The 57,671-nt window shown below is 68.2% G+C and carries 46 protein-coding genes, 2 pseudogenes and 1 riboswitch (1 of these 49 cut by a window edge); of the genes and pseudogenes, 39 read left to right on the forward strand and 9 right to left on the reverse strand.

Annotation, left to right across the window (positions count from 1 at the left end; all coding sequences use genetic code 11):
• The 3 genes from ACSAMQ_RS01440 to clpB all read left to right on the forward strand — a co-directional run.
• On the forward strand, positions 1 to 1,001 hold the 3' portion of the coding sequence (locus tag ACSAMQ_RS01440) for a hypothetical protein (RefSeq protein ID WP_435393935.1). It extends 607 nt beyond the left edge of the window; the window shows 1,001 of its 1,608 coding nt (coding positions 608-1,608); its start codon lies beyond the left edge, outside the window; it ends in the stop codon at positions 999 to 1,001.
• A 54-nt stretch (positions 1,002 to 1,055) separates the two neighbouring features.
• The gene (gene gloA / locus ACSAMQ_RS01445) at positions 1,056 to 1,586 is read left to right on the forward strand and encodes a lactoylglutathione lyase (protein ID WP_435393936.1); all 531 of its coding nucleotides are present in this window, start codon (positions 1,056 to 1,058) and stop codon (positions 1,584 to 1,586) included.
• A gap of 447 nt (positions 1,587 to 2,033) precedes the next feature.
• Positions 2,034 to 4,619: an ATP-dependent chaperone ClpB gene (gene clpB / locus ACSAMQ_RS01450; protein WP_435393937.1), complete on the forward strand. Its 2,586-nt coding sequence runs from the start codon at positions 2,034 to 2,036 to the stop codon at positions 4,617 to 4,619.
• Positions 4,620 to 5,321: 702 nt separating this feature from the next.
• On the opposite strand, the gene ACSAMQ_RS01455 is transcribed toward clpB, so the two are convergent.
• Positions 5,322 to 7,349, reverse strand: a complete 2,028-nt coding sequence (locus ACSAMQ_RS01455; RefSeq protein WP_435393938.1) for an amidohydrolase family protein — start codon at positions 7,347 to 7,349, stop codon at positions 5,322 to 5,324.
• 617 nt (positions 7,350 to 7,966) lie between these two features.
• Positions 7,967 to 10,342 (reverse strand): TonB-dependent receptor plug domain-containing protein, encoded by a 2,376-nt coding sequence (locus ACSAMQ_RS01460; protein WP_435393939.1) that lies wholly within the window; start codon positions 10,340 to 10,342, stop codon positions 7,967 to 7,969.
• Between the two features lie 365 nt (positions 10,343 to 10,707).
• A riboswitch (cobalamin riboswitch) is annotated at positions 10,708 to 10,948 on the forward strand.
• A gap of 112 nt (positions 10,949 to 11,060) precedes the next feature.
• Between ACSAMQ_RS01460 and btuB the strand changes: the two genes are divergently transcribed.
• The 14 genes and pseudogenes from btuB (at position 11,061) to ACSAMQ_RS01530 (ending at position 24,008) form a co-directional block, all read left to right on the forward strand.
• Positions 11,061 to 12,953, forward strand: a complete 1,893-nt coding sequence (btuB, locus tag ACSAMQ_RS01465; RefSeq protein WP_435393940.1) for a TonB-dependent vitamin B12 receptor — start codon at positions 11,061 to 11,063, stop codon at positions 12,951 to 12,953.
• Between the two features lie 75 nt (positions 12,954 to 13,028).
• Positions 13,029 to 13,619, forward strand: a complete 591-nt coding sequence (locus ACSAMQ_RS01470; protein ID WP_435393941.1) for a hypothetical protein — start codon at positions 13,029 to 13,031, stop codon at positions 13,617 to 13,619.
• A gap of 42 nt (positions 13,620 to 13,661) precedes the next feature.
• Positions 13,662 to 14,273, forward strand: coding sequence for a hypothetical protein (locus ACSAMQ_RS01475; RefSeq protein ID WP_435393942.1), 612 nt, complete (start codon positions 13,662 to 13,664; stop codon positions 14,271 to 14,273).
• The gene (gene cobO, locus ACSAMQ_RS01480; protein ID WP_435393943.1) at positions 14,270 to 14,914 is read left to right on the forward strand and encodes a cob(I)yrinic acid a,c-diamide adenosyltransferase; all 645 of its coding nucleotides are present in this window, start codon (positions 14,270 to 14,272) and stop codon (positions 14,912 to 14,914) included. Before ACSAMQ_RS01475 ends, cobO begins: the two co-directional genes overlap by 4 nt.
• A gap of 102 nt (positions 14,915 to 15,016) precedes the next feature.
• Positions 15,017 to 15,547, forward strand: a pseudogene (locus ACSAMQ_RS01485) (hypothetical protein); the annotation flags it as partial.
• A gap of 194 nt (positions 15,548 to 15,741) precedes the next feature.
• On the forward strand, positions 15,742 to 16,260 hold the full coding sequence (locus ACSAMQ_RS01490; protein ID WP_435394015.1) for a hypothetical protein: 519 nt from the start codon (positions 15,742 to 15,744) through the stop codon (positions 16,258 to 16,260).
• A pseudogene (cbiB, locus tag ACSAMQ_RS01495) lies at positions 16,257 to 17,171 on the forward strand (adenosylcobinamide-phosphate synthase CbiB); the annotation flags it as partial. The gene ACSAMQ_RS01490 and the pseudogene cbiB, both read left to right, overlap by 4 nt.
• A gap of 229 nt (positions 17,172 to 17,400) precedes the next feature.
• Complete coding sequence (cobD, locus tag ACSAMQ_RS01500; RefSeq protein WP_435393944.1) at positions 17,401 to 18,399, forward strand: threonine-phosphate decarboxylase CobD; 999 nt, start codon at positions 17,401 to 17,403, stop codon at positions 18,397 to 18,399.
• Positions 18,396 to 19,886: a cobyric acid synthase gene (locus ACSAMQ_RS01505; protein ID WP_435393945.1), complete on the forward strand. Its 1,491-nt coding sequence runs from the start codon at positions 18,396 to 18,398 to the stop codon at positions 19,884 to 19,886. The genes cobD and ACSAMQ_RS01505 overlap by 4 nt, the downstream gene beginning before the upstream one ends.
• The gene (cobU, locus tag ACSAMQ_RS01510) at positions 19,874 to 20,425 is read left to right on the forward strand and encodes a bifunctional adenosylcobinamide kinase/adenosylcobinamide-phosphate guanylyltransferase (protein WP_435393946.1); all 552 of its coding nucleotides are present in this window, start codon (positions 19,874 to 19,876) and stop codon (positions 20,423 to 20,425) included. Before ACSAMQ_RS01505 ends, cobU begins: the two co-directional genes overlap by 13 nt.
• Entirely contained in the window at positions 20,422 to 21,489 is a 1,068-nt protein-coding gene (gene cobT / locus ACSAMQ_RS01515) for a nicotinate-nucleotide--dimethylbenzimidazole phosphoribosyltransferase (RefSeq protein ID WP_435393947.1), read from the forward strand. The genes cobU and cobT overlap by 4 nt, the downstream gene beginning before the upstream one ends.
• Before the next feature lie 49 nt (positions 21,490 to 21,538).
• Positions 21,539 to 22,168: a histidine phosphatase family protein gene (locus ACSAMQ_RS01520; protein WP_435393948.1), complete on the forward strand. Its 630-nt coding sequence runs from the start codon at positions 21,539 to 21,541 to the stop codon at positions 22,166 to 22,168.
• A complete protein-coding gene (locus ACSAMQ_RS01525; RefSeq protein ID WP_435393949.1) occupies positions 22,165 to 22,908 on the forward strand; it encodes an adenosylcobinamide-GDP ribazoletransferase in 744 nt (247 codons plus the stop codon). The genes ACSAMQ_RS01520 and ACSAMQ_RS01525 overlap by 4 nt, the downstream gene beginning before the upstream one ends.
• A gap of 128 nt (positions 22,909 to 23,036) precedes the next feature.
• Positions 23,037 to 24,008, forward strand: a complete 972-nt coding sequence (locus tag ACSAMQ_RS01530; protein ID WP_435393950.1) for an AraC family transcriptional regulator — start codon at positions 23,037 to 23,039, stop codon at positions 24,006 to 24,008.
• Positions 24,009 to 24,289: 281 nt separating this feature from the next.
• Here ACSAMQ_RS01530 and ACSAMQ_RS01535 read toward each other — a convergent pair whose 3' ends face one another.
• From ACSAMQ_RS01535 to ACSAMQ_RS01545, 3 genes are all read right to left on the reverse strand, one after another.
• Positions 24,290 to 24,964 carry a YceH family protein gene (locus tag ACSAMQ_RS01535; protein WP_435393951.1) on the reverse strand — a complete coding sequence of 225 codons (675 nt, stop codon included), beginning with the start codon at positions 24,962 to 24,964 and terminating at the stop codon, positions 24,290 to 24,292.
• A 43-nt stretch (positions 24,965 to 25,007) separates the two neighbouring features.
• Positions 25,008 to 26,699 carry a YbaL family putative K(+) efflux transporter gene (ybaL, locus tag ACSAMQ_RS01540; RefSeq protein WP_435393952.1) on the reverse strand — a complete coding sequence of 564 codons (1,692 nt, stop codon included), beginning with the start codon at positions 26,697 to 26,699 and terminating at the stop codon, positions 25,008 to 25,010.
• Positions 26,700 to 27,691: 992 nt separating this feature from the next.
• Positions 27,692 to 30,124 (reverse strand): TonB-dependent receptor plug domain-containing protein, encoded by a 2,433-nt coding sequence (locus ACSAMQ_RS01545; protein WP_435393953.1) that lies wholly within the window; start codon positions 30,122 to 30,124, stop codon positions 27,692 to 27,694.
• Between the two features lie 205 nt (positions 30,125 to 30,329).
• Between ACSAMQ_RS01545 and ACSAMQ_RS01550 the strand changes: the two genes are divergently transcribed.
• Both ACSAMQ_RS01550 and ACSAMQ_RS01555 read left to right on the forward strand, forming a co-directional pair.
• A complete protein-coding gene (locus ACSAMQ_RS01550; protein WP_435393954.1) occupies positions 30,330 to 32,210 on the forward strand; it encodes an ABC-F family ATP-binding cassette domain-containing protein in 1,881 nt (626 codons plus the stop codon).
• Positions 32,211 to 33,494: 1,284 nt separating this feature from the next.
• A complete protein-coding gene (locus ACSAMQ_RS01555; RefSeq protein ID WP_435393955.1) occupies positions 33,495 to 33,851 on the forward strand; it encodes an FmdB family zinc ribbon protein in 357 nt (118 codons plus the stop codon).
• 319 nt (positions 33,852 to 34,170) lie between these two features.
• On the opposite strand, the gene ACSAMQ_RS01560 is transcribed toward ACSAMQ_RS01555, so the two are convergent.
• Positions 34,171 to 35,199: an SDR family oxidoreductase gene (locus tag ACSAMQ_RS01560; protein ID WP_435393956.1), complete on the reverse strand. Its 1,029-nt coding sequence runs from the start codon at positions 35,197 to 35,199 to the stop codon at positions 34,171 to 34,173.
• Between the two features lie 108 nt (positions 35,200 to 35,307).
• Between ACSAMQ_RS01560 and ACSAMQ_RS01565 the strand changes: the two genes are divergently transcribed.
• From ACSAMQ_RS01565 to ACSAMQ_RS01575, 3 genes are all read left to right on the forward strand, one after another.
• Positions 35,308 to 35,949: a TetR/AcrR family transcriptional regulator gene (locus ACSAMQ_RS01565; RefSeq protein WP_435393957.1), complete on the forward strand. Its 642-nt coding sequence runs from the start codon at positions 35,308 to 35,310 to the stop codon at positions 35,947 to 35,949.
• Positions 35,950 to 36,226: 277 nt separating this feature from the next.
• Positions 36,227 to 37,996 (forward strand): aspartate--tRNA ligase, encoded by a 1,770-nt coding sequence (gene aspS / locus ACSAMQ_RS01570; protein WP_435393958.1) that lies wholly within the window; start codon positions 36,227 to 36,229, stop codon positions 37,994 to 37,996.
• Positions 37,997 to 38,212: 216 nt separating this feature from the next.
• A complete protein-coding gene (locus ACSAMQ_RS01575) occupies positions 38,213 to 38,740 on the forward strand; it encodes an N-acetyltransferase family protein (RefSeq protein WP_435394016.1) in 528 nt (175 codons plus the stop codon).
• Between the two features lie 849 nt (positions 38,741 to 39,589).
• Here the strand turns inward: ACSAMQ_RS01575 and ACSAMQ_RS01580 are convergent.
• From ACSAMQ_RS01580 to ACSAMQ_RS01590, 3 genes are all read right to left on the reverse strand, one after another.
• On the reverse strand, positions 39,590 to 40,069 hold the full coding sequence (locus tag ACSAMQ_RS01580) for a hypothetical protein (RefSeq protein ID WP_435393959.1): 480 nt from the start codon (positions 40,067 to 40,069) through the stop codon (positions 39,590 to 39,592).
• A 25-nt stretch (positions 40,070 to 40,094) separates the two neighbouring features.
• Complete coding sequence (locus tag ACSAMQ_RS01585) at positions 40,095 to 41,285, reverse strand: LamG domain-containing protein (RefSeq protein WP_435393960.1); 1,191 nt, start codon at positions 41,283 to 41,285, stop codon at positions 40,095 to 40,097.
• Between the two features lie 232 nt (positions 41,286 to 41,517).
• Positions 41,518 to 43,032 carry a DUF4832 domain-containing protein gene (locus ACSAMQ_RS01590; protein WP_435393961.1) on the reverse strand — a complete coding sequence of 505 codons (1,515 nt, stop codon included), beginning with the start codon at positions 43,030 to 43,032 and terminating at the stop codon, positions 41,518 to 41,520.
• A 339-nt stretch (positions 43,033 to 43,371) separates the two neighbouring features.
• Here ACSAMQ_RS01590 and ACSAMQ_RS01595 point away from each other — a divergent pair, with 339 nt between their 5' ends.
• From ACSAMQ_RS01595 to queE, 17 genes are all read left to right on the forward strand, one after another.
• Positions 43,372 to 43,602 carry a hypothetical protein gene (locus ACSAMQ_RS01595; RefSeq protein ID WP_435393962.1) on the forward strand — a complete coding sequence of 77 codons (231 nt, stop codon included), beginning with the start codon at positions 43,372 to 43,374 and terminating at the stop codon, positions 43,600 to 43,602.
• Between the two features lie 126 nt (positions 43,603 to 43,728).
• A complete protein-coding gene (locus tag ACSAMQ_RS01600; RefSeq protein WP_435393963.1) occupies positions 43,729 to 44,409 on the forward strand; it encodes an esterase/lipase family protein in 681 nt (226 codons plus the stop codon).
• A gap of 150 nt (positions 44,410 to 44,559) precedes the next feature.
• The gene (locus ACSAMQ_RS01605) at positions 44,560 to 45,291 is read left to right on the forward strand and encodes a YebC/PmpR family DNA-binding transcriptional regulator (protein ID WP_435393964.1); all 732 of its coding nucleotides are present in this window, start codon (positions 44,560 to 44,562) and stop codon (positions 45,289 to 45,291) included.
• Between the two features lie 16 nt (positions 45,292 to 45,307).
• On the forward strand, positions 45,308 to 45,835 hold the full coding sequence (gene ruvC, locus ACSAMQ_RS01610) for a crossover junction endodeoxyribonuclease RuvC (RefSeq protein WP_435393965.1): 528 nt from the start codon (positions 45,308 to 45,310) through the stop codon (positions 45,833 to 45,835).
• 154 nt (positions 45,836 to 45,989) lie between these two features.
• Entirely contained in the window at positions 45,990 to 46,583 is a 594-nt protein-coding gene (ruvA, locus tag ACSAMQ_RS01615) for a Holliday junction branch migration protein RuvA (protein ID WP_435393966.1), read from the forward strand.
• Between the two features lie 34 nt (positions 46,584 to 46,617).
• Entirely contained in the window at positions 46,618 to 48,567 is a 1,950-nt protein-coding gene (locus tag ACSAMQ_RS01620) for a potassium transporter Kup (protein WP_435393967.1), read from the forward strand.
• A 172-nt stretch (positions 48,568 to 48,739) separates the two neighbouring features.
• Positions 48,740 to 49,189 (forward strand): cupin domain-containing protein, encoded by a 450-nt coding sequence (locus ACSAMQ_RS01625; protein WP_435393968.1) that lies wholly within the window; start codon positions 48,740 to 48,742, stop codon positions 49,187 to 49,189.
• A gap of 302 nt (positions 49,190 to 49,491) precedes the next feature.
• Positions 49,492 to 50,529 (forward strand): Holliday junction branch migration DNA helicase RuvB, encoded by a 1,038-nt coding sequence (gene ruvB / locus ACSAMQ_RS01630; protein ID WP_435393969.1) that lies wholly within the window; start codon positions 49,492 to 49,494, stop codon positions 50,527 to 50,529.
• Positions 50,526 to 50,963 (forward strand): tol-pal system-associated acyl-CoA thioesterase, encoded by a 438-nt coding sequence (gene ybgC, locus ACSAMQ_RS01635; RefSeq protein ID WP_435393970.1) that lies wholly within the window; start codon positions 50,526 to 50,528, stop codon positions 50,961 to 50,963. Before ruvB ends, ybgC begins: the two co-directional genes overlap by 4 nt.
• A gap of 117 nt (positions 50,964 to 51,080) precedes the next feature.
• A complete protein-coding gene (gene tolQ / locus ACSAMQ_RS01640) occupies positions 51,081 to 51,860 on the forward strand; it encodes a protein TolQ (protein ID WP_435393971.1) in 780 nt (259 codons plus the stop codon).
• A gap of 112 nt (positions 51,861 to 51,972) precedes the next feature.
• The gene (gene tolR, locus ACSAMQ_RS01645) at positions 51,973 to 52,422 is read left to right on the forward strand and encodes a protein TolR (RefSeq protein WP_031373500.1); all 450 of its coding nucleotides are present in this window, start codon (positions 51,973 to 51,975) and stop codon (positions 52,420 to 52,422) included.
• Positions 52,419 to 53,369: a TonB C-terminal domain-containing protein gene (locus ACSAMQ_RS01650; protein WP_435393972.1), complete on the forward strand. Its 951-nt coding sequence runs from the start codon at positions 52,419 to 52,421 to the stop codon at positions 53,367 to 53,369. Before tolR ends, ACSAMQ_RS01650 begins: the two co-directional genes overlap by 4 nt.
• Entirely contained in the window at positions 53,370 to 53,804 is a 435-nt protein-coding gene (locus ACSAMQ_RS01655; protein WP_435393973.1) for a hypothetical protein, read from the forward strand.
• Between the two features lie 227 nt (positions 53,805 to 54,031).
• On the forward strand, positions 54,032 to 55,351 hold the full coding sequence (gene tolB / locus ACSAMQ_RS01660) for a Tol-Pal system beta propeller repeat protein TolB (protein WP_435393974.1): 1,320 nt from the start codon (positions 54,032 to 54,034) through the stop codon (positions 55,349 to 55,351).
• A gap of 83 nt (positions 55,352 to 55,434) precedes the next feature.
• Positions 55,435 to 55,956 carry a peptidoglycan-associated lipoprotein Pal gene (gene pal / locus ACSAMQ_RS01665; RefSeq protein ID WP_435393975.1) on the forward strand — a complete coding sequence of 174 codons (522 nt, stop codon included), beginning with the start codon at positions 55,435 to 55,437 and terminating at the stop codon, positions 55,954 to 55,956.
• A 78-nt stretch (positions 55,957 to 56,034) separates the two neighbouring features.
• Positions 56,035 to 56,832, forward strand: coding sequence for a tol-pal system protein YbgF (gene ybgF / locus ACSAMQ_RS01670; RefSeq protein ID WP_435393976.1), 798 nt, complete (start codon positions 56,035 to 56,037; stop codon positions 56,830 to 56,832).
• 10 nt (positions 56,833 to 56,842) lie between these two features.
• Positions 56,843 to 57,520: a 7-carboxy-7-deazaguanine synthase QueE gene (queE, locus tag ACSAMQ_RS01675; RefSeq protein ID WP_435393977.1), complete on the forward strand. Its 678-nt coding sequence runs from the start codon at positions 56,843 to 56,845 to the stop codon at positions 57,518 to 57,520.
• Positions 57,521 to 57,671: the final 151 nt, after the last annotated feature.

Raw genomic sequence — 57,671 nt, forward strand, 5'->3', positions numbered from 1 at the left:
GGCTGCCGGTGAAGTTGCCGGGGGTGTTCCTGGCGTTCGTGTTCGGCACTTTGTTGTATTACGGCTTCGGGGCGATCGGGCTGGGAGCGCCCGGCTTCGCGTGGCCCGAGCCGTCGCCGCTGCGTTTCGTGCTGCCGTGGCCGAGCCTGGGCTTCATCGACGGCCTGGCTTATACGAAACCTTATTTGCCGCTGTTGTTGCCGTTCGGCTTGCTGATGGTGGTCGGCGGCATCAACGTCAGCGAAAGCGCGCGCGCCGCGGGCGACGATTACCGCACCCGCGACATCTTGCTGGCCGAGGCCTTCTCGACCCTGGTCGCCGGTTTCTGCGGCGGCGTCGCCCAGACCACGCCCTACATCGGCCAGCCCGCCTACAAGCACATGGGCGCGCGCAGCGGCTACACCTTGTTGACCGGCTTGTTCATCGGTCTCGGCGGCATCCTCGGCATCGTCTCCGGGCTGGTGCAGTGGCTGCCGCTCGCAGTGCTCGCGCCGATCATCGTCTACGTCGCCCTCGACATCACCACCCAGGCCTTCCAGGCCACCCCGAGCAAGCATGCGACCGCGATGGTGTTCGGCTTCCTGCCGTCGGTGGCCTACATGCTGGCGATCAAGACCGGCAACCCGGGCTGGATCGCCCCGGATCACCACGCCCAGCTGATGAACGCGCTCGACGGCCATGGGCTGCCGGAACTGGCGGTGATCGTGACTCTCGGTAACGGCTTCATCATGACGTCGATGATCTGGACCTCTGCGGTCGCGGCGATGGTCGACGGCCGCCTGCGCCGCGCCGCCGTATTCCTGCTGGTCGGCGCGGCCTTGAGCCTGTTCGGCATCATCCATTCGGTCGACCCGCGCGGCGGCATCTACCTGCCGTGGGCCCTGGAAGGGCTGCAGCGCACGATCGCCCTGCAATTCATCGGCGCCTATGTCGGCCTGGCGGTTTTGCTGGGCCTGCTGTCTTTGCAGCGCAATGCCGTGCCGGCCGAGCCGCAGGCTTGAGAGCGGACGGAGCTGCCCGCAAATCGTCCATTCCCCTCTGAACCGGCCCACGCCATGTCCCTGCAGAACGAACTCGACGCCGTCCCCGGCGTGACCGCACACCCGGAAGCCGCCACCCGCGACTTCGTCTTCAACCACACCATGCTGCGGGTGAAAGACCCGCGCCGCTCGCTGGACTTCTACACCCGCGTGCTCGGCTTCACCCTGGTGCGCAAGCGCGACTTCGCCGACGCCAAGTTCAGCCTGTACTTCCTGGTGCTCGTGGCCGACCCGGCGCAGATCCCGGCCGAAGAACCCGCGCGCGGCGAATGGCTGCTGAGCCAGCGCGGCGTGCTCGAACTGACCCACAACCACGGCACCGAGGACGACGCGGATTTCGCCTACCACGACGGCAACAGCGACCCGCGCGGCTTCGGCCACATCTGCGTGTCGGTGCCCGACATCGAAGCCGCCTGCGCGCGCTTCGAGCAACTCGGCGTCGCTTTCCAGAAACGCCTCAGCGACGGTCGCATGAAGAACATCGCCTTCATCAAGGACCCGGACGGGTATTGGGTCGAGATCCTGCAGCCGAACAGCCTGGTCTGATCCTCTCTGGTTTGATCCTCGGTTCCATACCGATTTCTGTCGCCCCCGGAACACCGGGCAAGCAGATCCCCCCTTTGAAAAAGGGGGGCAGGGGGATTTGCTTTTGCTTTGCTGAGTCGCCATAGCGCGACCCAAAGCAAATCCCCCGCGCTATGGCGTCGATCAGGCTCCGGACCAACACCGGGCGCTCGCCCCCTTTGCAAAGGGGGCGTCGGGCAGCGCCACGCTGCCGGACGAGATTCCCCTGTGCGTTCCGCAGTACCCCCCTTTGGAAAAGGGGCGGCAAGGGGGATTTGCTTTTGCAGTCAGTTGCCGGACCGGCCAACTGGCGGCCCCCGGAAACCCCGTCCCGCCTTGAATCGGCCCCTCCAGCCCGCATTAACAGGTCATTCGCGGCCGCGGCGCGACACTCGCGCCCGGGCCGCCACACCTTCGGAGGGACCACCCATGCGGATGGACAAGCTTACTTCGCGCTTCCAGCAGGCCTTGTCGGACGCGCAATCGCTCGCGGTCGGGCGCGACCACAGCGTCATCGAACCGGCGCATCTGCTGACCGCGCTGCTCGAACAAAGCGGCGGCAGCACCCGGCCGCTGCTGGCCCAGGCCGGGGTCAACGTGCCGCTGTTGCGCGAGCGCCTCGGCGAGGCGCTGGAAAAGCTGCCCAAGGTGTCGGGCCAGGCCGGCAACGTCTCGGTCGGCAACGACCTCGCGCGCTTGCTCAACGTCACCGACAAACTGGCGCAGCAACGCAACGACGCCTTCATCGCCAGCGAGTTGTTCCTGCTCGCTGCGCTCGACGACGGCGGCGAAGTCGGCCGTGCGCTCAAGGCGGCCGGCGCCACCAAGGCCAAGCTCGAACCGGCCATCGACAAACTGCGCGGGGGCGAAAGCGTGCAATCGGAAAACGCGGAAGAACAACGCCAGGCGCTGGAAAAATACTGCATCGACCTGACCGCGCGCGCCGAGTCGGGCAAGCTCGACCCGGTGGTCGGTCGCGACGAAGAGATCCGCCGCACCATCCAGGTGCTGCAGCGCCGGACCAAGAACAACCCGGTGCTGATCGGCGAACCCGGCGTCGGCAAGACCGCCATCGTCGAAGGCCTGGCCCAGCGCATCATCAACAACGAAGTGCCCGAAGGCCTGCGCGGCAAGCGCGTGCTGTCGCTCGACATGGGCGCGCTGATCGCCGGCGCCAAGTTCCGCGGCGAATTCGAAGAGCGCCTGAAGGCGGTGCTCAACGATCTGGCCAAGAACGAAGGCCAGGTGATTCTCTTCATCGACGAACTGCACACCATGGTCGGCGCCGGCAAGGCCGAGGGCGCGATGGACGCCGGCAACATGCTCAAGCCCGCGCTCGCACGCGGCGAGCTGCACTGCATCGGCGCGACCACGCTCGACGAGTACCGCAAGTACGTCGAGAAGGACGCCGCGCTCGAACGCCGCTTCCAGAAGGTGTTTGTGGGCGAGCCGACGGTCGAGGACACCATCGCGATCCTGCGCGGTCTCAAGGAGCGCTATGCCGTGCACCACGGCGTGGAGATCACCGATCCGGCGATCGTCGCCGCGGCGACCCTGTCGCATCGCTACATCGCCGACCGCCAACTGCCCGACAAGGCCATCGACCTGATGGACGAGGCCGCTTCGCGCATCCGCATGGAAATCGACTCCAAGCCCGAGGAGCTCGACCGCAAGGAACGCCGGCTGATCCAGCTCAAGATCCAGCGCGAGGCGCTGAAGAAGGAGAAGGACGCAGAGTCCAAGCAGCGTCTGGCCGATCTGGAAGCCGAGATCGCCACGCTCGAGCGCGAGTTCAACGACCTCGAGGAAATCTGGAAGGCCGAGAAGGCGACTCTGCAGGGCGCGACCAAGATCAAGGAGCAGATCGAGCAGGCCAAGCTCGATCTCGAGGCCGCCCAGCGCACCCAGGACTATGCGCGCATGAGCGAGATCCAGTACGGCAAGCTGCCGGAACTGGAGAAGCAGCTCAAGGCCGCGCAGGAAGCCGAGACCCAGGGCTTCAAGCTGCTGCAGGACAAGGTCACCGCGGAGGAGATCGCCGAAGTCGTGGCGCGCTGGACCGGCATTCCGGTGTCGAAGATGCTCGAAGGCGAGCGCGACAAGCTGTTGAAGATGGAACAGGCGCTGCACGCGCGCGTGGTCGGCCAGGACGAAGCGGTGCGGGTGGTGTCCGACGCGGTGCGGCGTTCGCGCGCCGGTCTGTCCGACCCGAATCGCCCGAGCGGCTCGTTCCTGTTCCTCGGCCCGACCGGCGTGGGCAAGACCGAGCTGTGCAAGGCGCTGGCCGAATTCCTGTTCGACTCGGCCGACGCGATGATCCGCATCGACATGAGCGAGTTCATGGAGAAGCACGCGGTCAGCCGCCTGGTCGGCGCGCCTCCGGGCTATGTCGGCTATGAAGAGGGCGGTTACCTGACCGAGGCCGTGCGCCGCCGTCCGTACAGCGTGATCCTGCTCGACGAAGTCGAGAAGGCGCATCCGGACGTGTTCAACATCCTGTTGCAGGTGCTCGACGACGGCCGCCTGACCGACGGCCAGGGCCGCACCGTCGATTTCCGCAACACGGTGATCGTGATGACCTCGAACCTGGGCTCGCAGATGATCCAGGAGCTCAATGCCGACGACACGCCGGAGAGCTACACCCAGATGAAGGCGGCGGTGATGGGCGTAGTGCAGGCGCACTTCCGTCCCGAGTTCATCAACCGCCTCGACGACATCGTGGTGTTCCACCCGCTCGACAAGAGCCAGATTCGCGAGATCGCCAAGATCCAGCTGCACGGCCTGGAAAAGCGCCTCGCCGAACGCGGCCTCAGGCTGGCGCTGTCGGATGCCGGCCTGGCCCTGATCGGCAACGTCGGTTTCGACCCGGTTTACGGCGCGCGTCCGCTCAAGCGCGCGGTGCAGCAGCAATTGGAGAACCCGCTCGCGCAGAAGATCCTCAGCGGCGAGTTCGTCAGCGGCGACACGATTCGTGTCGATGCCGAGGGTGGGCGGTTGGTGTTCGGCAAGGGGTGACCGGCGCAGTCGGCGCCGCTGGCGCTAGACGACAAAGGCCCGCGATTCGCGGGCCTTTGTTTTTGGGCCTGGCCTGCCGCTCTTGCCCTGGCGGCCTGACTCCGGCATCGGCGCAAGTGAGGCGTCGTGGTCGCGGCTTGCGCCGCTCCTACCCTGGACCCGCCGCATCGGTCCGGTGCGCGAATCTATCTTCTGTAGGAGCGACGTGAGTCGCGACCAAGGAACGCGCAAAGGCGCCAAGGCCGATATTGCCACCGAAGCGATGTGCTTTCGCCAGGGGAGGAGCGGCGCAAGCCGCGACATCGCTGCAGCGGTCTTGCGGCGCAGTGTTCAAGAAAGATCAATATCTGGATCAAGATCAAACCCAAAGCTTCCGCCACTAAAGCGGCGGGTAACTTTCTTTTGTCTAAAGCAACAAAAAAAAGTAACCAAAGAAGTTGCTTTCGTTTTGAATCACAGGCCCGCACGATCGGTGCATACGCGGGGATTTTTCATACGGGACATCCTTGTCCCGATGAAAAACGGCCCGCATCCATGCGGGCCGCCCTCCGGGTCTTCGACTGCCTTCGCTAGTGCGTCGCGACGCACGGCAACAGCAAAATCTTCACGGCAACGGCAACGGCAACGGCAACGGCAACGGCAACGGCAACGGGGGCATGCTGGACGGGTTTCTCAGCAGCCTGCTGTGACCCTAAACGCCACTCAATTCGCCGCCGCCGGCGCCGCCTTGCGTGGCACGATCCCTAGCGCCTTCTCGATCTGCGCCGGGTCGTAGCGCTTGCCGCCCTTGAATACGGCGTCGACCTTGCGGATGTCGTTCATGTCCCGGATCGGGTCGCCGTCGATCAGCACCAGGTCGGCGAGCTTGCCGGGTGCGATCACGCCGCGGTCCTTGTCGACGCCCAGCACTTGCGCCGGGGTCAACGTCGCCAGGCGCAGGACTTCGGCGTTGGCGATGCCGGCGCGGGCGTACAGGATCAACTCGGCGTGCAGCATGTAGCCGGCCAGGGCGTCGGTGCCGGGCAGGATCGTCACGCCGGCGTCGTGCAGGGCCTTGAGCACGCGCAGCATGGTCGGGAAGGACTGCGCGTAGGCATGTTCCTCGCCCTTCGGCACCTTCAGCGAACCCCAGCTCAGGTTGCGCCGGGCCTGGGGCGGCAATCGCGGCGCGACGGTCTTGAGCCCGGGTGGGATCTTGCTTTGCGGATCGCCGGCGAACAGGTCTTCGGCGATGCCCATGGTCGGGTCGAGCACGGTATGGGTGCGCTTGAGGAAGGCGATGAAATCGCGCACCTCGGCGCGCTCCGGCGGAAACTCGGCGGCATGCGCGGCCGGTTCGGTCAGCCGCGCCATAGTGCGGGTCTCCTGCACGCGCGGGTAGAGGAAGTTGAGTTCGACGAACAGGATGTGCTGCAACTCGTCGGCGCCGGCCTCGATGAACTGGCGCGCCGACATGAAGGCCGGCACGTGGCCGCTGTAGCGCAGGCCGCGGGCATGGGCGCGGTCGGCGATCACCGGCACCAGCTCGGGCTTGAGCGAAGAGTAGCTCTTGATCTGCATGTAGCCGTGGTCGGCGTACCAGTCGACCGCCTTGATCGCTTCCTCTGGCGTGTCGACGAGCATCCTGGTCGGACCGGCGTAGGGGCCTGGCCCGTCGATGAAACCGGCGGCGAGCACGCGCGGACCGATCTCGGTGCCGGCCTCGAAGCGCTTGACCTTGTCGAGGAAGGCGTCGGTGTTGTTGGCGACGTCGCGGCTGCTGGTGACGCCGTTGGCGATATCCATCGCGCCGTCGGCGTCGCCGTAGTGCTTGTGCACGTCCCACAGGCCGGGCATCAGGAAGCGGCCGCCGGCATCGAGGATCTCCGCGTTGGCCGGCGGCTTGAGCGCCGCGTCGGCGCCAACGCGAACGATGCGCTCGCCTTCGACCAGGACGCTGGTGTTCGGCGTCACCGACAGGTCGCGCGGGTCGTACAGCCGCGCGTTGCGGATCAGCAGGGGCCCTTTCGGGGTGTGAGTCAGTTCGCGCGCGAGCTTCAGCGACCAGTCGGCGCCAGCGCGTTCCTGAAATTCGATCAGCTTGGCCAGCGAATCCTTGTACTCGGGCGAGAGAATCGAGACCCAGCCCGAGGCCATGATCAGCGCCGCGGTATGGCCCTCGGCGTCCAGCCAGACCGAACCCGGCGTGTAGTCCAGCCCGGACACGCGATACAGCGACAAGGTCGCCGGCCCCTTGGCCGTGGATACGTCGAGCGTACCGGCGGCGTCGAGTCGCGCTTCGCCGGCCGGCAGCAGGGCGAGCTTGCGTTCGGGCGCTTTCAGCAAGGCGCGTACCAGCACGCCCTGGATTTCCGGAGTGGCGTTGAGCGGCAGGAAGAACGCCGGCGCGGTCAGGGTTTTCTCGCCTTGCTCGCTGTCGTTCTTCCAGCGCGCTTTACCGTCGCGCAGGCTGAAGGTCTCATCGACCGGCACCTTCAGGTAGTTGTGGCCGCTGCCCTTGTACTCGATCGGAATGCCGGAGGCGTCGAGGGTCCATTCGGTCTTGAGATGATCCCCGCGGCCGCGGTCGCTGTATTGATACTCGACGCGGGTGCCGCCGTCGCGAGTGGTTTCGACGATCTGCTGGCCGGCGGGTTTGCCTTGCAGCAGCATGATCTGTTCGCGCTTGGGGGGCGCGGCGACGGCATTCGAAATCGCCAGGGACAGCAACAGCGCAACGGTCGAGCGCATGGCGGGCACCTCGGGCATTCGCGGCGGGGCCGCTGGGCCGGACCGATCGCTGGCGCCCGCAGCGGCGAGGCCCTCTTTATAGCCGATCGGCCGATGTCGGGAATGTACTGGGGTCGACGAAAACGACGGGCCGGACGATCCGGGCCGTCGTCGTGTGTGCCGCTTTTAAGATGAGCGCTCTACCCTGTAGGAGCGACGTAAGTCGCGACCGCGGGACGCGCAGAAGCGCCAAGGCCGACGTCATTCATCGAAGCGGCGCGCTTTCGCCAGGGCAGGAGCGACGCGAGTCGCGACCGCGCCGCCTCTCGCGCCGTCACCGACTATAAGACGGAGAAGCCAGAGAGCAACAGCAAAGCTTCCGGCCCCTAAAGGGTGCGGGTAACTTCCCCGTCCAAAGCAACAAAAGAAAGTCGCCAAAGAAAATGCTTCTCCCTGCAAGGGCACCAGCCCGCGCGATCGAAGCCGGCGCAGGGATGCTCCAGACAGGCCATCCATGGCCTGCTTGCACGCGGCCCGCATCCCTGCGGGCCGCCCTACGGGTCTTCACTTGACCGGCAAAGCCGCGAAGCTGGAGCAAATCGAATCAAAGCAGCACTGCAATTGCACGCCGCTACGCCTTACCACTTATAGCCGACCTTGACATAGCCGAAGGCGCCGTTGAAGCCGAACGGGGAAGCGGTGTTATAGGGCAGGTAGTTGCGGGTGCCGCGCACCAGCTTGGACTCGTCGGGGTAGGCGTCGAGCACGTTGTCGCCGCCGATGGTGAAGTCCCAGTTGTTGAGGCGATAGGTCGCGGCCAGGTCCAGGGTCCATTCGTCGCCGAAGGTCTGGTCCTGGCGCGGATCGGTCGCGTGCAGCTCGGTGAACTCGCCGTAGCGGGTGGCGGTGGCGGTGAAGTTCCAGTTGCCGGTCTTCCAGTCGCCGGCGAGGAAGAACTTGTCGCGCGGCGCGCCCTTGGTGATGCGGCCGATCTCGGTGCGGCCGATGCGCACCGCGGCCGGGTCGATCGCCGCCAGGCGCGGCGGGTTCGGCGCGATCGTGTCGATCTCGGTCTTGGAATAGTTGTAGCCGGCGGTGAGGTTGAACTTGCCCGAGCCGAGGTCCCAGCCGTAGGTGGCGATGATGTCGATGCCCTTGGTGTCGGTGTCGACGGCGTTGGTGAAATAGCGGCCGCCGCCGATGCCGGGATAGCCGTTGGCGTTGAGGTAGTTGCGCACCGCGGTGCTGGTCAGGTTTTCCGACAGCAGGATGCGGTCCTTCACCTGGATGTTGTAGGCATCGATGGTGATGTAGAGCTGGTCGGCCGGCTGCAGCACCAGGCCCAGGCTGTAGTTGGTCGATTCCTCGGCCTTCAGCGCTTCCGAGCCCAGGGCGACGGCGGCCGGGTTGTCGACGCGGAAGGTGCCGATTTCGTACGGAATGCCGCTGATGAAGTTGGTGGCGATCGACTGGAAGAACTGCTGCTGCAGCGACGGCGCGCGGAAGCCGGTCGAGGCGGTGGCGCGCAGCGCGACCTGGTCGGTGAAGGCGTAGCGGCCGGACAGCTTGCCCGAGGTGGTTTCGCCGAAATCGCTGTAGGTCTCGTAACGCGCGGCGGCGCCCAGGGAGAACTTGTCGGTCAGGTCGGCTTCGGCGTCGATGTAGACCGAATAGCTGTGGCGGTCGAAGTCGCCGGCGTCGCTGGCGCGGAAACCGGAGAACACCTGCGCGCCCGGGATGATCTGGCCGTTCGGCGCGGCGATGCCGCCGTTGGCGTAGGACAGCGGCTCGCCGGCGCGTTCGGAGAACTCTTCGCCGCGCCATTCCGCGCCCCAGGCGAAGGTCACCGGGTACTGCCAGCCGAAGTCGACCGACTTGGTGAAGTCCAGGTTGAGCACGTGCTGGGTGACTTCCAGCGCGCCGGCGTAGAACTGCGTCGGCGAGGTCGGGCCGAGGCTGCGGTTGAGCGTGTTCTCGATGTCGAAGGTCAGGCCGTTGTGGCCGTAGTTGTAGCTCAGGTCGATCTGGGTGCCGCCGGCGGTTTCGCTGCGCAGGCCGAACACCGCGGCGCGGTCCTTGCTGACGTTGTGGATCTGCGGCAGGAAGCCGTTCGGATAGATCGACGGGATGTTGCGCGGGTCGCCGGCGAAACGGAAGTAGCCGTTCGACAGCACGTCGCGTTCGCTGTAGCTGCCGAACGAATAGAAGCTCAGGTATTCGGTCGGGCTGTACTCGCCGTTGTAGGAGAACGCGCCCTGGTCGATTTCGGGATCGCCGTAGCGCTGTTCGACGCGGCCCTGGAACGGGCGTGCGCGATTGGTCTGATCCTGATGCCCGGCCTGCGCGGCCAGGTGCAGCCAGCCGTTTTCGCCGAGCTTGATGCCGGTGTCGCCGGACAACTGGTACTGCTTGCCGTCGCCGGCGCTGTACTGGCCGTAGCGCGCGGCGATGCTGCCGCCGGTGCCGCTGCCCTTGAGCACGACGTTGATGACGCCGGCGATCGCGTCGGAACCGTACTGGGCCGAGGCGCCGTCGCGCAGCACTTCGACCCGTTCGATCGCGGCGATCGGAATCGCGTTTAAATCGACCGGCGAGGAGCCGCGTCCCTGGCTGCCGTTGAGGTTGATCAGTGCGGTGGTGTGGCGGCGCTTGCCGTTGACCAGCACCAGCACCTGGTCGGGGGCGAGGCCGCGCAACTGCGCCGGACGCACCGCGTCGGTGCCGTCGGTGATGGCCGGGCGCGGGAAGTTCAGCGAGGGCAGGGCGCGCGAGAGCGCGGTGGCCAGCTCGACGGTGCCGGTGGCTTCCAGGGTTTCCGGGGTGATGATGTCGATCGGCGCGGTGGACTCGGCGACGGTGCGGTCGGAGACGCGGGTGCCGGTGACGATGACCTGGTCCAGGGTCTTGGGGTCGCTTTGCGGCGCGTCCTGCGCGTGGACCGGCGCGGCGAGCGCTACCAGGAGGCCGAGGGCCAGAGGGTGACGTAAACCGGCGAAGGTGCGGCGGACGGGCATGACGACTCCTTGGTGGGGATGACAGCGATGTCATCCGGATTTAACACGAACCTAACAACCGGTCAATAAAGCGGCCAAATCTTGCCTAACGCAAGTAGTAGAAAGGTGGTAAGGCACACTATTTGAAGGGGCCGGGAGGCCGGCGGCGGCTGCGCTGGGCGCGGAACGGGTTTGCTGGCCTCGCCTGCGTCATTCCGCGAAGGCGGCTATCGCAGACTCCGGATTGACGCCGCGGTGGAGCTGTGGATCCCTGCCTTCGCGGGGATGACGCTGCGGGGCCGGGCGCCACGCGGAGCGTTGGCCGCGACACCGCGACTCCCCGCGCCCGCACCCAACCCGGTGGCGTCCCCGCCGTGCATCACTGCTAAGATGCGCGCGCTCAAGGTGATCGCCGACACGGTCGGCGATTGAAACGGGAATCCGGTCCCCGCTTCTGGCGTTCGCCAGGACGGTCAATCCGGAGCTGCCCCCGCAACGGTAAGCGAGTACACGTACCGCACGACGCCACTGTGTTCCGACACGGGAAGGCGCGGTACGGGAGACCGGTCCGATCTCGGGCCGACTCCGCTCGCAAGCCCGGAGACCGGCCCGGAGCGCGAACCGACAGGCGGAGGGCCGCGTCCGGGGCATCGGCGCGCGCGCCGTCTCCGTTCTGCCGTCTGCCTGTCACGACCTGATCTAGACCGCGCGGGTGAGGCGCGGCCATGGAGAGCCGACCGTGACGTTCCGTTTTTCCGTATCCCCGCGCCCTGCGCGCTTTCCTGCGCGCAGCGCTTTCGTGCTCGCCGGTTGCGCATTCGCCGCTTCGGCGCCGGCCGCGCCCGCGATCGATCTCGACCAGGTCGTGGTCACCGCGACCCGCACCGCCCAGACCCAGGACGCCACGCTCGCCGCGGTGACCGTGATCGACCGCGCCCAGATCGAACGCCTGCAGCCGGGGTCGTTGCCGGAGCTGTTGCGCGGCACGCCGGGCGCATCCTTCGCGAACAACGGCGGCCCCGGCAAGGCGACATCGTTGTTCCTGCGCGGCAGCGAATCCGACCACGTGCTGGTGCTGATCGACGGCGTCAAGACCGGTTCGGCGACCAGCGGCGGCGCCTCGCTGCAGGACATTCCGGTCGAGCAGATCGAGCGGGTCGAGATCGTGCGCGGCCCGTTCTCCAGCCTGTACGGTTCCGAGGCCATCGGCGGCGTCATCCAGATCTTCACCCGGCGCCCGCAGGGCGCGTTCGTGCCGAGCTTCAGCGCCTCGATCGGCAGTTACGCCACCCACCGCGGCAGCGCAGGCGTCGCCGGCAAGGGCGAGCGCGGCTGGTACTCGATCCATGCCGCCCATGAAGATACCGACGGCATCAACGCCTGCCGCGGCAAACCCTCACCGGGCGGCGCCGGATGTTTCACGAACTCGCCGGACCGCGACGGCTATCGCAGCGATTCGCTGACCTTGCAGGGCGGCTATCGCTTCAACGAGCAGTGGGACGCCGAAGCGCGGCTGCTGCGCGCCGAAAACCATAACCAGTACGACGGCAGCCAGAACAACGAGGCCGACGGCGTGCAGCAGGTCGCCGGCGCCAGGTTGCGCTACCGGCCCAGCGACCGCTTCAACCTCAGCGCCAGCGCCGGACGCAGCGAAGACCTCAGCGACACCTACAAGAACGGCAAGTACTCCAGCACTTTCGAGACCCGCCGCCAGCTCGGCTCGGTGCAGGGCGATATCGGCATCGGCAGCGGCCTGCTCACGCTCGGCTTCGACTGGCAGCGCGACCGCATCGACAGCAACACCCGATATGCCCGCGGCGCCCGCATCCTGCGCGGCGCCTTCGGCCAGTGGCAGCAGAGTTTCGGTGCGCATGCGCTGCAGGCCAGCCTGCGCCGCGACGACGACAGCCAGTTCGGCGGCGAGTCCACCGGCAGCCTGTTGTGGGGCTGGAATCTCAGCGAGGCGCTGCGTTTGACCGCGAGCTACGGCACCGCGTTCAAGGCGCCGACCTTCAACGAGTTGTACTACCCCGGCTACGGCAATGCCGGCCTGGCGCCGGAGACTTCGCGCAGCGTCGAGATCGGCCTGCGCGGCACCCACGGCGCGCGCCGCCAGCACGTGTGGTCGCTCAACGCCTACGAGAGCGACATCGACGAGCTGATCGCGTACGACGCTTCGACTGGCTTGCCCGGCAACGTCGACCGTGCACGCATCCGCGGCCTGGAAGCGGCATTCGACACCCGCTTGGCCGACTGGGATCTGCGCGCCAGCGCGACCTGGCTGGACCCGCGCAACGACAGCCGCGGCGCCAGCCGCGACAAGCTGCTGCCGCGTCGCGCGCGGCAGAGCGCTCGCATCGATGCCGACCGCCGCTTCGCGGTCGGCGACGGCGCCTGGTCGTTCGGCGCCAGCATCTACGCCGCGGGCGATCGCTACGATGACCTGGCCAATACCCGCCGCCTCGCCGGCTACGCGCTCGCCGATCTGCGCCTGGGCTACGCCTTCAACCCGGCCTGGAACCTGCAACTGGCCGCGAACAACGTGTTCGACCGGCGGTACGAAACCGCCGCGTTCTACAACCAGCCCGGGCGCAATTATCTGTTGACCCTGCGTTACCGGCCTTCCCGCTGACGGATCAGCAGCCTCGGCCCGCGTCGCGGGCTTTGCCGGCGGCCCCCGGGTTGCCGGCGCCTATCGAGAGTCGCGATGAAAAACTTGCCCGGCCCTATCCAATTGAGCGTGTCCTGCGTGCTGCTGATGGCGATGATCGCCACGCGCTTCCATCACTTCGGCGACCTGCTGCATCTGCCCGACGCCTCGATGGCGGTGTTCTTTCTCGGCGGCCTGTATTTGCGCCGCCACCTGGGCTTTGCGGCGTTCCTGCTCGCCGCGGTCGCCATCGACTATTTCGCGATCACCGGGCGCGGCCTGAATTTCTTCGACCACTACTGCGTGACGCCCTCGTATGCCTTCCTGCTGCTGGCCTACGCGGTGTTGTGGTACGCCGCGCGCTGGTATGCGCCGCGGATGCCGGCCGGCTGGCGCGGATTCGCCCGGGCCTTCGGCGCGGCCTTCGTCGCCGGCAGTGTCTCGTTCCTGATTTCCAACGGCGCCTTCTACTGGTTCGGCGGCCGCTACGCCGAGCCGAACCTCGCCGAGTATCTGAGCCGGGTCTGGCGCTGGGGTCCGCTGTTCGTACGCACCACCATGAGTTACATCGCGGTGGCGCTCGTCGCGCACGCCGCGGTCGCGCGCATCGCCCGGCCGCCGGTCTCGCAGCCGAGCGCTCACCGTTGATCGTCGTCGCAGTCGCCGTCCCTACGCCGTCCGGAGCTTGAAATGTCCCACTCTCTTCCCGTCGCCTCGTCCGCGGCGCTGCCGCTGGAATCGCGGTCGGCGCTGATCGCGACCGGCGCGCCGCTGGCGCTGCTGATGATCTGCACCCGCGGCCAGCACTTCGCCAGCGTCGACGCCTTGCCCAGCGCGTCATGGGCGGTGTTCTTCCTGGTCGGCGCCTTGCTGCGCCCGGTCTGGGCGTTCCCGGCGTTCTTCGTGCTTTCCTCGTCGCTCGACCTGGGCAGCCTGGCGCTCGGCCGCATCACCGACTGGTGCCTGTCGCCGGCGTATTGGGCGCTGGCTTTGGCCTATGGCGCGCTATGGCTGGGCGGGCGCGTGTATGCGCATCTGCATCGCGACCATTGGGGCACGGCGCCGCGGCTGGTGTTGGTGGTGCTGGCGACTTCGGTGGCGGCTTACCTGATTTCCAAGGGCGGGTTCTATTTCCTGTCCGGCCGCTATCCGGACGCGACCCTGGCCGGTTTCATCGACCGCATCCCGCAGTACTACCCGCGCGCGCTCGGCACCCTGGCCGGTTATGTCGGCCTGGCCTTCGTGGTCTATGCCCTCGTGCGCAGCCTGGCGGCGCGCCAACGCAGCGGAGCGGCCGCATGAGCGCGCACGACACCAACGGCCCGGGCGATCGCGCCGGTTACGCTGCGAGCAGCGAGGAGCGCCACCGCGAACGCATGCAGCGCAAGAAGGAACTGATCGACCGCAAGATCGCCCAGGCGACGATCGAGCGCGGCGTGCTGGTGGTCAACACCGGCAACGGCAAGGGCAAGAGCTCCTCGGGCTTCGGCATGCTCGCGCGTTCGCTCGGGCATGGGTTCAAGTGCGGGGTGGTGCAGTTCATCAAGGGCAGCTTCTCGACCGGCGAAGAGGCCTTCTTCCGGCGCTTCGAGGAGCTGGACTACCACGTCATGGGCGAGGGTTTCACCTGGGAGACCCAGGACAAGGAGCGCGACATCCGCGCTGCGCAGTCGGCCTGGGCGATCGCGGCGAAGATGATGGCCGACCCCGGCTACGACTTCGTTCTGCTCGACGAGTTGAACATCGCCCTGGCGCATCGCTATGTCGCACTCGACGACGTCCTCGCCGCAGTCGCGGCGCGCTCGGAGCGGCAGCATGTGGTCATCACCGGCCGCGGCGCCCCCGATGCCCTGATCGAAGCGGCCGACACCGTCACCGAGATGCGCGTGGTCAAGCACGCGTTCAAGGCGGGGATCAAGGCGCAGAAGGGGATAGAGCTTTGAAGCCGGTGAAGCCGGGGCTTGGGGCTGGGGACTCGGGACTCGTAAGCGGGACTACGACTCGGGACTCGCAAGCGGGATTCGTAGGCACTGACAGGACGAGCGATGGCTATTGGCAACGAAAAATCAGACGCGTCCCTGGGCACGCCGGCGACTGCGGCCGCCGCTGCGGCTTCGGCCGAGTCCCGAGTCCCCAGTCCCGAGTCCCGAGCTTGTCCCGCCTTGCTCGTCTCCGCCCCCGCCTCCGGCCAGGGCAAGACCAGCGTCACCGCGGCGATCGCGCGCTGGCACGCGCGGCAGGGGCGGCGGGTGCGGGTGTTCAAGACCGGGCCGGACTTCCTCGACCCGATGGTGCTCGAACGCGCCAGCGGGCAACCTGTTTACCAACTCGACCTGTGGATGTGCGGCGAGCAGGACGTGCGCGCGCGGCTGCATGCGGCCGCTGTCGAGGCCGACCTGATCCTGATCGAGGGCGTGATGGGGCTGTTCGACGGTTCGGCGATGGCGCAGACCTTCGGCGCGCTGGCGACCGGGCTGGCGCGTTATCGCGACGGCCTGCAGGTGTACGGCGTCGCCGCCAACCGCATCGGCAGCGCCTATCACGCGCAGTTGTTGCGCGACAGCCTGCCGGCCGACCTGCGCTGGCACGGCGCCTTGCCGCGCGACCCCGGCCTGGCCCTGCCCGAGCGTCACCTCGGCCTGGTCGCGGCGGGCGAACTCGGCGACCTGGACGCGCGGCTCGACCGGTACCGGCGCTGCTGCGAGGCGCACGCATCGCGATCGCCCGCGACGCCGCGTTCTGTTTCCTGTATCCGGCCAATCTGGAGCTGCTGCGCGCGGCCGGCGCCGAGTTCAGGTTTTTCTCGCCGCTGGCCGGCGACGGCCTGCCCGAGTGCGATGCGGCCTGGTTGCCCGGCGGCTATCCGGAGCTGCACCTGCAGGCCCTGGCCGACAACGTCGTATTGCGCGACGCCCTGCATGCGCATCGCGACGCCGGCAAGCCGCTGCTGGCCGAGTGCGGCGGCCTGTTGTACGCGCTCGACTCGTTGACCGACCGCGACGGCGAGCGCGCCGCCATGGCCGGCCTGCTGCCCGGGCACGCGGTGATGCAGACGCGCATGGCCGCGCTCGGCCTGCAATCGGTCGAGCTGCCCGAGGGCGGCTTGCGCGGGCACACCTTCCATTACGCCCGCGCCGAGGTCGAAGCGGCGGCGATCGCCGAATCGGTCAACCCGAATGGCGGGCCGAGCCGCGAAGCGGTGTACCGCGACCGCCGCATGAGCGCGAGTTTCGTTCACTTCTATTTCCCCTCGAATCCGGCCGCGGCGCTCGAGCTCTTGCGGCCATGAGCCCGCCGACGCTCGCCATCGCGATGTTGAGCGCAGTGGTGCTGGATCGTCTGCTCGGCGAACCGCGGCGGGCGCATCCGCTGGTCGGGTTCGGGCGCATGGCGCGGGCGATCGAAGCCCGCTGCTACGGCGAACGTCGTGGTCTCGGCGTGCTGGCCTGGGCCGCGGCGGTGTTGCCGGCGAGCCTGCTCGCGGCCTGGCTGCAGTTCGAGTTGCAGGCGCGTTCGCCGTGGCTGGGCGCCGCCTACGCGGCCGGCGTGCTGTATCTCGCGCTGGGTCTGCGCAGCCTCGGCGAACACGCCGCGCCGGTCGCGCGCGCGCTGAGCGATGGCGACCTGGACGCGGCGCGCGCGGCGGTCGGCCGCATCGTCAGCCGCGACACCGAGGCGCTCGACGCCGAACGCGTCGCCGCCGCGGCGACCGAGTCGGTGCTGGAGAACGGCAACGACGCGGTGTTCGGCGCGCTGTTCTGGTTCGCCGTGCTCGGGCCCGGCGGGGCGGTGCTGTATCGGCTGGCCAATACGCTCGATGCGATGTGGGGCTATCGCACTGCGCGTTACGAGCGCTTCGGCTGGGCCGCGGCGCGCATCGACGACGTCCTGAACTGGGTGCCGGCGCGCCTGACCGCGGCGACTTATGCGGTGCTCGGCGACACCGCCGCCGCGCTGCGGTGCTGGCGGCGGCAGGCGCCGCGGTGGGGCAGCCCGAATGCCGGCCCGGTGATGGCGGCGGGGGCGGGGGCCTTGCGCGTGCGCGTCGGCGGCGCGGCGCCTTACCACGGCGTGTGGGAGCAACGGCCGGTGCTCGGCGAAGGGCAGGCGCCGGACGCGCGTTCGATCGTCTGCGCGCAAGGCTTGGTCGGGCGCGGTGTGGTGCTGTGGTTGCTGGGGGTGACGGCATTCGCGGTCGCGCATGCCGCCGTCGGCACGCCCGCACCGGCCGCGCACGCGCTGCTGCGGCCGGTCGATGTTCATTGCGATATTCATTGTGCTTCGAGGCATTCATTGATCGCGGCGAAGCCCCTGTGTTTCGCTGTCGGCGCGTCCCGATGCGGCGTCGCGTTCGACCTTTCCTTCATCACGCAATCGCTGCATTTTCGCAGGCACGATGCGGTTCCACCGAGCGGCAGGAGATCAGCGCATGCTTGAGCACGGAGGCCGTCTGCTACGTGCCGCGCAGCGTTACGGCATCCCGGCCGAACGCTGGCTGGACCTGTCCACCGGCATCAACCCGGTGGCCTGGCCGGTACCGGAGATTCCCGCGCGCGCCTGGCATCGCCTGCCCGAGGACGACGACGGCCTGATCGAAGCGGCCCGCGAATACTATGCTGCGCCGGCGTTGTGGCCGGTCGCCGGCTCGCAGGCGGCGATCCAGGCCCTGCCTGAACTACGCGAAGCGTCGCGGGTCGGCGTGCTGGCGCCGGGTTATGCCGAACATGCGCATGCCTGGCGCCGCTGCGGCCATCGGGTCGAGTTGCGCATGGCCGACGAGCTGATCGCCGATGCCGACGGCTTCGATGTGATCGTGCTGATCCATCCCAACAACCCCGGCGGCGATCGCTTCGAGCGCGAACGTCTGCTCGACCTGCACGCACGCCTCGCCGCGCGCGGCGGCTGGCTGCTGATCGACGAGGCTTTCATGGACGCGACACCCGAACACAGCCTGTGCGCGCACAGCGGGCGCGAGGGGCTGATCGTGTTGCGTTCGGCCGGCAAGTTCTTCGGCCTGGCCGGTGCGCGCGCCGGCTTTGTCTGCGCCGCGCCGGCCCTGCTGGACCGCTTGCGCGACCGGCTCGGCCCCTGGACCGTGGCCGGTCCGACCCGTTACGTATTGCGCCACGCCTTCGCCGACCGCGCCTGGCAGGCGGCAATGCGCGTGCGACTATGTGCTCAAGGCGCGCGCCTGGCCGAGCTGCTGCACGTGCATGGCCTCGCGCCGAGCGGCGGCAGCGCCTTCTTCCAATGGCATCGCAGCGTCGAGGCCGCGCAGCTGCACGAGGCGCTGGCCCGGCGCGGCATTCTTACCCGCTTGTTCGACGCGCCGGCGAGCCTGCGCTTCGGCCTGCCCGGCGACGCCGCGCAATGGGCACGATTGGACACCGCGCTGGCCGAGACCATCGGCGCGAGGACCGCGTCGTGAGCGCGCGCGTGCTGATGGTGCAGGGCTGCACCTCCGATGCCGGCAAGAGCGCATTGGTGACCGCGCTGTGCCGATGGCTGCATCGGCGTGGCGTCGCGGTGGCGCCGTTCAAGCCGCAGAACATGGCCCTGAACTCGGCGGTCACCGCCGACGGCGGCGAGATCGGGCGCGCCCAGGCGGTGCAGGCGCAGGCGGCCCGGGTGGCCGCGCACACCGACTTCAATCCGGTGCTGCTCAAGCCCAACAGCGACATCGGCGCGCAGGTGATCCTGCATGGCCACGCGGTGTCCAACATGGACGCGCGCGGCTACCACGATTACAAGCGGGTCGCTCTCGACGCCGTGCTCGCCTCGCACGGGCGCCTGGTCGAAGGCTACGACGCGGTGGTGGTCGAAGGCGCCGGCAGCCCGGCCGAGATCAACCTGCGCGCCAACGACATCGCCAACATGGGCTATGCCGAGGCGGTCGACTGCCCGGTGCTGTTGATCGCCGACATCGACCGGGGCGGGGTGTTCGCACATTTGGTCGGCACCTTGGCGCTGTTGTCCGAAAGCGAACGTGCGCGCGTGGTCGGTTTCGTCATCAATCGGTTCCGCGGCGATATCGCCTTGCTGCAACCCGGGCTCGACTGGCTCGAACGCGAGACCGGCAAACCGGTGCTCGGCGTGCTGCCGTATCTGCACGGCCTGCACCTGGAGGCCGAGGACGCCTTGCCGCGCGAGCACGCCGGCATTGCCGGGGCGCGCCTGCGCGTGGCGGTGCCGGCGTTGCCGCGGATCAGCAACCACAACGACTTCGACCCCCTGCGGGCGCATCCGCAAGTCGATTGCGTGTTCGTCGGCCCGGGCGAAGCGCCGCCGGCCTGCGACCTGATCGTATTGCCGGGCTCGAAGTCGACCCGCGCCGACCTCGCCTGGCTGCGGCGCAACGGCTGGGCCGAGGCGATCGCGCGGCATCTGCGTTACGGCGGCAAGCTGATCGGCATCTGCGGCGGCCTGCAGATGCTCGGCCGCGCGGTCCACGACCCGCTCGGCATCGAAGGCGAGCCCGGTTCCAGCGAAGGCCTGGGCTGGCTCGATCTGGAAACCGAACTCGACTCGCACAAGCAACTGCGCAACGTGCGCGGCCGCTTCGTCATCGGCGACAGCGACGGTGCAGCGGAGGCGGCCGGTTACGAAATCCATTGCGGCATCAGCCGCGGCCCGGCCTTGGGGTCGCCGGCCCTGCGCCTGGACGATGGCCGCGCCGACGGCGCGGTCTCCGCCGACGGCCAGATTCTCGCCAGCTATATGCACGGCTTGTTCGACCAACCGGCGGCGTTGGCGGCGATGCTGCGCTGGGCCGGCCTGGCAGACGCCGAGCCGCTCGACATGCGCGGCCTGCGCGAGGCCAGCATCGATCGGCTCGCCGATGCGGTCGAGGCCCATCTCGACACCGCCCGGCTCGCGCAATGGTTCGGCTTGGAGGAAGCGCTATGCACAGCCTGATCCTCGGCGGCGCGCGCTCGGGCAAGAGCGCGCTGGCCGAACGCCTGGCGGCCGAGTCCGACGAGGTCGTCTACCTCGCCACCGGCCAGGCCGGAGACGAGGAAATGCGCGAACGCATCGCCCACCATCGCGCGCGCCGCCCGGCGCATTGGGGCTGCATCGAAGAGCCGATCGCCCTGGCCGCGGCGTTGCGCCGCCATGCCGCGCCGGACCGCTGCCTGTTGGTCGATTGCCTGACCCTGTGGCTCAGCAACCTGCTCGGCGCCGAAGACGGGACCGTGTTCGGGCGCGAGCGCGAGGCCTTGCTGTCGTCTCTCGCGGATCTGCCGGGCCGGGTGCTGCTCGTCAGCAACGAGGTCGGCCTCGGCGTGGTGCCGATGGGCGCGTTGACGCGCCGCTACGTCGACGAGGCGGGGCGCCTGCACCAGGCGCTCGGTGCGTTGTGCGACCGGGTGGTGTTCGTGGCGGCGGGTTTGCCGCTGGTATTGAAAGGCGCTCCGCTCGCTGCGGAGCCGAGTACGCGAGGAACCGGAACTTGAACGACGAAAGCAAGTGGTGGCTGCGCGGTTGCGCACCTCGGGACGCCGACATCGAAAGCCAGGCGCGCGCGCGCCAGACCCGGCTGACCAAACCGCCGGGCTCGCTCGGCGCGCTGGAGGAACTCGCGGTGCGGCTGGCGGCGCTGCAGCGCACGCCGACGCCGAAAGCCGACCGGGTCTGGATCAGCGTGTTCGCCGCCGACCACGGCGTCGCCGCCGAGGGCGTCTCGGCGTTCCCGCAGGCGGTGACGGGCGAGATGGTGCGCAACTTCGCCCACGGCGGCGCGGCGATCAGCGTGCTTGCGCGCAGCCTCGGCGCGACCCTCGACGTGGTCAACCTCGGCACGGTCAACGACCCCGGTCCGATCCGCGGCGTGCATCGGGCGATCATCGCCGAGCGCACGGCCAACTTCTGCGAGGCGCCGGCGATGAGCGAGGCGCAGTTGCGCACGGCCCTGGGCGCCGGCGCCGCCAGCGTGCGCGCCGCGCTCGACGGCGCGGCGCAGTTGTTCATCGGCGGCGAAATGGGCATCGCCAACACCACTTCGGCCTCGGCGCTCGCGAGCGCCTTGCTCGGCCGTTCCCCGGCCGAGTTGAGCGGCGCGGGCACCGGCCTGGATGCCGAGGGCATCGCCCACAAGGTCGGCGTGATCGAACGCGCGCTGGTCCTGCACGCCGGTGCCGGCGACGCCTGGGAGCGCCTGCGCTGCCTCGGCGGTTTCGAGATCGCCGCATTGGCCGGCGCCTATATCGCCGCGGCCCAGGCCGGCTTGCCGGTGCTGGTCGACGGGTTCATCGCCAGCGTGTCCGCGCTGGCCGCCCAGGCCCTCAACCCGAGTTGCCGCGATTGGTTCCTGTACGCGCATCGTTCGCACGAACGCGGCCACGCCGCGGTGCTGCAGGCGCTCGGCGCGCAGCCCTTGCTCGACCTCGGCATGCGCCTGGGCGAGGCCAGCGGCGCCGCAGTCGCCGTGCCGCTGCTGCGCTCGGCCTGCGCCCTGCACAACGGCATGGCCACCTTCGCCCAGGCGGGAGTGTCCGAGGCGGCCTTGCAACAGGCATGATGTGGGCCCCGACGAACCCATGCCGCGCACAAGGACCGGAGCCGATGCGATGAGTTCCAGCGCCACCCTGATCGACCTGCTGCGCCATGGCGACACCGGCCATCGCAGCTACCGCGGACAGCTCGACGACAGCCTGCTCGAACTGGGCTGGCGGCAGATGCGCGACGCGGTGCGTGGGCGCGAGTGGGACGTCGTCGTGAGTTCGCCGTTGCAGCGATGCGCCGCGTTCGCGCGCGATCTGTCGCAGTCGCGCGGGCTGCCGCTGGCATTGGAACCTCGGCTGCGCGAATACCACTTCGGCGAGTGGCAAGGCCGGCCGGTGGACGCCATCGCCAACCACGAAGGCGAGGCGCTGGCGCGGTTTTGGGCCGACCCGGTCGCGTATCCGCCGCCGGGCGCGGAAACCTTCGCCGCGTTCGCCGCGCGCCTGACCGGCGCGCTCGCCGAGATCCTGCGCGAGTATCCCGGCCGCCGCGTGCTGGTGATCACCCACGGCGGCGTGATCCGCCTGCTGCGTTGCCTGGCCGCCGGCCGGCGCTACAGCGAAATGCTCAACATCGACGTCGCCCACGCCTCGCTGCATCCGCTGTCGTGGCCGCCGGCTCCGGACCACGCCAACGAATTCGCCTCGGCGCAAGCGCCCTCGCAAGAGCAGCAAGCGGACCCGGTCGACGGTTGATGCGCGCTTTGCTGGCCGCGATCGGATTCCTGACCCGGGTTCCGGTGCCGGCGCGCGTGTTCGACGATCCCCTGGCGCAATCGCGTTCGCTGGCCTGGTATCCGGCCGCCGGCCTGTTGATCGGTCTGCTGCTGTGCGCACTGGCCTGGGTCCTGCAGACCCGGCCGCCGCCGATCTCGGCGGCGTTGCTGCTTGCGGCCTGGGTGGTATCGACCGGTGCCCTGCATCTGGACGGCCTCGCCGACAGCGCCGACGCCTGGGTCGGCGGCATGGGCGCCACGCCGGAGCAGGCCCGCGAGCGCACCCTGACCATCATGAAGGACCCACGCAGCGGCCCGGTTGGCGTGGTCGCGGTGGTGCTGGCGCTGCTGTTGAAGTTCGCCGGCCTGGCGAGCCTGCCGGCGCCGGCCTGGGTGCCCTTGCTGATCGCGCCGGTGCTGGCGCGCGCGGCCCTGACCTTGGCCTTCGTGAGCCTGCCGTATGTGCGCAGCGGCGGCCTCGGCCAGCGCCTGGTCGACGCGCCGCGCGCGGCCTGCCTCGTCGCGCTCGTCGCCAGCGCCGGGTTCTGCGCGATAGGCGGCTGGCGCGGGGGGCTGGCGCTTGCCGTCGCCGCGCTCGTGTTCGCTTACTGGCGCCATGCCTGCCTGCGGCGCCTGCAGGGCATGACCGGCGACACCTGTGGTGCGCTGACCGAACTCATCGAAGCCGCGGTGCTGGTCGCCATGGCGCTGTCCTACTGACGCGCGCCGGCGCGGCCGATCTGCCGAGCCCGGTCCGGCCGGCTGCGAAAGCGCAAGATGTGAACCGCCGCGGTGGCGCCGACCTGCCAGGCTCGACCGATCCCGCACCGTCCGCAAGGAGTCCGGCCATGGCCTCGGTCAAGCAGCACCCGTGTCAGGAACGCCCGAGTCGGGAGCGCCCGAGCCGGGAACGCAGCGGCCCCGCCTCGAAGGCCGGCACCCGCGATGCCCACCAGCGCCGCATCGGCCGCGCCGTCGCCCTGATCGAGCAATCGATCGCGCGCGGCGAGGAGCCGCCCGAGTTGTACCGGCTCGCCGAGGCGGCCTCGTTCTCGCCGTTCCACTTCCATCGCGTCTATCGCGCAATGACCGGCGAGACCACCGGCCAGACGGTGGCGCGACTGCGCCTGTTGCAAGGGCTGCGCCTGCTCGCCAGCGCCGAGCTCAGCATCACCGACGCCGCGCTCGCGGTCGGCTACCAGACCCCACAGGCATTCACCCGCGCGTTCCGCCAAAGCGTCGGCGGCACCCCGAGCGAGTTGCGCGCCGAGCCCAAACGCCTGCGGCGCGAGATCGAACGCCTGTCGCTGCCGGCCGAGAGCGAGTCCGCGCAGTCGTCGCCGTTGCGGGTCGAGGTGGTCAGCGTCGATCCCTTCCACGTGCTCGCCTTGCGCGTCACCGGTGCCTACCCGGAGCAGAACGACGGCTTCGGCCGCCTGTTCGGCTGGGCCGCCGAGCGCGGCCTGCTGGATACCCTGACCGGTCTGTTCGGCGTGCCCTGGGACGACCGCCGCGACACCCCGCCACAGGCCTGCGCCTTCGATTGCATGATCGCCCTCGGCGCGCCGGTGCAACCCGACGCCGGCGACGGACTGCGCACGATGCGATTGGGCGGCGGCCGCTACGCCCGCGTCCGTCACGTCGGCGCCTTCGACGGACTGGAGGCGCTGACCGATGCCTTGCTGGCGCGCTGGTTGCCCGACAGCGGCGAATCCTTGCGCGATGCGCCGCTGCACCACGAATATCTCGACGACCCCGACGAAGTGCCGGAACCGCTGCTGCGCACCGATATCTACCTGCCGTTGCAGGATCGGGATTGAGTCGCGGCGCAGCGTTTGAGGGGTAGGAGCGGCGTATGCCGCGACCGCGCAGTGACCCGCTGCGGCGACAGTGCCGGTCGCGAATCGACATCCTGCCCATTCCTGCCACGCCGCTATGCATCCGATTGCGCCGCCATCGGGGCCGATGGCGGTCGCGGCTCACGCCGCTCCTACAGAGGCCACGACGCGGACCTTGCATTGCACCGCCACCGGATCGATGGCGGTCGCGGTTTGCGCCGCTCCTGCCCCGAAGGCCTCGGGGCAGGCGCGACTGCCCGCGCTCAGGCCCCGGCGGCTTCCAGCCGGGCTTCCAGGTCGGCGACCTTGGCTTCCAGCTCGGCGATGCGTTCGAGCACGGCCGAGGAGGGAGCCGATGCGTTGCCTCCTTCATCGCCCGACCCGCCGCCGACATACACCGGTTCGCCGCTGAGCAAATGGCCGTAGCGGTCTTCGCGCTGCCCGCTCTGGCGCGGGATCACCCGCACGATGGTGGGGTTGTGCTGGGCCAGGCGCTCCAGCGCGTACTGCACGTCGCCGACCGATTCGAACTTGGCCATTCGTTCGCTACGCGACAGCAACTCGTGGGTGGTCTGCGGCCCGCGCAGCAGCAACAAGCCGAGCAGAGCGGTCTGCGGACGGGTCAGGTCGAGCACGGTGGCGGCGCGATGCGAATAGCGCTCGGCGCGCGAGCTGTGCTGCGACTTCACCCAGCCGCGCGTCTCCAGCCGGCGCAGGGCATTGGCGACCTCGCCCTGTTCCAGTTGCATCGTCGGTTCGCGCGCGGTCTTCTGGTTGCAGGCGGTGACGATGGCGTTGAGGGTCAGCGGATAAACGTCCGGAGTGGTCGCTTCCTTCTCGATCAGGCTGCCGATGATGCGCGCTTCGGCCGCGCTGAGTTGTGGAGCGGCGTCGGCGTCGGTCGCGGCGTCGGTGCTGGAGGGGTCGGGCTCGCTCATGGTCGTTCTGGACTCGTGTCTGTTCGAAGCGGAAGAACCGCGCTCAGGTGAGCGCGGTCGAAGGCGGCAGCTGGCGCGCGCCGCGGTAGACCGGCGCGGCCATGACCATCTCGGCCAGGCTGTGGGCCAGCTCGCGCTCGGCCATCACCGCGCCGTCGGCGCCGTGTTCGAGCAGGTGCTTGACCTCGTTGTCGCTGTGGGCGCGGGCGACGATGCTCAGGGCCGGGTTGATCTCGCGCAAGCGCGCGATGATTTCGCCGGCTTCGAGCGCGTTCGGGATCGCCACCATCACCGTGGTCGCGCGTTCCGGCAGCGCTTCGCGCAGTACCCGCTCGTTGACCGCGTTGCCGAACACCGCCGGCAGTCCGGCGGCGCGCGCCTTGTCGACCAGGCTGTCCTCGCCGTCGATCACCACCAGCGGCACCTTGTGCTCGGTCAACAGGCGGCCGAGCTCGCTGCCGACCCGGCCGTAGCCGATCAGGATCACGTGCTGGTCGATGTCGGCCGGCACCGGCGGTGCGATCGGGTCGATCCTGGCCTCGATCGCGGCCGCGGCCTCGCGCGCCTGCTTGCGATCGAGCCAGGCGAACAGCAGCGGATTGACGATGATCGACAGCAGCGCGCCGGCGAGGATCAGGTCCTGGCCTTCCTTCGGCAGGATCTTCAGTTCCACGCCGAGGGTGGCGAGGATGAAGGAGAACTCGCCGATCTGGGCCAGGCTGGCCGAGATCATGATCGCGGTCGAATTGGGTTTGCCGAACGCGCGCACGATGGCGTAGGCGGCCACCGACTTGCCGATCACGATGATCGCGAAAGTGGCGACCACTTCCACCGGCCGTTCGACCAGGATCATCGGGTTGAACAACATGCCGACCGAGACGAAGAACAACACCGCGAACGCATCGCGCAGCGGCAGGGTCTCGGCGGCGGCCTGATGGCTGAACTCGGACTCGTTGAGCATCATCCCGGCGAAGAACGCGCCGAGCGCGAACGACACGCCGAACAGTTCGGCCGAACCGAACGCGACGCCGAGCGCGATCGCCAGCACGCACAGAGTGAACAACTCGCGCGAACCGGTGCCGGCCACGCGTTCGAGAATCCAGGGGATGACCCGGCGGCCGACGATCAGCATCACCGCGATGAACGCGCCGACCTTGGCCAAGGTGATGAAGAGCTGGCTCCATACTTCCGAGCCCTCGGTGGCTTCGCCCTTGAGCAGGCCCGACAGAGCCGGCAGCAAGACCAGCGCGAGCACCATCGCCAGGTCTTCGACGATCAGCCAGCCGACCGCGATGCGCCCTTTGGCGGTCTCCACCAGGCGCCGTTCCTCAAGCGCGCGCAGCAGCACCACGGTACTGGCCACCGACAGCGCCAGCCCGAACACCAGGCCGGCGCCGTGGCTCCAGCCGAGCAGCCAGGCCAGGCCCCAGCCCAGCGCGGTAGCGGCGACGATCTGCACGACTGCGCCGGGCAAGGCGATGTTCTTGACCTCGAGCAGGTCGCGCAGGGAGAAATGCAGGCCGACGCCGAACATCAGCAGGATCACGCCGATTTCGGCCAATTGCGGCGCAAGGGTCTGGTCGCCGACGAAGCCCGGCGTGAAGGGGCCGGCGACGATGCCGGCGATGAGATAGCCCACCAGCGGCGACAGCCGCAGGCGTTGCGCGATGGCGCCGAAGATGAAGGCGAGTACGAAACCGGCTACCAGGATGGCGATCAGGGACGTGTGATGCATCGGCTCTCCTGTGATGTAGTCCTTTTAGGATGTGTCGCGAGGCCGTTGGATGCAAGTCCTTCTCGTTGTTGCGGCGCTTGCAAATGATTGTTTCTGAAACATTTTTACCCCTGGGCGGTCAGGCGGCGCCGGGGAGGATGCGTGTCGGAGACTTGCGCGCAAGGGGTGGTGCGGGTGTGACGGTCTGGCGGTCGGTGGGGATCGGCCCGTGTTCGCGGGAGGTGTAGGGATGAATGCGAGTTCAGCTGTGCGCGGGGCTTTGGGGTGGTTGGGCGCGGATTTGCGCGGAATGGGATGGTGGGGGTGGGGTTGCGCGCAGAGATAGCGAGGCCGTCGTCATCCGTGGACGCGGCGTGCCCTCGCCAGGGTAGGAGCGGTGCAAGCCGCGACCACGGGACGCACAGAGATGCCGGGGCCGTCGCCGTTCGTCGAAGCGGCGCGCTTTCGCCAGGGTAGGAGCGGCGCAAGCCGCGACATCGCTGTGACGGTCTTGCGGCGTCTCTCTGAGGCAAGATCAAGATCAAACCCAAAGCTTCCGCCACTAAAGCGGCGGGTTACTTTCTTTTGTCTAAAGCAACAAAAGAAGGGTAACCAAAGAAGTTGCTTTGCTTTGAATCACGAGCCCGCGTGTTCGACGCCGACGCAGGGATCTACATACGGGACATCCCTGTCCCGATGAAAAACGGCCTGCATCCCTGCAGGCTGCCCTCCGGGTGTTCTACGTCTTCGCGAGTGCTCGGCTGCGCACAGCAACAGCAAAATCTTCATGGCAACGGCACGGCAACGGAACTGCCAACTACGGCGGTGCTCTCGGGTAGGAGCGGCGCAAGCCGCGACCGCGGGCTTGCGGTCTCGCGGCGCATCGGCCAGGACCTGACGATCGTGCCATCGAGGAGCCGGTCGCTCTCGGGTTGAACAAACCCCACAATCAGAAAGGCCGCCCTGCGGCGGCCTCCCGATCGGATGCGGCGACCTTCGTCGCCGCTACCGGCTCACCACTTGTACCCGACCTTGGCGTACGCGAACGCGCCGTTGAACCCGAACGGGGAATTGCCGCTGTACGGCAGCTGCCCGCTTTCGCTGTTGGCGTAGATCGACTCGTCGGGGTATTCGTTGAGTACGTTGTCGCCGCCGACGGTGAACTCCCAGCCGTCGACGGAATAAGTCGCGGCGAGGTCGAGGGTCCATTTCGCGCGGTAGGTCTGGTCGCGGACGCCGCTGGGGTCGTCGTTGAAGGTATGGAACTCGCCGTAGCGGGTTGTGGTGGCGTCGAAGCGCCAGGGACCGGTGATCCAGCTGCCGCCGAGGAAGAACTTGTCGCGCGGGGCGCCCTGGGTGATGCGGCCCTGTTCGACGCGGCCGATGCGCTGCAGGTTGAGGCCGCCGGCGGTGAGCTCGGGCGGGTTGGGGGCGATGCGCTCCAGGGTGGTCTTGTTGCGGTTGTAGCCGGCGGTCAGGTCGATGGCGCCGGCGGCGAGCGACCATCGATAACTGCCGACGATGTCGATGCCGCGGGTGCGGGTGTCGACGGCGTTGGTGAAGTAACGGCCGCCGGTGATGCCGCGGTGGCCGCGCGCTTCCAGGAAACTCGCCACCGCCGGGCCGCGCAGATTTTCCGAGAGGATGATGCGGTCGTCGATGTCGATCTGGTAGGCGTCGACGGTGATGTACAGCGACTCGACCGGCTGCAGCACCAGGCCCAGGCCGATGTTGGTCGACTCCTCGGCCTTCAGCGGCTCGGCGCCGAGCGCGATCGCCGCCGGGTCGTCGACGGCGAAGGTGCGGACCTGGAACGGGGTCGGGTCGCCCAGCACGATCACGGTCTGGGTCGATTGGTAGAACTGCTGTTGCAGCGACGGTGCGCGGAAGCCGGTCGACAGGGTGCCGCGCAGGGCGACCTTGTCGGTGAAGGCGTAGCGCGCCGACAGCTTGCCCGAGGTGGTTTCGCCGAAATCGCTGTAGCGCTCGTAGCGCGCGGCGGCGCCGAGCGAGAGCTTGTCGGTCACGTCGGCTTCGAGGTCGGCATAGAACGAATGACTGTTGCGGTTGCGGCGGCTGGCGTCCGACGGGGTGAAGCCCGGGAACACTTGCGCGCCGGGCGCGCCGGGCTCGGGACCGGCGACATACGAGGCCGGTTCGCCGGGCGACTGGTTGAACTTCTCGCCGCGCCATTCGCTGCCGAAGGCCACGGTCAGCGGGTACTTGAGCCAGCCCACGTCGAAGGACTTGTTGAAGTCGGCGTTGAGCACGTTCTGGGTGACTTCGAGCGCGCCGATGTAGAAGTCGCGCGGCGAGGCCGCGCCGAGGGTGCGGTTGATGCTGTTGCGCACGTCGAAGTCGAGCTGGTTCTGGCCGTAGTTGTAGCTCAGGTCGAGGTTCCAGCCGCCGGCGGTCTGGCCGCGCAGGCCGAGCACGAAGGCGCGGTCCTGGCTGACGTTGTCGATCTGCGGCAGGAAGCCATCCGGGTACACCGAGCGGATGTTGTTGGGATTGCCGGGGGCGCGGAAGTAGCCGTTGGAGATGGCGCGGCGACGGCTGGCGGTGCCGAAGGAATAGAACTCGACGCCTTCGCTCGGGCTCCACGTTGCGTTGTAGGCCAGCGCGGCCTGGTCGATCTCCGGGTCGCCGTAGCGGTGCACCACCTTGCCGGGCGGGTTGCTGGTCGGGGTGACCGGGCCGAGGTAGGGGCGGGCACGGTCGGTGTTGTCGCTGTGGCCGCCCTGGGCCGACAGGTGCACCGCACCGTTCTCGCCGAACTGGAAGCCGGCGTCGCCGGACAACTGGTACTGCTTGCCGTCGCCGGCGCTGTACTGGCCGTAGCGTGCGGCGACGCTGCCGCCGGTGCCGCTGCCCTTGAGCACGATGTTGACCACGCCGGCGATGGCGTCGGAGCCGTACTGCGCCGAGGCGCCGTCTCGCAGCACTTCGACGCGCTCGATCGCGGCAATCGGGATCGCGTTGAGGTCCACCGGCGAAGAGCCGCGGCCGATGCTGTCGTTGAGATTGATCAGTGAGGTCGTGTGGCGGCGCTTGCCGTTGACCAGCACCAGCACCTGGTCGGGGGCGAGGCCGCGCAACTGCGCCGGGCGCACCGCATCGGTGGCATCGGTGATGGCCGGGCGCGGGAAGTTCAGCGAGGGCAGGGCGCGCGAGAGCGCGGTGGCCAGCTCGACCGTGCCGGTGGCTTCCAGAGTCTGCGGGGTGATGATGTCGATCGGCGCGGTGGATTCGGCGACGGTACGGTCGCTGACCCGGGTGCCGGTGACAATCAGGGTGTCGAGGTTGGTCGGGTTGGCGGCGCCCGGGTCGGGAGCGGTCTGAGCCGGCGCGGCCGGGGCTTGCCCATCGGGGGCCTGGGCCCAGGCGGGAGCGGTGGCCAGGGCGATCGATACGGCGGTGCTGAGCAGGGACAGGCGGCGGGACATGAGGACTCCGGGCGGTCGAACGGGGGACGTCAGGGCGAGCGCCGCCGCCACGGCCGGCGCGAGGGGGCGCTTTGCCGCGGGAGGCGAGCTCGTTGACGCGTGGGGGCGGTCTGAGGCCGACGTCCCGATTATTCGACGGCCGCCCCGGCAGCGGCCGAACTTGTGTTCATGAGCAAATACCGATCAGTCATGCGACCATATCCGCATGATTTCTTTCCGTGATTTCGCCATGCGGCGTGGCGAACGCCTGCTGCTGTCCAACGTAGACCTGACCCTGCACGCCGGCTGGCGGGTGGGCGTGATCGGCCGCAACGGCACCGGCAAGTCCTCGCTGTTCGCGGCGATCCAGGGCGAGGTCGAGGCCGACCGCGGCGACATCGACGTGCCCAACCGCGTGCGCATCGCCAGCGTGGCCCAGGAAACCCCGGCCCTGGACGATGCCGCGCTGGACTTCGTGCTGTCCGGCGACGCCAACGTCTACAAGGTCATCGTCGACGAGCGCGAAGCGGTCGAGCGCGAGGACTGGGAAGCGGTCGCCGAGGCCCACCACCAGCTCGAGGAACTCGGCGGCTACGACGCCACCGCGCGCGCCGGCAAGCTGCTGCACGGCCTGGGCTTTTCCGCCGATACCCACGAACGCGCGGTCAAGGAGTTCTCCGGCGGCTGGCGCGTGCGCCTGAACCTGGCGCGCGCGCTGATGACGCCGTCGGACCTGCTGCTGCTCGACGAACCGACCAACCATTTGGACCTGGACGCGGTGCTGTGGCTGGAGCAGTGGTTGCTCAAGTACCCGGGCACCTTGCTGCTGATCTCGCACGACCGCGAGTTCCTCGACGAGGTCACCACCCACACCCTGCACTTGCACGACGGCAAGGCCAAGCTGTATACCGGCGATTACACCTCGTTCGAACGCCAGCGCGCCGAACACCTGCGCCTGCAGCAGATCACTCACGAAAAGCAGCAGGCCGAGCGCGCCCACCTGCAGAGCTTCATCGACCGTTTCAGCGCCAGCGCGGCCAAGGCCAAGCAGGCGCAGTCGCGGGTCAAGCGCCTGGCCAAGATGGTCGGCACCGAGGCGGTGCGGATGGAACGCGCGATGCGGATCGAGTTCCCGGCGCCGGCCAAGCTGCCGCACGCGTTGCTGCGCCTGATCCATGCCGATTGCGGTTACGGCGACCACGTGGTGCTGGACGACGTCAGTTTCATCCTCGAAGCCGGCGACCGCATCGCCTTGCTCGGCCCGAACGGCGCCGGCAAGTCGACCCTGGTCAAGTCGCTGGTCGGCGAGCTGGAGTTGCTGACCGGCGAACGCGGCGGCCATCCGGACCTGCGCATCGGTTATTTCGCCCAGCACACGGTCGAATCGCTGCATGCCGGCGTCAGCCCGATCGACCACCTGGCCGAAATCGCTCCCGGCGTGCCGACCCAGCAGTTGCGCGACTTCCTCGGCAAGTGGAATTTCCCCGGCGACCGCGCCTTCGAATCGGTCGACGGTTTTTCCGGCGGCGAGCGCGCGCGCCTGGCCCTGGCGATGATCGCCTGGCGCAAGCCGAACGTGCTGCTGCTCGACGAACCGACCAACCATTTGGACCTGGACGTGCGCGAAGCGCTGGCCGAGGCCTTGTCGGATTTCGCCGGCGCGATCGTGCTGGTCTCGCACGACCGCCACTTGATCGGCCTGGTCTGCGAAACCTTCTGGCGCGTGGCCGACGGCGTCGCCCAGCCGTTCGACGGCGACCTCGACGCCTACGCGGTGTGGCTGCGCACCCGCGACAACAGCAACGACGGCAAGGGCGCGGCGGTGGCCAAGGCGGCCGCGCAGGCGACCGCGGCCGCGTCGGCCGCCAAGCAGACTGCAGGCGGCAAGGGCGGCCGCAAGGTCAACCCGGTCAAGCTGGCGGAAGCCGAAAAGCGCGTGGCCGAGCTGGAATCCAAGTTGCATACCCTGGACATGGACCTGGCCGACCCGACCAAGTACGCCGGCGGCGGCGACAACGCCGCCGAGCTGGCCAAGCAGCGCGAGAAGGTCGCAGCGGAGTTGGCCCGGGCCGAGGCGGAGTGGATGGCGTTGTACGACGCGGCGTGAGGTTTCGCATCTTCTTTCGGGACGCCGCTCTTGTAGGAGCGGCGTGGGCCGCGACCGCCTTGCTTCGATCTCGCGTCGGATTGGTAAGACCTCTGTAGGAGCGACGTGAGTCGCGACCGCGGATGCGCAGAAATAGCCCGGCCGTCGTCATCTATCGGAGCTGCGTGCTCTCGCAGGGTAGGAGCGGCGCAAGCCGCGACATCGCTGCGGCAGTCTTGCAGCGCGTTGCTCGATCGGGCGAGATCAAAGATCAAGATCAAAATCAAGATCAAACCCAAAGCTTCCGCCACTAAAGCGGCGGGTTACTTTCTTTTGTCTAAAGCAACAAAAGAAAGGTAACCAAAGAAGTTGCTTTGTTTTGAATCACAGGCCCGCGCGTTCGATGCATACGCGGAGATTTTTCATACGGGACATCCCTGTCCCGATGAAAAACGGTCCGCATCCCTGCGGGCCGCCCTCCGGGTCTTCTATGGCCTTCGCTAGTGCGGAACGGCGCACAGCAACAGCTACGAAACGCTCGGCTGCGAGACTTAAAGGGTAGGAGCGGCGCAAGCCGCGACCGCCATGCCTCCACCTCGCCTCGTCCCGGCAGTCCCTTTGTAGGAGCGACGTAAGTCGCGACCACGCAACCTATGGATCGCAGCGCCGTTACCGCCATGACGCAGTCGCGGCTTGCGCCGCTCTTACCCAAAGGCAGGCGGACCCCATCGGCCGTTGCCCTTGCGGTTGCCGAGATTTTTGCTTTGCCGCTTTGCCGGTCAAAAGCTGACCGTAGGGCGGCCCGCAGGGATGCAGGCCGTGCGCAAGCAGGCAAGGGATGGCCTGTCTGGAGCTTCCCTGCGTCGGCATCGATCGTGCGGGCTGGTGCCCTTGCAAGGAGAAGCACTTTTCTTTGGTGACTTTCTTTTGTTGCTTTGGACGAGAAAGTTACCCGCACCCTTCAGGGGGTGGAAGCTTTGCTATTGATGTGGCTTCAAAGCCCTGCGGTAAGAGGCGTCGCAACCGGCAACTGCGCGGTCGCGGCTTGCGCCGCTCCTACCCTGCGAGAGCACGTCGCTACGACGAACGGCGACGGCCTTGTCGCCTCTGCGCGTCCCTTGGTCGCGGCTCACGCCGCTCCTACAGACAGCCTAGAGCGGGAGTGCGGTCGGCCCGGGCCGCCGCGGGGGTGCCGAGGCGGCCTGCGCGAGCCACGTCGCAGGGCTGAACACGGGCCGCCGCGCTTGCATCGGCCCGATCTGCCCCCACACTGCCAGTCCGTCGTCCCGAACTACAGTCACCGCCATGCCTATCTACGCCTTCCAGTGCAGCGCCTGCGGCCACGCTTTCGATCGTCTGCAGAAGCTGTCCGACGCCGACCCCACCGTCTGCCCCGAGTGCGGCGCCGAGAAAGTGGGGCGCCAGCTGACCGCGCCGCAGTTCCGCCTGGCCGGCGGCGGCTGGTACGAGACCGATTTCAAGAAGGACGGCGACAAGAAGCGCAATCTGGCCGGCGAGGGCAGCTCCGGCGGCGCGTCTTCGGGCTCCGCCGCATCCGGCGGCGACAGCAAGCCGGCCGAAAAGAAGGCCGAGGCCAAACCCGAGAAGAAGGCCGATACCGCGGCGGCCAGCAAGCCGGCGAGCGGCGGCGGGGCGAGCTGAGCCCCGTCCAGGTCTTGATTGGATTCCCCTGGGGCGCCGCGAGGCGCCCCAGTGCGTTTCCGGGACTGCTTCGTCCTCGCCGGACGCTGCTTTGCGCCGAACGGCGACGGGGCGCGGTGGATGGCCTCGCGACCCTGGACGGGCCCCCACCCTCGGTTTCTTGGATCGTCATCCCCGCGAAGGCGGGGGCAGGGCTACAACGTGAGATCGGGCCGGGACTGTGGTCCGGCGTGGAGGCCCCATGCCGGACGAGCCCGCGGAAAGAATGCGGACCGAGTTGGGGACTGCTGCGACGGCCCGACCGGGATCGAGCCGGGCATCAGAACCAACCGTGGCTGCGGTACCAGGCGACGGTGTCGGCCACGGTTTGTTCGAGCGGCCTGAACTTCAGGGCCAGTTCGCGTTCGCTCTTGGCGCGATCGAAGTGGCTGCGCCCGGCTTCCTTGACCATCAACCGCACCGTGGCGAGGCTGAGCAGGATCGGACGGCCGCTGATGCGCGCATAGATCTCCTGCACCGCCGCCAGTGCGTAAAGCAGCGGCAGGGGCAATTCGCGCGTCGGCGTCTTGACGTTGGCGATCCTGCCCAGCACGGGAACGAGTTCGCGCATCGTCATATGCCGGCCGGCGGCCAGATACCGTTCGGCGCGCCTGCCGCGCATCGCCGCTGCGATATGCGCCTGCGCCACGTCGCGCGCATCGACCACCGAAAAGCTGCCGGGCACCAGCCCGGGCAATTTGCCCAGCACTGCATCGTTGACGAACTGGCCCGATGAGGTGGGGCCGATGTCGGCCGGTCCCCACATCCAGCCGGGCAGCACCAGGCTCGCATGCATGTCCGGGTGCAGCGCCAGAAAGCGCAGCACCGCCTGGTCGGCCAGTATCTTGCTGCGGTAGTAGTCGTCGGCATCTCCCAGCTCGCGCAGGCAGGTTTCGTCGATCGGCATGCCCGGCGCGCCGTTGAGCACGCCGATCGACGAGGTCTGGACGAACCGGCGCACGCCCGCGGCGTACGCGCGTTCGATCAGCGATCGGGTCCCCTCTACGTTGATGCGCTTGAGCTGTTGCCAGTGCCGGCCGCCTTTGTAGTTGTCGCGAAAGAAGGCCGCCGTATGGAACACGACATCGCAGCCCTGCAGCGCGGCGGCGAAGGCGGGTACATCGGCCATGTCGCCCAGGACGAGCTCGACCCCCGCCAACCCCGCGAATTGTTGCTCGCCCTTGGCCACGGAGCGGACCAGCGCCTTGACCTGGACGCCCTGCCCGATCAGCTCGCGCACGAGGTTGTTGCCGAGCAGGCCGGTCGCGCCGGTGACGAACGCGGACGTCAGTTGGGGAGCACTTTGCATGGCGGATGAAATTCAAAATTCAATTGAAATTTAATCTGCCTGGAGTGATTTTGGATGTCAAGCGATATCTGAGTTGCAGATGATCGGCAGTCGTGTGATCTTTGGCGCATGAGCGAACCCATGCCGAAGAAGCGGCTGAGCCGCGAGGAAAGCCAGGCGCAGACTCGCGCGCGCCTGATCGAAACCGCGCGGCAGTTGTTCGTCGCGAACGGATACGCAGGTACCTCGATCCGCGACATCGCCGACCGGGCGGGTTATTCGCAGGGCGCCTTCTACTCGAACTTCGCCAGCAAGGAGGAGGTCCTGCTGGAGTTGCTGCGAGGTCACATGGAGGCCGAAGCCGCACAACTTTCCGAGCTCATGGACAGCGGCAGGCGTACGCCCGAGCGGATATTCGGCGAGCTCGAGTCCTGGGCCGCCACTCTCAACCGCGACGTCGGCTGGTGCGTGCTGTCGATCGAACTGCAGTTGCACGCCAGGCGCAGCCCGACCTTCGCCGACAAGTACCAGCGTGTCTGGGATGCGCACCGGGCCGGGCTCGGCGGCGTGATCGGCAAGTTGTTCGCCGCCCTCGGGCGCCGGCCGCCGGCCGAACCCGAGGAACTGGCCGCGGCGTTCATGGCCTTGGCTCACGGCTTGGCGCTGCAAGGCGCGGGCCCCCCGCCCGATCCGTCGGGCCGGTTGATCCTGCTGTTTCTGCGCGGGCTGATCGCGAACGCCGAACCGGTCGAGAGCGCATCGGCCGCCTAACCCGAGCGCGATGGATGCGGTTGCGCCTGGTGTCGTGCGGCGTCGTGCGGCGTTGCCTCGCGGCCGCTTTCGGCTCCCGGGCGAGCGCGAACCAGCGGCCCGGCCTTATCCGCCCCAGGCTCCGGCGAACGCATGCCGCTCCCGCCGTGCACTAGAATGACCGGTTCCGGCCCCCGGCCGGCGAGGTGTTTCCGGCCCGGCGCCCGCGCCGCGGCCCGGCCCAGGCCCCTTCTGCGACAAACCCCCACGATCCAGCGTTCGACCAATCGGAGTTTTCATGCGTACCCATTTCTGCGGCCTCGTCGACGAGGCGCTGATCGGCCAGACCGTCACCCTGTGCGGCTGGGTCAACACCAATCGCGTCCAAAGCCACGTGGTGTTCACCGATCTGCGCGATCACGAGGGCGTGGTGCAGATCGTCGTCGACTCCGATACCGCCGAGCTGTTCGAGACCGCCGGCGATCTGAGCGTGGAAAGCTGCGTGCGGGTGACCGGCACCGTGCGCGCGCGCCAGGCCGCCAACGAAAAGATCCGCAGCGGCAAGGTCGAAGTGCTGGCGGCGACGATCGAGGTGCTCAACAAGGCCGAGCCGCTGCCGTTCCACGCGCACGAGAACGCCGGCGAGGAAACCCGCCTGACCTACCGCTACCTCGACCTGCGCCGCCCCGAGATGCAGAAGATGATGCGCACCCGCATCCGCCTGGTGCAGTCGCTGCGCCGCTGGCTCGATGCGCGCGGCTTTCAGGACATCGAGACCCCGATCCTGACCAAGGCCACGCCGGAAGGCGCGCGCGACTTCCTGGTGCCGGCGCGCATGCATCCGGGCGAGTTCTACGCCCTGCCGCAGTCGCCGCAGTTGTTCAAGCAGATCCTGATGGTGGCCGGATTCGACCGTTACTACCAGATCGCGCGCTGCTTCCGCGACGAAGCCCTGCGCGCCGACCGCCAGCTCGAATTCACCCAGCTCGACATGGAGTTCGCCTGGGTTTCCGAGCGCGATGTGCAGGACACCGTCGAGGACATGATCCGGGTGGTGTTCAAGGAAACCATCGGGGTCGAACTCGATGCGCAGTTCCCGCGCATGACCTATGCCGAAGCCATGCGCCGATACGGTTCGGACAAGCCCGACCTGCGCATCGACCTGGAATTCGTCGACATCGCCGAACTGGTCAAGCAGTGCGAGTTCAAGGTCTTCACCGACTGGGCCAACCACGCCGACGGCCGCGTCGTCGCCTTGCGCGCCCCCGGCGCGGCCGGCTGGTCGCGCAAGCAGATCGACGAGTGCGGCGCGCACGCGGCGAAGTACGGCGCCAAGGGCCTGGCCTGGATGAAGGTCGAAGACGCCGCCAAGGGCCGCGACGGAATCAATTCGCCGATCGCCAAGTTCCTCGACGACGCCACTCTGGCCAAGATCGTTGAGCTCAGCGGCGCCCAGAGCGGCGACGCGATCTTCTTCGGCGCGGCCGATTACAAGACCGCCAGCGATTTCATGGGCGCGCTGCGGCTCAAGCTCGGCAAGGACCTGGGCCTGGTCGCCGAGGGCTGGAAGCCGCTGTGGGTCACCGATTTCCCGATGTTCGAGTGGGACGAGGAAGCGCAGCGCTACGTCGCCCTGCATCACCCCTTCACCGCGCCCGCGGTCGACGACATCGCCGACCTGCGCGCCAACGCCAAGACCGCGGTTTCGCGCGGCTACGACATGGTGCTCAACGGCAACGAGATCGGCGGCGGTTCGATCCGCATCCACCGCCCGCAGATGCAATCGGCGGTGTTCGACCTGCTCGGCATCGGCGCCGAAGAAGCCGAGGCCAAGTTCGGCTTCCTGCTCGACGCGCTCAAGTACGGCGCGCCGCCGCACGGCGGCATCGCCTTCGGCATCGACCGCATCGCCGCGCTGATGGGCGGCACCGAGTCGATCCGCGACGTCATCGCGTTCCCGAAGACCACCACCGCGCAGTGCCTGATGACCGGTGCGCCGTCGCCGATCCCGGACTCGCAGCTGGCCGAAGTGCACGTCATGGTGCGCCCGAAGCAAGACCCGGCCTGACCGGTCGCAGGGCCGGGCTCGTCGAGCCCGGTTCCAGCGGCGTGCGCAGGATCGTCGCGCGCCGCCGCCGGCGGCTGGTTTCCTCCGCCTGCGGGATGCGCCGCCGGGGCCGAGTGGGGTTGTGCGGGGCATAGGCCCCCACCGGCTTGTTTGCGTTGCCGCTCCATCGTTAACCGTCCGCCCGTACCGCGAGGCCTTATGACGAACGCCGCACCGATCTTTTCCATCCGCCGCGCCGGCGTCGACGATGCGTCGATCGTCGCCGACATCGCCAGCCGCACCTTCGTCGAGACTTTCGGCCATCTGTACCCGCCGGAGGATCTGCAGGCATTCCTGCTCGACAGCTATTCGGTCGAGAAACAGGCCGTGATCCTGTCGCACCCGGACTACGCGATCTTCCTGCTCGAACGCGACGGCGTCGTCGTGGGCCACGCCGCGGCCGGCCCTTGCGGCCTGCCGCATCCGGACGTGGCCGAAGGCGACGGCGAGCTCAAGCGGCTGTACGTACTGCGCGAAGCGCAGAACGGCGGCTGGGGCGCACGCTTGTTCGACACCGTGCTCGAGTGGCTGCAGCGCGATGGCCCGCGGACCCTGTGGATCGGCGTGTGGTCTGAGAACCTGGGCGCGCAGCGTTTCTATGGCCGGTATGGTTTCGAGCATGTCGGCCATTACGATTTCATCGTCGGCAACACGCGGGACCATGAATTCATTCTGCGGCGCGATGCGGTGGCGGTTTCGGGGTGAGATAGACGGAGGATTATTGCCTTTGCCGTGCTTGCCGTTGCCGTACGGTGAAGATTTTGCCGTTGCTGTGCGCAGCCTCGCACTAGCGAAGGCCCTGGAAGACCCGGAGGGCGGCCCGCAGGGATGCGGGCCGTTTTTCATCGGGACATGGATGTCCCGTATGTAGATCCCTGCGTCGGCATCGCTCGTGCGGGCCTGTGATTCAAGAAAAAGCAACTTCTTTGGTTACCTTTCTTTTGTTGCTTTAGACAAAAGAAAGTAACCCGCCGCTTTAGTGACGGAAGCTTTAGGCGTTTGATCTCGTTTCTTTAGAAGCCTGAGAAAGAGCAGGGCTTCCCACTCTGTAGGAGCGACGTGAGTCGCGACCGATCACGCGATATTTCGATCAAGCAAGAGCAGAGCTTCCGTCCGCTGACGCGGCCGGGTTACTTTCTTTTGCTAAGCCCAAAAGAAAGGTAACCAAAGAAAAGGGCTTTCCCTGCAAGGGCACAGGCCACGAGTGCGGTGCTGTCGCCGGGATTTTTCGATAGGACATCCTTGTCCTATCGAAAAACGGCGCACTTCCTGTGCGCCGCCCTCCGGGTCTCCACTTGACCGGCAAAGCAGCAAACCGGCAAAGCAGATCAAAATCTCGGCAACGGCAACGGCAACGGCAACGGCAACGGCAACGGCAACGGCAACGGCAACGGCAACGGCAACGTGGCTGCCTGGGCAGGAGCGGTGCGAGCCGCGACCGCGTTGCTTCAACTTGCCGCGCTAGTGCCGATTCATGCCTTCCGCAAATCGACAACCGCCAAAACAAAACGGCCTCCCCGCCGAAACGGGAAGGCCGCGTCGAAACGCCGATGCTCAGCGCTGGTCGAGCAACACGTTCAACGTGGTCGCATCGAGCGCACCCTGTTTCTGGCCGAGCTTGAGCAGCATCGCTTCCAGGTCGCCGGCGGCCGCCGACTGGCGGGTGGTCGCCGTCGCGGCTTTCATGGCCGTGGCCGGTGCGGTGTCGATGCGCACTTGCCGGCCCTTGATCAGCAACGGCTGCGGCTTCGCTTTAGCGGACGAGCCGCCGACGTGTTCGAGCAGGATGCCGTTGTAGCCGAGCACCGGTTCGGCCGCGGCGCCGGTCTTGGCCGGGGCGGCCAGGGCATCGGCCAGACGGGTTTCGATCGCGCGCAGGGCGGCCGGGTCGGTCACGGTCACCACCGGGTTCGGGCGGCCCGAGTACACCAGGTAGGTGATCTGCAGGCCCGGCGCTTCGGCGGCGAGGGCGAAGCCCGGCGCGGCCAGCAGGGCCAGGCCGGTCAGCAGGGTTTTCAGCGAAAGCTTGGTCATGGCGATTCCCCGGGTGGACGCAGGCTTAGTTGACTTGTTCATGGCCGGTACCCTCCACGCTGTCGGACCACACCCGGAAGAAACCGCAGAAATCGGTGTAGGCGCCGCGGTTGGCGGTGCGCGGGTCGGTGATTTCGTTGCCGGAATTGTCGCGGTTGGTGGCGGAGGTCTGGCCGGGCTTGTGGGTCCACTTGCCGTTGGCGTCGCGGCGATACCAGTGATAGTCGTAATTGGGCCCGACCACCAGTGCGGCGATGTTCTTGTAGCTGGAGGCGTTGATGTCGGCGACCGGCTCCAGGCCGTCGCGCACCGCGGCGGCGTGCACGGCGGCGCAGCTGATCGAGCTGTACATCGAGCCGGCTGCGCGGCCGGGTTGGGCGAAAGTGTTGGTGGCCTTGTTGTTGGCGTAGTTGTAGCAGTTGTTGTAGCGCTTGCGGGTAGCGTCGTCGTTCCAGTAGGTCGGCTGGAAGACGGTGCGGCCCGGCGCCATCAGGTCGCCGAGCCCGCCGCTGGCGTCGGCCGGGATCGCGCGGTTGTAGACCAGCACTTCGTCGGCGCGGTCGTTGAAGCGATAGGACGGGCTGTCCTTGTGCCCGCCGATCAGGAACGGCCGGTCGACGTTGTCGATGTTGGCCGCGATCGGGGTCGGTTGGGCGGTGGTGCGGCGGCCGTCGATGTAGAACGAGATCGTGTTCGGCGCGCTGCTGCGGTTGACCACCGCGGCGATGTGGTGCCAGCGGTTCGGCGCCAGCGCCAGGCTGCCGTCGGAGACATAGTTGGCCCAGGTGCTGCCGTCGTTGAGTTGCAGCAGCACGTTGCGGCCCTGGTCGACGCCGAACGAGTAACCGCGGCCGACGCCGCTGGCGCGGTTCTCGACCAGGGTCTTGACGATCGAGGAGCCGGGGTTGGCCATGCGCACCCATGCGGCCACGGTGAAGCTGCCGGTGCCGAAGTTGAGGTTCGACGAATTGGGCACTTCCACGTACTTGCCGGCGCTGAAGTCCGCGCCGGCGTTGAGCCAGCCGTAGCTCGACGCGGCGCCGCCCACGACCAGGCCGTTGCGGCCGAAACCGCTGGTGTCGTAAGCGGTGTTGCCGGACAACTCCAGATGCCATTCGCCGACCAGGCCTTGGGTGACCCGCGGCGGCGCGGCGTGTGCGGCGAGGCAGGGCGCGAGCGCGACGCTCAGCGCCAGGAACCATGACGATCGTTTCATACCGACTCCCTGGTGATTTGGCCCCGATGGGCGTCGGGGAATCTAGGGGCAGGCCGGGTCCGCGAACGTGACTGCGCCCGCGGATCGCGCGGGCGCAGGCGTATGGAGCGAGGGTGTCTGCGCGCTTATGTGAGCGGCGCCGGGTCGGTTCCGGACTCCGGGCGTGAATGCCTGCGCGAGGATTCGATGCAGGGCGGGCCGAAGTACCGGGTCTGAACGCCGGGCCGCGCGTTCAAAGGCCGGTCGCCGCCGCGGCGACGGTCACCGTGCCGAGCGTCAGTCGGCCGGCGGCGTCGCGGCCGGTGTTCTGCGGTTTGATCGCAGGCCGGCCGGGCCAGCTGTCGGCGATCGCCAGGCGCAGCGAATAGCTGCCCGGCGCGAGCGTGGCCGGCACCTGCGCGGTAGCGTCGATCAGCGCCGGCACGGTGTTCGGCATCAAGGCGTTCAAGGGATAGTCGAAGGCGGCCTTGCCGCGGGTGGTGCCGCCGGCGTCGACCCAATGCAATTCGGTCTGATAGACCTGGTACAGCGGCGCCGAACCGGTGTTCTCGACGCTCAGCTTGAGCGGGATCGCCGCACCGGCCCGCATGCTGTCGGGCCAGTTGATCTGACGCACGGTGAACTCGTAGCCGAGCGCGCGCTTGACCTTGAGCATGTTGGCCTTGAACGTCGACGGCTTGCCCGCCGGATCGACCTCGTGCTGGCCGGCCGGGCCGAGCCAGGTGAAGTGGTACTCGCGCAGCAGGCTCAGGATGTCGTTGGTGCGTCCGGTCCAGGTGGCCTTTTGGCCGTTGTTCGGGCTTTCGCCGCCGATCGGGTTGAACTTCCAGTTGCCGCGCGCGGCGGTGGCGTCGTTGCGGAAACCCCACTCCAGGTTGTGCCAGCCGCTGTCGTCGCACTCGGGCAGCCGGGTCGCGAACCTGTTGCACATCGCGGTGAACGACGGGAAGTAGTCTTCGCTGAAGCCGAACTGGGTGCCGCCGACGTCGGACTGGCGCGCGTAGCGGCTGTGCACCGGCGTTTGCTGGAACGCCGCGGCATAAGCATCGCGCACCACGCTGCGGGTGGTCGCGTCGGGCTCCCAACTGTCGCAGCCGGCGGTGTGCCACTCGCCCCAGAAGCCGAGCAGGCCGACGTGCACCGCGGTGATGCGCGGGTCGCCGTCGTAGCGGCGCCCGAACGCTTGCACGAACTGCACCAGTTGCTGGCGCATAGCCGGCGTGTTGTAGATCGGCGCGCGGCCGGGGCCGACGTCGTCGCACTGGGTCTGGCTGTAGTTGTGGAACTGGATGCTCACCGGCGCCAGTTCGAGGAACTTCGGATAGGCGCGCAGCGGCTCGGCTTCGTTGCGGTAGAAGTAGCCGATGTTGTTGGCCACGCTGTCGGGATAGTCGGCGACCGGACGCAGCACGAAGGTGGCGTTGGGGTTTTCGTCGAGGATCGGCTTCAGGTGGTTGGTTTCGAACCGGTCCCAGTCGAACTGCTCGTCGGCGGTTTCGATTTCGCGCCACGGGACGTAGATCTGATAGATCGATGCGCCGTAGTGGTTGTCGGGCAGGCCGCCGTCGGCGACGGCGGTGCTGCCCCAAAGCAGGAAGCCGCGATGCGGGTTGGACAGATCGTTGTTGCTTTGGCTGGGACGCAGCTCGCCTGAACATGCGGGCGCTGCGGGAAACATGGCGACCGCGGCGAGCAGCGCCGAGGCCAACACGTTGACGACGGGCAAGGCAGGGTGCCGCAAGGTCATACCGGCTTCCGAAAGAGCGGGGGAGGTGCGGCGAATCCTGGGGGCTGCGAACACGCGCAGGATTGGCTCGCCGTCACACTCTGGCGGCGATCGTGTTTTTATCTTCGACTTTGTTGAGATGAGTCGCGGTTTCGCGATGGGATAGGTCTGGATCTGTATTGACGGGGTCCGATTTGGACCACTCCGTCGCAGCAGCAGCCGGCGCAACGCACGGTTCGGCGGGCATCGGCATCCTCGAACTGTGATGTCCGGCGGTCTTCGGTGAGCATTCGTGGTGGCGCTCTGGCTTAGCCTGCAAGCGCGGACATGCAGTCCGCGGCACACACAAGGAGAGGTCAGATGCTTCGTACCCGTAAAGCGGTATTCACGGCAGCGTTGTTGTTGGGACTGGTGGCGGTGGCGGGCTCGGCGTTCGCGCGCTACCCGATCCTCGGCGTCGAATGGGCCGAGTGGACGCGTTACGACAGCAGCGGCAACGCCATCGGCGGCGGCCGCATCGAATGCGACGGCTACGTACAGACCTGGGGCGCGGCCGGTGCGCCGACCGGTCTGACCCTGCACCGCTGCTGATCGACCCGATGCCGCCGCACGGCCCCCAGGGCTGCGCGGCGGCATCGCTGAATGCCGTCTGGCGCCGATCGATGCGGTCGTCGCCGCGCGCTTGGATTCGCCGGCGGCGACGGCCATATTCGCGGCATGGACAGCCGCAGCGACACGGACCCCCGCAAATCCGCCGAACCCGCCGCAGCGCGCGCCGCCAGGCCGCGCGGGCCGCGCCGGGTGCTGTTGCTGCACGGCATCTGGATGCCCGGGGCGTCGATGGCCTGGCTCGGCGCGCGCCTGAAGGCAGCCGGCTTCGAACCCGAGGTCTTCGCCTATGCCGGCGCCGCCGCCGGCCCCGAGGCCTCGGTCGCGCGCCTGGCGGCGCGCCTGGATACGCCCTGCCACGTGCTGGCGCACAGCCTCGGCGGTCTGATCGTCCTCGACGCCCTGCGCGAGCGGCCGCAGCTGCCGGTGCGGCGCGTGGTCTGCCTGGGCACCCCGCTGTGCGGCAGCGCCGCCGCCGGCGGTCTGGCCCGCAAGGCCTGGAGCGCGGCGGTGCTCGGCCGCGCCGCCGAAGTGCTCCAACGCGGTTGCCCGCCCTGGCGCGGCGCGGCCGAGGTCGGGTTGATCGCCGGCCGCACCCCGCACGGGCTGGGGCGCTTCTTCGGCCGTTTCGAGGGCGAAAACGACGGCACCGTGGCGGTCGCCGAGACCCGCCTGCCGGGCCTGCGCGACCACACGGTCATCGACGCCAGCCACAGCGGCCTGCTGTTTTCGGCGCAGGCGGCGCGGCTGGCCGAGGGGTTTTTCCGGCGCGGCCGGTTCGGCGACTGAGCCGGGCGACCGAGCGATCGCTCAGCCGGACAGAGCGCCCAAACGGCCCGAAGCGGGCCGATCGCCGACGATTGTCGTCCGGGCCGCCGGCGGGCGGGCACGATCGAGTAAAATCGCCGGCTTGTTCAGACAACACGTCCGGTTATCGCCATGGGTAGAGGTCCGTCGATTGAGGCACGCAAGAACGCCGAGGATGCGCGGCGCGGGAAGATCTTCACCAAGATCATCCGCGAGATCAGCGTGGCGGCGCGTTCGGGCGGCGGCGATCCCAACAGCAATCCGCGCCTGCGCAGCGCCATCGACAAGGGCCTGTCGGCGAACATGACCAAGGACGTCATCGAGCGCGCCATCAAGAAGGCGACCGGTGCGCTGGAAGGCGTCGAGTACGAAGAAATCCGCTACGAGGGCTATGCCCCGGGCGGCGTGGCGGTGATCGTCGACTGCCTGACCGACAACAAGGTCCGCACCGTCGCCGACGTGCGCCATGCCTTCGGCAAGTTCGGCGGCAACCTCGGCACCGACGGCTCGGTGTCCTTCATGTTCGCCAAGCGCGGCGTGCTGTGGTTCGAGGCCGGCGCCGACGAGGAGCGCATCACCGAGGTCGCCATCGAAGCCGGCGCCGACGACGTGGTGGTCTATCCGGAAGACGGCTCGATCGACGTGCTGACCAGCGCCGAAGCGTTTGCCCAGGTCAAGGCCGCGATGGACGCCGCCGGCCTGGTCGCCGGCCAGGCCGAAGTCACCCTGCGCGCCGACAACAACATCGCCGTGACCGGCGAGACCGCCCAGCAGGTGGTCAAGCTGCTGAACTGGCTGGAAGACCTCGACGACGTCCAGAACGTCTACTCGAACGCCGATCTGGACGAGGACGCTTACGCATAACGCGTAAGCTGTCGCCGTGACTAGAATCCTTGGGATCGACCCCGGTTCGCAGCGGACCGGCCTCGGCGTGATCGACGTCGCGGCCGACGGACGCTGCGTGTACGTGCATGCGCAGGCGCTCAAGCTGCTCGACGCCGAGGATTTCCCCTCGCGCCTGGGCCTGCTGTGCGAGGGCCTGGAAGCGGTGCTCGACGAGTACCGGCCCGACCAGGTCGCGATCGAGACCGTGTTCATGGACAAGTCGGCGACCTCCGCGTTGAAGCTCGGCCATGCCCGCGGCGCCGCCCTGGCGACCGTGGTTCGCCGGCGCATCGCCATCAGCGAGTACGCGCCGCGCCTGATCAAGCAGTCGCTGGTGGGCCGCGGCGCGGCCGACAAGCAGCAGGTCCAGCACATGGTGCGGCTGTTGCTGAATCTTCCCGAAGTGAAGCTGCAGGCCGACGCCGCCGATGCGCTTGCGGTGGCCCTGACCCATGCCCACATGAGTGCTACGGCGCTGCGCACCGGCATCGCGACCCACCAGTTGCGCAGGCGCGGGGCGTGAACCCGGCCCGCGCCACAGGCCCGGCCGCGCACGGGGCAGGGAGCTGCGCCCGCGTCCCGTCCGACACGCCGCCTTCCTCTTCGCATCGTCCCAGCCCGCTTCGCGCCCGACCGCTTCACCGGTGCGCGTCGCCAGCCGTTTCCGGAGTTTCACAGTGATCGGTCGTCTCAGAGGCACCCTGATCCACAAGCAGCCGCCGTGGCTCATCGTGGACGTCAACGGCGTCGGTTACGAGCTCGAAGCGCCGATGAGCACGTTCTACGACCTGCCCGAGCTCGGCCGCGAAGTGTCCTTGTTCACCCACTATGCGCAGAAGGAAGACAGCGTCTCGCTGTACGGCTTCCTGCGCGAGGCCGAGCGGCGTCTGTTCCGCGACGTACAGCGGGTCAGCGGCATCGGCGCCAAGATCGCCCTGGCGGTGCTGTCGGGGGTGCCGGTCGAGGAATTCGCGCGCCTGGTCCAGACCGGCGACGTCACCGCGCTGACCCGGATCCCGGGCATCGGCAAGAAGACCGCCGAGCGCATGGTCGTCGAGCTGCGCGACCGCGCCGCCGACCTGGCCGGCCTCGGCGCGCCCACGCTCGGTTCCAGCGGGGTTCCCGCCGATCCGCAGAGCGAGGCCACCATCGCCTTGCAGCAGTTGGGCTACAAACCGGCCGAGGCCGCGCGCATGGCGCGCGAGGCCACCGCCGCCGGCGACGATGCAGCCGCCATCATCCGCAAAGCGCTAAAGTCCGCGCTTCGTTGAGCCAAGGCGGGTTACCGCCACGGAACCACGCGACATGTCCTCCACTGTTCCCTCTTCCCAAGGCAAGCACGCTCACGGCCATTCGGCCGGGAACGGGCAAGACTCAGGCCATCACGGCTCCAAGAAGGGGTTGCCCGGGCTGGTCGTGGGCGCCATCGGGGTGGTTTTCGGCGACATCGGCACCAGCCCGCTGTACACGCTGAAAGAGGCGTTTTCGCCGCATTTCGGCCTGACCGGCAACCACGACACGGTGCTCGGCATCCTGTCGCTGGTGTTCTGGGCGCTGATGATCGTGGTCACCCTGAAATACGTGACCATCATCATGCGCGCCGACAACGAGGGCGAAGGCGGGATCATGGCGCTGATGACCCTGGCCCAGCGCACTCTGGCCAAGGGCGGGCGCTCGGCCTACGTGGTCGGCATCCTGGGCATCTTCGGCGCCTCGCTGTTCTTCGGCGACAGCGTCATCACCCCGGCGATCTCGGTGCTCGGCGCAGTCGAGGGCCTGGAAGTCGCCGCGCCGGGCCTGCACCGTTTCATCGTGCCGATCACCGTGTTGATCCTGGTGATGGTGTTCCTGGCCCAGCGCTTCGGCACCGAAAAGGTCGGCAAGGTGTTCGGGCCGATCACCATGCTGTGGTTCGTCTCGCTCGCCGCGATCGGCGTCTACAACATCGTCCAGGCGCCGGAGGTGTTCAAGGCGCTGGACCCGCGCTGGGGCGTGCGCTTCTTCGTCGAGCACGGCTCGCATTCGGTGCTGATCCTCGGCGCGGTGGTGCTGGCGGTCACCGGCGGCGAGGCGCTGTACGCCGACATGGGCCACTTCGGCGCGCGTCCGATCCGCTATGCCTGGTACACCATGGTGCTGCCCTGCCTGATGCTGAACTACCTCGGCCAGGGCGCGTTCGTGCTGCACCACCCCGAAGCGGTCAAGAACCCGTTCTTCGAGGCGGTGCCGGCCTGGGCGCTGTACCCGATGATCGTGCTGGCGACGATGGCGGCGGTGATCGCCTCGCAGGCGGTCATCACCGGCGCCTATTCGGTCGCGCGCCAGGCGATGCAGCTGGGCTACATCCCGCGCATGCAGATCAAGCACACCTCCAGCGACACCATCGGCCAGATCTACGTGCCGTACATCAACTGGATCCTGGCGATCACGGTGATCGCGGTGGTGCTGGCCTTCCGCAGCTCGACCGCGCTGGCGACGGCCTACGGCATCTCGGTCTCGGCGACGATGCTGATCGACACCCTGCTGCTGGCGCTGGTCGCGCGCGCGCTGTGGCCGCGCTGGCGCAAGTGGGTGCTGCCGCTGTGCGTGGTGTTCTTCGTCGTCGATGTCGGCTTCGTCATCGCCAACGGCGCCAAGTTCTTCCAGGGCGCGTGGTTCCCGGTGGTGCTGGGCCTGGTGGTGTTCACCCTGCTGCGCACCTGGCGCCGCGGCCGCGAGCTTTTGCACGAGGAAGTGCGCAAGGAAGGCATCCAGCTCGGCAGCTTCCTGCCCGGCCTGATGCTGGCGCCGCCGGTGCGCGTGCCCGGCACCGCGATCTTCATGACCGCCGACAAGGGCGTCGTGCCGCATGCCCTGCTGCACAACCTCAAGCACAACAAGGTGCTGCACGAGCGCAACGTGTTCCTGACCGTGGAAACGCTGGGCATTCCCTACGCGCCGCGCGAGAAGCGCCTGAAGATCGAGGCGATCGGCAACGACTTCTACCGCGTGCTGATCCGCTTCGGCTTCATGGAAGTGCCCGACGTGCCGCTGGCGCTGATGCGCTCCTGCGACGCCGGCGGCATCTACTTCGACCCGATGGATACCACCTATTTCGCCAGCCGCGAAACCGTGGTCGCCAGCCGTCACCGCGGCATGCCGATCTGGCGCGACCGTTTGTTCGCCTTCATGCACCGCAACGCGGCGCCGGCGACCGGTTTCTTCCGCATCCCGGGCAACCGCCTGGTCGAACTCGGCGCCCAGGTCGAAATCTGATCGGGCGCAGGCGCACCGGCCGCACCGGTGCGCGGCCGTCTTGGCAATCCCCGCCACGGGAACACAGCGATGTCCGTGGCGGGCCGGGAAATAAGCGTTCCATGCCTGCCGCTGCGCTGCGCGGCGCGCCGGACTAGCCTGCCGTCGACCTAACCGACTGCGAGGCTTTGCGATGTCGAAACGACGCGCGTTCGTGATCCAGCAACAATCCGCCGAAACCATCGCCGGCAACGGTACCCAGTTGTGGTTGCTGGCCGACGCCAGCGACTGCTGCGGCGCGCTCGGCGCCAACCGCCTGCGCCTGGAAGCCGGCGCCGCCGGCGCCAAGCCGCATCATCACAAGCGTTCGAGCGAAGCGTTCTACGTGCTCGACGGCGCGCTGGAGATGATCATCGACGGCGAGGCCGTGACCGTCGAGAAGGGCGGTTACGCGGTGATCCCGCCCGGCGTCGTGCATTCCTTCGGCGCCGGCGCGGGCCAGGTGGCCGACGTATTCATCACCCTGACCCCCGGCATCGACCGTTTCGACTACTTCCGCATGCTGCCGAGCATCATGCGGGGCGAAGTCGACCCCGAGCGCCTGGCCGAAGTGCACGATCGCTACGACGTGCATTTCGCTTGAGGGACGTATTGAACTTCCGCTTCGCCGATGCGTTTGCCCCTCTGGACAGGACAGGGGGCTTTGACAGCAGCCGAAGCAAATTCCCACGGCGCCCGGACGCCTTCGCTTCGCCGCACGACGCCAGCCGACCGTCCCCTTCGTCGAAGGGGCGGTCTGTCTCCCGGCTCACGGTTGTCCAGGCTCGGCGCGGTAACCGGCTCCCGCGGCAAGCCGCCCCACCGCCCGGGCGCTGAACCCGCCACCGGGCCACCCCGGGACTTTCCGTCCTGCGCCCGCGCACCGTCCCATGCGAACATAGCGGTATGACCGAAGACCGCATCATCGCTGCCTCCTCGACCCGCGAAGACGACGCCATCGAGGCTTCGATCCGGCCCAAGCGGCTGGACGAATACCTCGGCCAGCAACCGGTGCGCGAGCAGCTCAAGATCTACATCGAGGCCGCCAAGCACCGCGGCGAGGCCCTCGACCACGTGCTGATCTTCGGCCCGCCGGGCCTGGGCAAGACCACCCTCAGCCATGTCATCGCCAACGAACTCGGGGTCAATCTGCGCCAGACTTCGGGCCCGGTGATCGAGAAGGCCGGCGACCTGGCGGCCTTGCTGACCAACCTGCAGCCGCACGACGTGCTGTTCGTCGACGAGATCCACCGCCTCTCGCCGGTGGTCGAGGAAGTGCTGTATCCGGCGATGGAGGACTACCAGATCGACATCATGATCGGCGAGGGCCCGGCCGCGCGCTCGATCAAGCTCGATCTGCCGCCGTTCACCCTGATCGGCGCGACCACCCGCGCCGGCCTGCTGACCGCGCCGCTGCGCGACCGCTTCGGCATCGTCCAGCGGCTGGAGTTCTACGACACCGAGGACCTGACCCGAATCGTGCGCCGCTCGGCGCAGATCCTCGGCATTTCCTGCGTGGCCGAGGGCGCGGCGGAAATCGCCCGGCGCTCGCGCGGCACCCCGCGCATCGCCAACCGCCTGCTGCGGCGGGTGCGCGACTACGCCCAGGTCCGCGCCGGCGGCAACATCGACCTGCAGACCGCCGATGCCGCCATGGCCATGCTCAAGGTCGATCCGGAAGGGTTCGACGATCTCGACCGGCGCCTGCTGCGGACCATCATCGAGTCCTTCGACGGCGGCCCGGTCGGGGTCGAGTCGCTGGCCGCCGCGCTCAGCGAGGAACGCGGCACCCTTGAGGACGTGATCGAGCCCTTCCTGATCCAGCAGGGCTATCTGATCCGCACCGCCCGCGGCCGCATGGCGACCCAGCGCGCCTACCGGCACATGGGCCTGAAACCCCGCGCCGATACCGCCGGGCTCTTCGAAGAGGCGTCCGAGCCATGAGCGCGGTTGAATCGGTGTTCAGTTGGCCGACACGCGTCTATTGGGAAGATACCGACGCTGGCGGACTGGTCTATCACGCTCAGTACCTGGCGTTCCTGGAGCGCGCGCGGACCGAATGGGTGCGCGCCCTGGGCTACGGCCAGGACGGTTTGCGCCGCGATCACGGGCTGCTGTTCGTGGTCGCCGGGATGCAGATCGGTTTCCTCAAGCCGGCGCGGCTCGACGATGCGCTGGAGGTCACGGTGGAACTGCGGCGCTGCCGCCGCGCCAGCCTGATCTTCGCGCAGACCGTGCGGCGCGGCGGGGAAAAACTGATCGACGCCGAGGTCCGGGTCGCTGCGGTCGACGCCGAGCACCTGCGTCCCTGCGCGATTCCAGCGGCCTTGTTCGCGCAGTTGCAGGCGCAGGAAGTCCAGGCCGGCCGCGACGACTGAGCCCCAGGCCCTCGCGTCCAGGTCACCGTTGAACCCTAATCATCCGGCGGTTCGTTACTCCCCACGGACCACCCAGCCCCACCACAGGCCCGCGTACCGGGCTACGGAGAACCAAGCATGACGTCATCGCTGATCGCGCTTCTGGCCACGACCGTGGAAGCCCTGCCGGAGGAAGCCGTCCAGGCCGTGACCCAAGGCGCCGCCGCGGCCGGCGAAGCCGCCAGCTTCAATCTCTGGGACCTGGTGATCAAGGCCAGCCTCCCGGTCCAGTTCATCATGGCCCTGCTGGTGATCGCCTCGATCACCTCGTGGATCATCATCTTCCGCAAATGGAAGGTGATCCGCCGCGCGCGCGCCGAAGCCGATCATTTCGAGGAGCGCTTCTGGTCGGGCGCCGAGCTGTCCAAGCTCTACGCCGGCACCACCGAGCGCAACCGCGCGATGGGCGGCCTGGAGGCGATCTTCGAAGCCGGTTTCCGCGAGTTCAACCGCATCCGCCAGCGCCGCGGCGTCGACGCCCGCGCCCAGCTCGAAGGCGCCCAGCGGGCGATGCGCGCGACCGGCTCGCGCGAGCTCGACGGCCTGGAACACAACCTCGAACTGCTCGCCAACATCGGCTCCACCTCGCCCTACATCGGCCTGGTCGGCACCGTGTTCGGCATCATGGTGACCATGCATTCGCTGGTCTCGGCGTCCAAGCAGGTCGGCATCGCCGACGTCGCCCCGGGCATCTCCGAGGCGCTGCTGGCCACCGCGATGGGCCTGTTCGTGGCGATCCCGGCGGTGTGGGCCTACAACCGCTTCGCCACCGGCGTGGAGCGCCTGGCCGTGCGTTACGACGCGTTCTCCGAAGAGTTCTCCTCGATCCTGCAGCGCCAGGCCCACCTGGACGAGTGATGCGGCTCGCGCCCCATCGCTTGTACGGCCGCCCGCACCGCTGCCTGCACCGCCCGCGTCCGCTGCGCCACGGCCAGCGCGACCGCAACGCGTAACCGACGAGGAATCCGCCATGTCCGGCACCGCCATCCGCCGCCCGCGCAAACGCAAACTCAAGGCCGAGATCAACGTCGTTCCCTACATCGACGTGATGCTCGTGCTGCTGATCATCTTCATGGTCACCGCGCCGCTGCTGACCCTCGGCATCGACGTCGACCTGCCCAATTCCAACCTCAAGTCGATCGAGACCAAGCAAGACCCGGTGGTGGTCCAGGTCGACGCCCAGGGCAACTATTTCCTCGCGGTCAAGGCCGGCAGCAACGAAGCGGTCAACCGCGAAACGCTGGCGACCAAGGTCGGCGCGCTGGTCAAGCAGAACGGCAAGGAAAAATTGCAGGTCTACATCGCCGCCGACGGCCGCTCGAACTATCAGCCGGTGATGGACGTGATGAACATCCTCAAGGACGTCGGCGTGGAGAAGGTCGGCCTGATGAGCCAGCCCGAGAAGGGCGCGAAGAAATGAGGGAAACCCGCGCCGACACCGCGCAAGCCATCATGCTGGCCGTGCTGCTGCACGGCCTGCTGGTCGCCGCCATTTTCCTGAGCATGCTCTGGAACTGGAACAGCGCGCAGGTGTCCGCGGCGGGGTCGCCGCTGTCTTCGGAGCTGACCGACGTCAGCGATCTCTCGGCGGCGATGCAGCGTACCTTGCGCAACCGTCCCGAGCCGGTCGATCCGTTGCCGCTGCCCGAGCCGGAGGACGCCGCGCCCTTGCCGCAGCCCATCCCCGAACCCAAGCCGCAGGACGCGACCGCACCGCAGCAGCAATCGCCGCAAGACTTCATCCCGGTGCCGGACACGACCACCCAGGAACAGGTGGTCGACACGCCCACGCCGAACCGCGCCGAAGAGCAGAAGGTCCAGGAAGCCAAGGCGCGCCAGGAACAGGTCGACCTGACCGAGCAGCAGCGCCAGGAAGAGGCGCAGCAGCAAAAGCGCCTGGCCGCCGAGCAACTCGAACGCGACAAGCAGTTGGAGAAGATCCGCGCCGAGCGCGCCAGGCTGCAGCGCGAGCAGAGCCTGAGCGAGCAGAAGCTGCAGCAGATCGCCGACGCGCGTGCGGCCAAGGCCAGCCAGAACGCCGCCGCCACCGCGCCGGCGACCACCGGCAACCAGGGTGTCGACGCCGGCCTGGCGGCCAAGTACGCCGCCGCCCTGCAGGCCGCGATCGTCGAGAAGTGGACGCGCCCCGACAGCGTGCCGCTCGGCGCCGGTTGCCGCTTGAACATCCGCCAGTCGCCCGGCGGCAACGTGCTCGCGGTCGAGGTGGTCGAGCCGTGCTCTTACGACGAGCAGGGCCGGCGTTCGATCGAAGCCGCCGTGCTCAAGGCCCAGCCCTTGCCGTATGCGGGCTTCGAGTCGGTGTTCCAGCGCAATCTCAATCTCAACTTCAAAGCCCAGGACCGCTGAGTGGGCGGGGCGAGGGCGGTGCCGCTGCGCCTGAGCCTGTTCGCCGGCTTCGCGCTGTGCGCGTGGTCTGCGGCCGGGCTGGCCCAGTCGGACCGGGTCGCGCAGAACCAGCAGCGCTATGCCGAAGTCTTGCGTACCGCCATCGACGAGCAATGGGCGCCGCCGGCCACCACGCCGGCCGACGCCAGTTGCAGCATCGACCTGCGCCAAGCGCCGGGCGGGCGGGTGCTGTCGGTGCAGGTGATCGAGCCCTGCGGCCTGGACGAGGGCGGGCGGCTGTCCCTGCTCGCCGCCGCGCGCCAGGCCTCGCCGCTGCCTTACCAGGGCTACCAACAGGTGTTCCGGCCGCAGATCCAGCTCAGCTTCCGGGTCCAGGACGAGGACCCGGTGGTGTCCAAGCCCCGGCGCTGGTGGAACCGGCTGCGCCAGCGCTGAGCCTGCGGCGCGGGCGGAGCCGGGCCATGGGCCGTCCGGTCCGCCGAGGCCCCCGATTCATGTCCGCAACGGGGGCGAAAGGGCCGCAATGGGCGCCGATCGCGACCGTTGGGCCGATTCGGCAAGCCCGAAACGCAAATTGACCCCCGCTTTTGAGCCCACGTTCACCCTCGAGCGTTAACAATGCCGAACCTGAACAAACCGCGTCGACCGATCACGGAGTGCCGATGAAACGACCCCTGCGCTGGCTGGCCTCGCTGCTGGCTCTCCTGCTTCCCTTCGCCGCCGCAGCCCAACAGCAAGGGTTGGAGATCGACATCGTCGGCGGCAACGCCTCGGCCCTGCCGATCGCGGTGGTGCCGATGCCCTACCAGGGCGGCGCCGCGGCGCCGCAGACCGACGTGGCCGAAGTCGTCCGCAACGACCTCAACCGGTCCGGCCAGTTCCGCGGCCTGCCGGTCGAGCAGATGGCGGCCAAGCCGACCAAGGGCAGCGAGATCAGCTACCCGGATTGGCGCGCGCTCAACCAGGACTACATCGTGGTCGGCCGCGTGGTCGATGCCGGCGCCGGCAGCTACCGGGTCGAGTACGAGCTGTTCGACGTGGCCAAGCAGCAGCGCCTGCTCGGTTTCGCCCTGACCGCACGCGCCAACGCGATGCGCGACGTGGCCCATCAAATCGCCGATGCGGTCTACGAAAAGATCACCGGCGTGCGCGGCGCGTTCTTCACCCGCATCGCTTACGTCACCGCCACCGGCGTCGGCCGCGGCAGCAATTACGCGCTGATGGTCGCCGACTCCGACGGCTACAACCCGCAGACCGTGGTGCGTTCGCCCGAGCCGCTGCTGTCGCCGTCGTGGAGCCCGGACGGCGCGCGCCTGGCCTACGTCAGCTTCGAGGGCGGCAACTCCTCGATCTACATCCAGAACATCGGCACCGGCAGCCGCGAACTGATCGCCAAGTTCCGCGGCATCAACGGCGCCCCGGCGTTCTCGCCGGACGGCCGCCGTCTCGCCCTGACCCTGTCGCGCAGCGGCAACCCCGAGATCTACGTGATGGACCTCGGCAGCAAGGCGCTGACCCAGCTCACCAACCACTTCGGCATCGACACCGAGCCGACCTGGGCCGCCGACGGCAGCAAGATCTATTTCACCTCCGACCGCGGCGGCAAGCCGCAGATCTACCAGGTCTCGGCCAGCGGCGGCGGCGCTACCCGCGTCACCTTCCAGGGCAGCTACAACGCCAGCGCCAGCGTCGCCTTCGACGGCAAGAAGATCGCCACCGCGCAGGGCGCCGGCAATACCTACCGGATCGCGATGATGGACAGCAGCCTGGGCTCGCCGCGCTGGAGCACCCTGTCGCCGGGTTCGCTGGACGAGTCGCCGAGCTTTGCCCCGAATGCCTCCATGATCATTTATGCTGCGCGCGAAGGACGCCGTGGCGTGCTCTATGCCGTTTCAGCCGATGCCCGGGTGCGCCAGCGCCTGGTGCTCGCCGACGGCGACGTGCGCGAACCGGCCTGGGGACCCTACCGCCTGCCGCGATGAGCGGCCGGGCGTTTCCCTGCGCGCGGACGCGCCACACCCCCCGAACGACTCCTGCCCCACGTTACAACTGACGAGGAATACCCATGAACAACACCGCCCGCATCCTGCTCGCCGCCGTGCTGTGTACCGCAGCCGTCGCCTGCTCGAAGAAGGTCAAGGAAGTCCCGCCGACCGATTCCGGCACCGGCCCGTCCACCAGCACCCCGACCGACAGCGGTCCGGTCGCCTCGGGCGCCTACGGCCCGAACGATCTCGACACCGATGCCTGCCTGCGCCAGCGCGTGGTCTACTTCGATCTCGACCAGGACTCGCTGAAGCCGGAATTCCAGGCCATCGTCGGTTGCCACGCCAAGTACCTGCGCGACCGTCCGTCCTCGCGCATGACCCTCGAAGGCAATGCCGACGAGCGCGGCAGCCGCGAGTACAACCTCGGCCTCGGCGAGCGCCGCGGCAACGCGGTGTCCTCGGCGGTCCAGGCCAACGGCGGTTCGGGCAGCCAGATCACCGTGACCTCCTACGGCGAAGAGCGCCCGGTCTGCACCGAGTCGAACGAAGACTGCTGGGCCAAGAACCGTCGCGTCGAAATCGTCTACACCGCCAAGTAATCGCGGTGTCGCGCAGGGCGGCGCCGGGGCATCGGCGCCGTCCACCGACCGAACGAACCACGAAGGTTGATCTCAGCGATGCGTAAGTTCGCACTAGCCTTGGCGATCGCGGCGGCCTGCCTGGCCGCCACGCCCGCGTTCGCCCAGCGCGCCAGCCTCGCCGACCGCGTCGCGGTTCTCGAGCAGCGCGCCTCGGACAACCAGGCCAACCTCGACTTGCTCAATCAGGTGACCCAGCTCAAGACCGAGCTGCAGGCCCTGCGCGCCCAGGTCGAGGAACTGCAGCAGACCACGCGCCAGCTGCAGGACACCAGCAAGGCGCAGTACCTGGACACCGACAACCGCCTCAACCGCCTCGAAGGCGGTGTGGCGCCGTCGGCTCCGGCCGCCGCACCGCAGGCCCCCCCGGCACCGTCGCCTTCGGCGGCGGTCAGGGACACCGCGCCCACGGTGCACGGCGATGCCGGTTTGCTCGCCCAGAGCGGCGACGAGCGCAGCGCCTACGACACCGCCTTCAGTGCGCTCAAGGCCGGCCAGTACGTCGAGTCGGCGCGCCTGTTCCAGGCCTTCCTGGCCAACTACCCGAGCGGGGCCTACGCGCCCAATGCGCTGTACTGGCTCGGCGAAAGCTATTACGTCACCCAGAACTACCAGCTCGCTCAGGAAGAATTCCAGACCCTGCTCGACCGCTATCCGACCCACGACAAGGCCGCCGGCGCGCTGCTCAAGGTCGGTCTGGCCCAGTTCGGCCTCAAACAGGTCGACGCCGCCGAGCGCACGCTCGCCGACGTCGCCACCCGCTATCCCGGCACCGACGCCGCCCGCACGGCTTCCGATCGCCTCAATGCGATCCAGCTGAGCCGGCTGCGCAACTGACCGATATCCGATGAACGCCGTTGCCACCGAGACGGCCGCAGCGTCGTCCGAACGCCTGCGGCTGACCGAAATCTTCCTGTCGCTGCAAGGCGAGTCGAACAGCATCGGCTGGCCGACCGTGTTCGTGCGCCTGACCGGCTGTCCCCTGCGCTGTCAGTACTGCGATACCGCCTATGCCTTCCACGGCGGCGAATGGTGGGAGTTCGACGCCATCCTGGCCGAGGTCGCCAAGCACGGCGCCCGCCACGTCTGCGTCACCGGCGGCGAGCCGCTGGCGCAGAAGCGCTGCATCGCCCTGCTGCAGAAACTCTGCGACGCCGGCTATGAAGTCTCGCTGGAGACCTCCGGCGCGATCGACATCGGCCCGGTCGACCCGCGCGTCTCGCGCGTGCTCGACATCAAGACCCCCGATTCCGAGGAAGCCCACCGCAACCTGTGGAGCAACCTGCCGCTGCTCACCGCGCGCGACCAGATCAAGTTCGTGATCTGCAGCCGCGAGGACTACGAGTGGGCCAAGGGCGTCGTCGCCGAGCATCGCCTGAGCGAGATCTGCGACGTGCTGTTCTCGCCGAGCTTCACCCAGCTCAGGCCGAGCGATCTGGCCGACTGGATCGTCGCCGACCGCCTGCAGGTACGCTTCCAACTGCAACTGCACAAGATTCTCTGGAACGACGAGCCGGGGCGGTGAGAGGGTTGGTTCGGGGTTCGGGGTTCGGGGTTCGGGTTTCGGGTTTCGGGACTCGGGACTCGGGACTCGGGACTCGAGTGCGTGACCAACCCTAGCCCCGGGCTGGAAGCCCCGATAAGGTCTTCGGCTCTCGTTGGTGGCTCTGCTCTTG

The organism is Lysobacter sp. 1R34A (assembly GCF_051217035.1).
GTDB lineage: Bacteria > Pseudomonadota > Gammaproteobacteria > Xanthomonadales > Xanthomonadaceae > Lysobacter.

Bases quoted from the DNA above. Each gene is read 5' to 3' on its own strand.
- ACSAMQ_RS01620 (WP_435393967.1), top strand. From the start codon at position 46,618: ATGTCCTCCACTGTTCCCTCTTCCCAAGGCAAGCACGCTCACGGCCAT.
- gloA (WP_435393936.1), top strand. From the start codon at position 1,056: ATGTCCCTGCAGAACGAACTCGACGCCGTCCCCGGCGTGACCGCACAC.
- ACSAMQ_RS01535 (WP_435393951.1), bottom strand. From the start codon at position 24,964: ATGAGCGAGCCCGACCCCTCCAGCACCGACGCCGCGACCGACGCCGAC.
- ACSAMQ_RS01520 (WP_435393948.1), top strand. From the start codon at position 21,539: ATGAGTTCCAGCGCCACCCTGATCGACCTGCTGCGCCATGGCGACACC.
- tolR (WP_031373500.1), top strand. From the start codon at position 51,973: ATGTCCGGCACCGCCATCCGCCGCCCGCGCAAACGCAAACTCAAGGCC.
- ACSAMQ_RS01605 (WP_435393964.1), top strand. From the start codon at position 44,560: ATGGGTAGAGGTCCGTCGATTGAGGCACGCAAGAACGCCGAGGATGCG.
- tolB (WP_435393974.1), top strand. From the start codon at position 54,032: ATGAAACGACCCCTGCGCTGGCTGGCCTCGCTGCTGGCTCTCCTGCTT.
- ruvB (WP_435393969.1), top strand. From the start codon at position 49,492: ATGACCGAAGACCGCATCATCGCTGCCTCCTCGACCCGCGAAGACGAC.
- ACSAMQ_RS01565 (WP_435393957.1), top strand. From the start codon at position 35,308: ATGAGCGAACCCATGCCGAAGAAGCGGCTGAGCCGCGAGGAAAGCCAG.
- ybaL (WP_435393952.1), bottom strand. From the start codon at position 26,699: ATGCATCACACGTCCCTGATCGCCATCCTGGTAGCCGGTTTCGTACTC.
- cobD (WP_435393944.1), top strand. From the start codon at position 17,401: ATGCTTGAGCACGGAGGCCGTCTGCTACGTGCCGCGCAGCGTTACGGC.
- ACSAMQ_RS01475 (WP_435393942.1), top strand. From the start codon at position 13,662: ATGTCCCACTCTCTTCCCGTCGCCTCGTCCGCGGCGCTGCCGCTGGAA.
- ACSAMQ_RS01560 (WP_435393956.1), bottom strand. From the start codon at position 35,199: ATGCAAAGTGCTCCCCAACTGACGTCCGCGTTCGTCACCGGCGCGACC.
- tolQ (WP_435393971.1), top strand. From the start codon at position 51,081: ATGACGTCATCGCTGATCGCGCTTCTGGCCACGACCGTGGAAGCCCTG.
- ybgC (WP_435393970.1), top strand. From the start codon at position 50,526: ATGAGCGCGGTTGAATCGGTGTTCAGTTGGCCGACACGCGTCTATTGG.
- ACSAMQ_RS01625 (WP_435393968.1), top strand. From the start codon at position 48,740: ATGTCGAAACGACGCGCGTTCGTGATCCAGCAACAATCCGCCGAAACC.
- ACSAMQ_RS01530 (WP_435393950.1), top strand. From the start codon at position 23,037: ATGGCCTCGGTCAAGCAGCACCCGTGTCAGGAACGCCCGAGTCGGGAG.
- ACSAMQ_RS01470 (WP_435393941.1), top strand. From the start codon at position 13,029: ATGAAAAACTTGCCCGGCCCTATCCAATTGAGCGTGTCCTGCGTGCTG.
- cobU (WP_435393946.1), top strand. From the start codon at position 19,874: ATGCACAGCCTGATCCTCGGCGGCGCGCGCTCGGGCAAGAGCGCGCTG.
- ACSAMQ_RS01600 (WP_435393963.1), top strand. From the start codon at position 43,729: ATGGACAGCCGCAGCGACACGGACCCCCGCAAATCCGCCGAACCCGCC.
- ACSAMQ_RS01555 (WP_435393955.1), top strand. From the start codon at position 33,495: ATGCCTATCTACGCCTTCCAGTGCAGCGCCTGCGGCCACGCTTTCGAT.
- ACSAMQ_RS01545 (WP_435393953.1), bottom strand. From the start codon at position 30,124: ATGTCCCGCCGCCTGTCCCTGCTCAGCACCGCCGTATCGATCGCCCTG.
- ACSAMQ_RS01595 (WP_435393962.1), top strand. From the start codon at position 43,372: ATGCTTCGTACCCGTAAAGCGGTATTCACGGCAGCGTTGTTGTTGGGA.
- queE (WP_435393977.1), top strand. From the start codon at position 56,843: ATGAACGCCGTTGCCACCGAGACGGCCGCAGCGTCGTCCGAACGCCTG.
- ybgF (WP_435393976.1), top strand. From the start codon at position 56,035: ATGCGTAAGTTCGCACTAGCCTTGGCGATCGCGGCGGCCTGCCTGGCC.
- cobO (WP_435393943.1), top strand. From the start codon at position 14,270: ATGAGCGCGCACGACACCAACGGCCCGGGCGATCGCGCCGGTTACGCT.
- aspS (WP_435393958.1), top strand. From the start codon at position 36,227: ATGCGTACCCATTTCTGCGGCCTCGTCGACGAGGCGCTGATCGGCCAG.
- ACSAMQ_RS01460 (WP_435393939.1), bottom strand. From the start codon at position 10,342: ATGCCCGTCCGCCGCACCTTCGCCGGTTTACGTCACCCTCTGGCCCTC.
- ACSAMQ_RS01585 (WP_435393960.1), bottom strand. From the start codon at position 41,285: ATGAAACGATCGTCATGGTTCCTGGCGCTGAGCGTCGCGCTCGCGCCC.
- ACSAMQ_RS01590 (WP_435393961.1), bottom strand. From the start codon at position 43,032: ATGACCTTGCGGCACCCTGCCTTGCCCGTCGTCAACGTGTTGGCCTCG.
- ACSAMQ_RS01650 (WP_435393972.1), top strand. From the start codon at position 52,419: ATGAGGGAAACCCGCGCCGACACCGCGCAAGCCATCATGCTGGCCGTG.
- ACSAMQ_RS01580 (WP_435393959.1), bottom strand. From the start codon at position 40,069: ATGACCAAGCTTTCGCTGAAAACCCTGCTGACCGGCCTGGCCCTGCTG.
- ACSAMQ_RS01455 (WP_435393938.1), bottom strand. From the start codon at position 7,349: ATGCGCTCGACCGTTGCGCTGTTGCTGTCCCTGGCGATTTCGAATGCC.
- ACSAMQ_RS01550 (WP_435393954.1), top strand. From the start codon at position 30,330: ATGATTTCTTTCCGTGATTTCGCCATGCGGCGTGGCGAACGCCTGCTG.
- pal (WP_435393975.1), top strand. From the start codon at position 55,435: ATGAACAACACCGCCCGCATCCTGCTCGCCGCCGTGCTGTGTACCGCA.
- clpB (WP_435393937.1), top strand. From the start codon at position 2,034: ATGCGGATGGACAAGCTTACTTCGCGCTTCCAGCAGGCCTTGTCGGAC.